We start from the raw sequence: 56,209 nt of genomic DNA on the forward strand, positions 1-56,209 counted from the left end.
GGTATGCGGGCCGCCGGTGGCCGGCGCGTCCATATCCGTGGGGATGAGCAGGTAGAGCACTGCGATGAGGTAGGCGAGGATCAGCGCCTTGAAGAAGATCCCCCAGCGCCGGGCGCGGCGCTGCTCATTGAGGCTGGCGAAGGCCAGGCGATTGAGGACGTCGCGCTCCCACTGGCCGCCCTGCCCGTTCCCATCGCCCTGCGGGTTCCCGTCGCTCATGCCGATTCATCCTCCCGTTGCCCGCCGCCGTGGAGCCAGCGCGCCAGTTCATCCATCGTCGAGACCAGGGCCTCGGGCCCAGTCTCCCGCAGCCTTTCCGGCCAGTGTACGCCCCAGGTCACACCCACCGCCGGCATGCCGGCGTTGCGGGCCATGAGGAGGTCGTACTCCGTATCTCCGACCATCACCGCCTCGTGGGGTTCGCAGCCGGTAAAGTCCAGCAGCTCTTCCAGCATCTGGGGATGCGGCTTGGAGCGGGTCTCCTCCGCCGTACGGGTGGCGTGGAAGCGACCGACGAGGCCGGATTCGGCCAGGGCCTGTTCCAGGCCGGCCTTGCCCTTGCCGGTGGCCACGGCCAGCAGATGGCCGGCGGCCTCCAGCCCCTCCAGCAGCTCCATCGCCCCGGGGAAGAGCGGCGTCGGCGTCGGGTCGGCCTCCAGGTAGTAGTAGCGATAGCGCTTCGCCATCTCGGCGTGGCGGTGATCCGGCAGGTCCGGAACCAGCCGGTGGAGTGCCTCGGCCAGACCCAGCCCGATGACGTCGCAGGCGCGCTCGCGATCCGGGACTTCCAGGCCGAGATCGCGGCAGGCCCCCTGCATGGCGGCAACGATGCGCGCCTCGGAGTCCATGAGGGTACCGTCCCAGTCGAAGATCATCAGCCGCCGCTCAGCCATGCTGGGCCTCCAGTCGGTCGATGAGCGCCTGCAGTCCCGGCTCCAGCGGCGCGCTCACCGAGAGTTCCGTCTCATCGGGCAGCGTGACGCCGAGGTGGTGGGCGTGGAGAAACAGTCGCCGCAGTCCCAGCTCGCGCATGCGTCGATTGAAGCCCTCGTCGCCGTAGCGCTCGTCCCCGGCCAGCGGATGGCCTGCATGGGCGGCGTGGACGCGAACCTGGTGGGTCCGGCCGGTATAGAGGATCACGTCCATCAGCGTCGCGTCGCCGAAGCGCGCCACCGGCGTGAAGCGCGTGCGCGCCTCGCGGCCGTCGGGACGGACCTCCACCACCCGCTCCCCGCCCCGGCGCACATCCCGGCGCAGCGGCGCCTCCACCAGGCCGCCGTCCCAGTCACCGCGTACCAGGGCGAAGTAGCGCTTGTCGAACTCGCCCCGGCTCAGCAGGTCGTTGAGGGCGCGCAGCCAGCTGCGCCGCTTGGCGATGAGCAGACAGCCGGAGGTCTCCCGGTCCAGGCGATGGACCAGCTCCAGGAAGGGCGCCTCCGGGCGTGCGGCGCGCAGCGCCTCGATAACGCCGTAGTCGACCCCGCTGCCGCCATGGACCGGCAACCCCGCCGGCTTGTTCAGCACCAGGTAGTTCTTCTCCTCCTGGAGGATGGCGTCGGTAAGCCGTTGCTGCACCCCCTCGGTAGGCGCCGGGGCGGCATTCTCCTCGCCCTGGCGGACCGGCGGGATCCGGACCACGTCGCCGTCACGCAGGCGGTAGCGCGGCTGGGTCCGCCCCTTGTTCACGCGCACCTCGCCCTTGCGCAGGATGCGGTAGAGCCGGGAACGCGGAACGCCCTTGAGGCGAGCGGCCAGGAAATTGTCGATGCGCTGCCCTGCCTCCTCGGCGGAGACGGTGACGTGGCGGGGACCGCCGGGGCTGGTTGATGTCTGGGACATGGAGCGGATCATACTAACCTTCCCGGGCGTATTCCATGCCGGGAACGCAGCAACCTGGGAGCAACGGCATCGGGCCGATTCCCGCCCAACTGCCCGAACATGCGGACTCTGCACGATTTCCGGCATTTGCTGCCCCCTGCCCGGGCTGATATATTACTGCTTTGCTACGGGAAATTTCTCCGGAGCAGAAACGCAGGAAAAATCGGGAACCAGAGCGGCCAGAGGGGCCGTCGCCTCTCGAGCGGTAACCGTCCGCGCGCACAGTGCACCGGACCCCGCCGAAGGCAGTTCCAGAGAAGGTTTCAAGGGGTTCATTCGCTCGACCCATCCCGAGCGATACCGGTTGCGCGCTCCCATGGCGACATGACGAGAGCCCGGCCGGGCTGGATGTGGCACCGAACAACAGACAACGAACACCACTGCTGAACGTCGTCGCCGGCCATATCGGGCCTGGCCGTGCGCTCCCGCCTCTTGCCGCGGTCGAGCGCCGAAAGAGAGCCAGATCTACATGAAACGCATGCTTTTCAACGCAACTCAGCCCGAAGAGTTGCGTGTTGCCCTCGTGGACGGCCAGCGCCTCTACGATCTCGACATCGAGGCCGCCGGCCGCGAGCAGAAGAAGGCCAACATCTACAAGGGCCGGATCACCCGCATCGAGCCCAGCCTGGAAGCCGCCTTCATCGACTACGGCGCGGAGCGCCACGGCTTCCTCCCCCTCAAGGAGATCGCCGCCGAGAACTTCGCCCCCGGGTCGGAGAAGGAAGGCGGTGGCCGCGTCAACATCAAGGAGGCGCTGCGCGAGGGGCAGCAGCTCATCGTCCAGGTGGACAAGGAGGAGCGCGGCACCAAGGGCGCGGCGCTGACCACCTTCATCAGCCTGGCCGGCCGCTACCTGGTCCTGATGCCCAACAACCCGCGGGCCGGCGGTGTTTCCCGCCGCATCGAGGGGGATGATCGGGCCCAGATCCGCCAGGCCATGAGCGAGCTCACCATTCCCGAGGACATGGGGCTCATCGTCCGCACCGCCGGCGTGGGCCGCTCCTCGGAAGAGCTCCAGTGGGACCTGGATTATCTCCTGAACCTCTGGCAGTCCATCAGCAGCGCGGCGGAGAAGGATGCGCCCTTCCTGATCTATCAGGAGAGCAACATCATCATCCGGGCCATCCGCGACTACATGCGCTCGGACATCCAGGAGATCCTCATCGACGAACCGGCGACCTATCGCCAGGCGCGCGAGTTCGTCGAGCAGGTGATGCCGCACAACATCAAGCGGATCAAGTACTACGACGACCCGGTTCCGCTCTTCACGCGCTACCAGATCGAGTCGCAGATCGAGTCCGCCTTCCAGCGGGAGGTCACCCTCCCCTCCGGCGGCGCCCTGGTCATCGACCACACCGAGGCGCTGACCTCCATCGACATCAACTCCGCCCGCGCCACCAAGGGCGGCGATATCGAGGAGACGGCCCGCTGCACCAACCTGGAGGCGGCCGAGGAGATCGCCCGGCAGCTGCGCCTGCGCGACCTCGGCGGCCTGCTGGTCATCGACTTCATCGACATGACCCCAGCGCGCCACCAGCGCGAGGTGGAGAACCGTCTGCGGGAGTGCCTCAAGGCGGATCGGGCGCGGGTGCAGATCGGCCGGATCTCCCGCTTCGGCCTGCTGGAGATGTCACGCCAGCGGCTGCGCCCCTCCCTGGGCGAGCACAGCCAGATCGTCTGCCCGCGCTGCCACGGCCAGGGCACCATCCGCGCCAGCGAGTCCCTGGCGCTCTCCATCCTCCGCGTCATCGAGGAGGAGGCCATGAAGGAGAAGACCGGGCGGATCATCGCCCAGGTCCCGGTGGACGTGGCCACCTTCCTCCTCAACGAGAAGCGCGACGGCATCCTGGCCATCGAGCAGCGTCAGGAACTGCGCGTGGTCTTGATCCCCAACCCGCACATGGAGACGCCGAATTTCGACGTCCAGCGGCTGCGGAGCGATGAGCTCCCCCAGGGAACCGACGACCGCCCCAGCTACCAGCTGGTCAGTGCCCCGGAGACCGACCTGGCGGACGCCCACGGCACCCCTGCCGCGGCATCCGAGGAGCCGGCGGTCCAGGTATCGGTCCCGCCGGCGCCCAATCGCCCGGAGGCCGAGGCCGCGCCTGCAGAGCCGGAGGCGGCCACCCCGGAGCCGGCCCAGCAGCCCGAGCCAGAGCCGGCCCAGCAGCCCGAGCCAGAGCCGGAGGCTAAGCCGGAACCGAGCCCGAAGGCCGAGGCTCCCGCCCCTGCCCCGGCCAAACGGACTGCCACCAGCGGCAACGGAAGCAGCGGCGTCATCCGCCGCCTCTTCCAGCGCCTGGCCGGTGGCCCCTCCACCGTCAGTGGTCCGAGCGGGAAGACCGGCAGCCAGCCCGGGGCGGAGACCCCGCGCAGCAAGAGTGCGGCGCCGGCCACGGAGACTTCCGGCAAGACCCGCAGCGACGATACCGATCCCAATTCCCAGCCGAGCCAGGCCATCAACGACCGCCGCCGGGGCGATCAGCGCCAGCGCAGCGGCCGCGGCCGGAGTGGTCAGAAGAGCGGCGGCGAGCAGCCCAAATCCGGGAGCCAGGCGAAGTCCGGCGGTCAGCAGAAATCCGGCGACAGTAACCGCAAGGGCGGCGACAAGGCCGAGGAAAAGGGTGCCCGGGCCGAGGGGAACGGTAGCAAGGGGAACAACAAGTCCCGCAATCGTTCCGAGAACAAGTCGGAGGGCAAGACCGAAAACAAGGGCGGCCAGAAGGGTGGCGGCAGCAAGGGCGGTAACGGGGCCAGCGAGGCAGCCCGGACCGAGGCCCCGGCCGAGACCGCCGAGGCCGAGAAGCCGGAGAGCCGCGAGAAGAGCAGTGGCTCCAGCCGTCGCCGCGGTGGCCGCCGCAAGCGCTCTTCCAGCACCGAGAACAGCGGCGGTGCCGAGCAGGCGGCTGCCGGGTCGACCTCCGAGGCCACCCAGGAGGCCGAGGCTCCCGAGGAAGGCAAGAGGCCGGCCGCCGAGCCGGACCAGAGCCCGAAGCAACAGCCGCAGGCCGCCAGCGAGCAGGAAACGAGCGCGGAGACTGCCGAGACCGGTACCGCGAACGCTGACGGCGAGAACCAGGAGGCAGCAGGGTCCGAGGGCGGCGATTCCGAGACCCGCTCCAGCAACCGTCGCCGTTCCTCCAGCCGGCGCGGTCGCCGTGGCGGACGCCGGCGTCGGGGTAGCCGCAGCAGCACCACCGCGAACGGCGAGGAGCAGGGCGACGGCACTGCCCAGCAGGCCACCGAGGAACAGGCCGCCGCCCCGGCCACCGAGGCCGACGCGGAGAGCGGCACCAGCCAGGAGTCCGTCTCCCCGGCGGAGTCCGAGGCGAGCACGGCCAGCGCCGAGGAGGCCGCGCCCTCCCCCGAGCCTGCCGAGCCGTCTTCCACGCCGGCCAGGACCGGTACGGAGGAGACCTCCAGTGGCGAGCCCGCGGCGAGTCCCGCAGCTGAAACCACCGCGGAGGCCGCCGCGCCCGTGACCGATGAGGCCCCCACGCCGTCGGTAAGTGAGGCCGCGCCCCGGGAAGAGGCCCCCGAGCCAACCGCCGAGGCGACCACCGCACCCGCCGAAGCAACCACGCCGGCTCCGGCCGAACCGCAGGAGCAAGGCCCCGCCCCGGTCGCGGAGGCGAGCGAGGAGCCCGCTCCCGCCAAGCCGGCGGAGCCCGAGCCGGTAGTGGCCGAACAACCGGCACCGGCGCCGGAACCCGAGCCGGAACCGGTCCAGGGCGAGACCGGGACGGCGGTGGAGAAGGAGTCCGAGGCGGAGCCCGCCCCGGACCCAATCCCGGAATCGACTCCGGAACCTTCACCCGAGCCAAAGGAGCAGGCGACGGAGGCCCCGGAGCCCACCCGGCCGACCGAGGAGAAGGTCGAGGCCGAGACGAGCCCGGCCGCGACCCACGACCCCGTGAAGCAGGAGGAGGCACCGGCGGAGGCGCACCCGGAGACCAGTGAGCCACCGACTACGGATGAGGTCCCGGACACGGCGGAAGGCAAGGATGCCGGAGCAGACGAGCGGGAAGGTAACACCGGTTCCGACCAGGAGGATGGTCCGGCGCGCTGATCGGGCATCCCGCGCCCGTGCCCTCCCCCGGAGGGCCCCGACCCCCGGATCGGCGCGAGCCGACCCGGGGGTTTCTACCTTGGGGCCCCCTTCAGGAGCCGGTCCTCGCCCCCAGCCGCTGGCGGATATCGTCCAGCAACCCTCGACTGGCCGCCTCGACCCGATCCAGCACCAGCTGGAAACCATCACTGCCGCCGTAGTAGGGATCCGGTACCTCCTCGCCCTCGTGGCCGGGGGCGAAATCGAGGAACATCCGCAGCTTGTCGCGATGGTGCGCCGGAGCGATACGCTCCAGATTGGCGTAGTTCTCGTGGTCCATGGCGAGGATGTAGTCGAACTCCTCGAAGTCCACCGGCTCGGCCTTGCGAGCCGTCTGCCCGATGAGGTCATAGCCGCGCTGGCGCGCCGCCTCGGTGGCCCGGCGATCCGGGGCACTACCCACGTGGTAGGCATGAGTCCCGGCGGAATCGATCCGGACCCGGTCCACCAGCTCCGGGGCCTCCGCCTCCAGCAGACCGGTAAAGACGCCCTGGGCCGTAGGCGAGCGGCAAATGTTGCCCAGGCAGCAAAATAAAACCCCTAATTCTTTCTCCATAATCAACCCCTTACGACTGAATGAGGGGCCGCAAAAACGGCCGAAGACTTCTGTTTTCAGCTTAACATAATCAAGCACTTGCGCGCGCGTTTTGCAGGTGGGTTGCGTCTTGGCCCGGACAGTCAGCGGCAGCCAAGGAGGATGCAAGTGAGGGGGTTCAGCGAGGTTACGAGGATAAACTTTGGAGGGCGATTCGGCAGAGTGCAGGTCCGGCGCAGATCATTGACGCCGGAGCTGCGAATCTCCTGGCTGGATCGGGCCTAATGAACGAACTCCGGAGGCCGTCCGCCCTTCTGGGCCAGGACCGAGTAGAGCATTACATCAGCTGCTCGCGAGATGATGCTTTCTTCGCTCCGGGCCTTCACCGGGTCTTCGCGATCATCCAGAACCACCATTACTCGGCTATCCTCCAGGGCATCCACGACATCCATGATCTTGCGCAATTCGCCTCCGACCGCACGCCCATCCGGGCGGATAGCATCGACGAACCGGTCACCGAACTTTAGAGCAAACGGCTGCATCTTCCCGGAAGAGCCTTCTACTTCCGGCCCGTGAATGATGGGTTCATTCGGTTTCCAGATACGGAGACCCGCCTCAACTTCGGCTACGAAGCGATTGACTCCATCATGGATCCCGTAGCGCTCTTCTTCCCACTCAGCCGCGATGGATGCGAACTTCATGAATGCACCAACGCCGTCCTCAAGGCGCCCTGGAGGAAACTCCCCCAAGATCAACCCCGAAGCCAGAAGCTCCAGCCCCTCGTTTGCAGCCGCCTTCTTTAGACGCTGCCAGCTCTTCCGATCCTCCAGGGTGAGGCCACTGTTGTACATATGGGCAAGGATATCGCCGTTGTCCGTAACCCGGAACGAACCATCCCCGCTGGGGATGATATAGAAGCCAATGCACTCCCCGTCCCGGAAGACCAGCGGCGTTTCCACGGCGTAGGCCTCTCCCTGAGCCTGCACCATCGGCTCAGGACGGCACTCGAAGCCCAGCGAAGAAAGGATGGTTTCGCAATTCATCAGAGAAGGTCCACTGGTCGATTCGTCATGGGATGCACGTACCTGAATTCCGAGTCTAGCTCAATGTTGCACAGGTCAAGGAAGGCTCGAAAGCAGTTCTCCGGTTCACCACAGGCCAGCGATTCCGGCTTGATGTTTAGCTCTGTGGTACTCGCGATGCTGTCGATGTTGTCGACTACATCATGATCATTGACGTGATAATGGGGGCCATAGATGGCTTTTCCGTGCTGGCGGCTTGCCTTTTCCTCATGAGGGACCACCTCGATCTGGAAGATCCGGTGAAGATGGCCCATCCACAGGAAAAGAGTATAGCTCTCCTTGCAGGCATCTATCAGCTGCGGGATACGGTACTGCAGCCTTACCTCCAACCCCTGCTAGGCTACATCCTCTCGGTCAAAGACCGGCTCTATCCAGATCTGTGTGGGTAGCGGTATCCATGGCGTCAGGCGGCCCGGGCCCCAGATGTTGGGGTATGGGGTGCCGCCGGTAGTTGACTGAGCTTTGCCCCGACCAGGTAGGCCATGGTGATGAGGTTCCGGGTGGTTCGGTAACCCCGTGCCCGGGCCTTCGCGGCCTGGATGTGGGCATTGAGCCCTTCCACCCGGCCGTTGGTCAGGCGGCTGTCGAAGGCGTTGAGGATGCCGTCCCAGTGGGCCCGCACGGTCAGCGCCAGGCGCTTGAAGGGGGCCAGCCGGCTGCGCCGGGCCCAGCGATACCAGGCGGTGAGCAGCGATTCGGCCTCCTTACGGCCCGACTGGCTGCGGTAGAAGTCCCGCAGCGCCTCCTTGAGGCGCCAGGCCCGGGCCGTCTCCAGCCGCCGCCGGGAGAGGTGGTGGAGCTGCGTGATTCGGCCGAGCTTCTGCTGGCGCGGGTCCTGCAGCCAGGCCCAGCGGGTGTGCTTGAGGGCCGGCTCGCGCTTGACCTCCTGTCGACGGACCTCGTCCACGGCGGTATTGGCCAACTGGACGACGTGGAAGGCATCGAAGGTGATAGCTGCCTGCGGCAAGTGGCGGCCGAGGCCGGCGATATAGGCCCGGCTCATGTCGGTACAGGCGGCGGTGACCTGCTCCGGCGCCCCGCCGTGGGCGCGCAGGTCGGCCACGAAGTGGCCGACCGTCTGCTGGTCCCGGCCCGGACAGGCGAAGAGCAATCGGCCGGTCTCGAGGTCATGGAACAACGTGATGTAGTGGTGGCCGCGCCGGGCGGCGGTCTCGTCGACGCCGATGGCGGTGACATCGGAATAGTCCTCGGCCGCCCGGGCGGTATCGACGTAGTGATGGAGGGTGCGCCAGACGGCGTCGTCGCCGAGGCCGACATGGCGGGCCACCGCCCGCACGGGCATCTGCTGGGCGAGGGCGACCACCATGGCCTCGAGCAATTGGCTGAAGCCGCTGCCGGGCCGAGCCCAGGGCACCGCCACCTGGCTGGTCCTGCCGCAGTGTTCACAGCGCACCCGGGGGACATCGGCATGGATGTAGGCCCGGTGCTCGAAGAAGTGCAGGTGCTGCCAGGTCCGCTGCCGGGTGTCATGGACCGGCTGGTCGGCGGCGCCGCAGCTCGGACAGGCAAAGCGGCTGCCGGGGGCAAAGCCGACCTGGAAGTCGATGCGGCCGACCTCGGCATCGAAGGTCAGGTCCCGGACCTGCCAGGGTGCGGTCAGGCCCAGGGCGGCGGTGAACAGGGCATGCTCGCCGGACATGGCGGACTCCTTCGGGGCAGCAACACGGCACCCCAACATAATGGGGGTCACCCCCGCGGCGCTACCCGGCCTCGGCATGCCCGTCACCCACACAGATCACGAAGGGGCCCAAAGACCGGCTGAAGGATACACTGGCGATACGCACTGTTACTCGGCTTGTCTCGCCACTCCATGGGGCCATAGAGACGCTTCGGGAGCCGAATGTACTCCCAGCACTGTTCGGTCGTGATGGTGTTCAAGCTTCCATCCTTTAGAGCTGGTCTATGGCCTGCCGCCACACGAACTCGGTCACCACCGGGATCTCGTACTCCATGGCCTTCTCTACCTTCCGGCCGAAGGTGCTGTAGGCCCAGTCGCGGCTGGCGATGTCCCCAACGACGACGAAGTCCACCTTCTTGCTGACGTTACCCGCCACTGCACCGCCCGCCTCCTTCGTCCGACGCTCGCAGTGGGACCGGGGGCCGCTGACGAACTGGCCCGTCAGGCACAGCCGGCTCCCGGAAACCGGGATCACCCCCTCCGTCACTTCCGGCTGCACCGGAAGCCCCCGGATGGCACCAGACTCTGCAGGGTTTCCTCCCACCAAGCGCTCCGCGACCCCCATGAGGTCCTGGCGCTCGAGCTCGCCGACGCAGCCAGCCCGCATGGCCTCCTCCACCCGATGACGGACTTCAGAAAGCGGCCAGTGGCTCCACTCCTCCGCACGGCGGGTCCAGAAGCGCAGCCGCTCCACCTCGTCATCCACCAGTGACTGGTCGGCCGTGATGCCTCGAAGTAGACCGATGAGTTCCGTGGTAATGGCATCCCGATTTTCGGACGCCCCTACCCGCCGCTCGCCTGCCTCCCGCATACGGGTGATGGCCTCGTCGATCTCCTGGAGTTCAGTCGAGGTGATCACCCCGTCGTGCAGGGCATCCTCCGTAACCTCCAGGAGCGCGGAGGCATCGGGATCGGACCGAAGGTAGGGGTTATCGCGGAGCCAGGTATCCAGCCAGAGAACCTCGTCATCCACTAGATAACCGTCCGCCTGGATGCCATCCAGGAATCCCATTAGCTCCCTCAGAGCCGCGTCGGTTCTGGATTCGGCGGGCATCATGACCTCCATGTCTTGCATAGACAGGCTGACTCTATCAGTCGAGCCTGATCACTTGAATCGTCCCCGGGAACGAGTTCGACGCGGCTTCATCCCTGCCGCCGGTGGGTTGGCCGCCGGCCAGGGACGCTCTATGCTCGGAATCAGTGAGACCCGGAGCCGGCATGTGCGGCAGGGGGCTGGTGCACAAGCGACCCATGAGTGAGTTCATGAGCGATGATAACGAGAAACAGGCCCGCGATCTCCTGGGCCGGACCGTCGACTACCGCGGCCGGACCTGCCGTGTGGTGGAGCTACTGGACGATCCCCCCGCCCTCATCCTTCAGGATGAGGGCAGCGGGACGGAGATGCAGGCCAACCAGCACGGTGAGGCCCATCGCCGGGTCCCGCGGAACTACACGGTGGCCCTCTATCACTACAATGCCGCGGGCGAGCGGGAGGTCCATCCGGATTTCCGCGCCCTCCAGGCCGCCGACTGACGGGTCGGCCCTACCCTCGACGCGCCAGGGCCGCCTCGGCCCGCGCCAGGTCGGCCTCGGTATCCACGCCGTGGCCCGGCGGCTCCAGGGCCTCGGCGACGTGGATCCGGTGGCCGTGATAGAGGACGCGCAGCTGCTCCAGCGCCTCGGCCTCCTCCAGCCGGCACTCCCCGTCCAGGGGATACTCCCGCAGAAAGCCGACACGGTAGGCATAGATCCCGACATGGCGGAGGAATTCACCGCGCTCCGGTAAGCGCCCGGCATCCTCGGCGAAGGCGTCGCGCTCCCAGGGGATGGGGGCCCGGCTGAAATAGAGCGCCCACCCCCGGGCATCGTGGACGACCTTGACCACGTGGGGGTCGTGGAGCTCTTCCGCCGAGCGGATCCGGGTGGCCAGGGTCGCCATCTCTCCCTCCGGGTGGGCGGCCAGGTCGGCGGCCACCTGGTGGATGATGGCCGGTGGCATCAGGGGCTCATCCCCCTGGAGATTCACTACCACGTCGTCGTCGTCCCAGTCGGCCTCGCGTGCCAGGATGACCAGGCGCTCCGTCCCCGAACGCAGGCGCGCCGGCGTCATCGCGGCGCGCCCGCCAAAGGCCTCCACCGTCCCCGCCACCCGTTCGTCATCGGTGGCCACGACGACCTCCGTCGCCCCGCTCTCGCTCGCCCGGTCCCAGACGTGCTGGACCAGGGGCCGACCGCCGAGATTGCGCAGCGGCTTGCCCGGCAGGCGGCTGGCATCATGGCGCGCCGGGATGACAACCCGGAATCTCATGCCGGATCCAGCTCGTCCGGGGTCAGCTTGCGGGCCTCGTCCTCCAGCATCACCGGGATCCCGTCCCGAACGGGAAAGGCGAGGCGCTCGGCCCGGCAGATGAGTTCGTCCCGCTCGCGGTCGTGGATCAACGGCCCCTTGCAGGTGGGACAGGCCAGGATATCCAGCAGGTGCTTATCCATGGTGTTTCGCCTCCAGGCGGTTGACGATGGCCTCGGCCAGGCCCGGCTCCGGTTCCGCGGTCACCGGCAGGAACCAGTGGCGCGGTTCCCCGGCGCGGGCGTGTTTCATGGCGTCCTTTTCGGTCATCAGCACGGGCTGGGAACCGGGGAAGTCGACGTCCCCCGGCTCGTAGTCGTGATGATCGGGGAAGGCGTGGGGTATCACGCGCAGTCCCTGCCTCCGCACGGTAACGAAGAAGCGCTCCGGATCCCCGATCCCGGCAACGGCGTGGACCTCGGGGCCCAGCTCCGCGGCCGGGCAGCTCTCGCCGGTGATCAGGTTCACCGGATCGCCGACCGCCAGGCGCATGCCCCGCTCGTCCTCGGAGAGAGGGGTCCCGTTGCAGACGCGGAAATCGACGGACCGACGCCGGCCCAGGGGTTCGCGCAGGGGACCGGCGGGCAGACAGCGGCCATTCCCGTAGCGGCGCCGTCCATCCAGGATCTCGATCTCGATATCCCGTTGAAGCCGGTAGTGTTGCAGGCCGTCGTCGGTGACCACGACATCCACCTCGGCATGGCGCACCAGTTCCCTGGCCGCCTCCAGCCGGTCCGGACCCACTGCCATGGGGCGCTGGGTCCGGCGTGCGATAAGCAGTGCCTCGTCCCCGACTACCACGGGGTCGGAATCGGGGCGGACCTGCTGCGGCCAGCTGGCCGCCTGCCCCCCGTAGCCGCGACTGACCACGCCGGGGGCGTAGCCGGCCTGGCGCAGGGCCTCCACCAGCCAGATGGTGAAGGGGGTCTTGCCGGTTCCCCCCACCGTGAGATTGCCCACCACGATAACCGGGACACCGGCGGCACCCGATGGCCGCAGCCGCGCCCGATAGGCCATCCGGCGCAGCATCGCCAGCCCGCACCAGAGCCATCCCAGCGGCGCCAGGGTCCGGCTGACGGCGTCGTCCCGCTCCCAGTAGGCCGGTCGAACCCTCACTACCACGCGTAGATCCTCTCCAGCAATCGATTCACGGCCGCATCCGCCTCCCGGCGGACGGCCCAGAAGTGGCGCCGGCAGGCGCTGCCCATCTCCCGCGCCGCCAGGGGGTCATCCAGCCAGCCCTGCCACGCCGCCAGCGCCGCCTCGTCACCGCTACCCACTACCGGGCAGGGGAGCGCCCCGGTGGCATCGGCGGGGAGCGAGACGGCCGAGGTCACCGGCCGATGCCCCGCCAGCGCCTGCCAGCGCGCCGCCGGGAGGTCCTCGAAGAGGTGGATCGACTCGGCCGAGACGGCCAGCGCCGGATTCCAGCGCGGGTCATCCACCACCATGAGGGTCCCTGCCGGCAGCGGCTTCCGATCCCAGTCGGCGAGCCGCGGCAGATGCGCGGGCACCTTCGCCCCGGGTGCCGGGCTGGCGAAGAGGACCCCCTGGGATGCCAGGGGGTGGGCACGCCAGGTCGCCTCCAGCCCTCGCCAGTCACTGACGCCGATGAACCAGGCCAGCCGGTCGCCACCCAGAAGGGCCGGCAGGACCGGCTCCACCTGGGCCTCGGCCAGCAGGGTCAGGGGATCGGCCGCGGGGGCGATATCCTCGGCCCGCCCCTGCCACGCATCGGCCGTGTCGCTATCCGCGGGCAGCGCCGCCTCTACCGAGGCACCCGCCGGCCCGGAGCGAACCGCCACCCGGTGGGATATCCCCTCCAGTGCCGGCGTCGGGGCCCTGCCCACCCCGATCACCCCGAGGGGCGCCAGCCGCTCGGCCACTCGGCCCTGGGCCCGTGGCACGGGGTCCGGGCCATAGCCCAGGGCCACCTTCTCCCGGGAGCAGCCCTCCAGCCGCTCCCGCAGAATGGCACGGTCCTCCTCCGGGTAGGTCAGCACCAGCCGCAGGTCCAGGCGGGACTGACGCAGGGCGCCCAGCAGGTCGGCGGCCAGGCGCAGATTATCCGCACCCTCTCCCGCCTGGATCCAGACCAGGGGGCTGCGCCCCTCCGGCGGGCGCAGCCGGCCCCGCCGTGCATGATAGCGCCGCCGGTTGTGCCGGAGGTCGGACCAGTCCGCGCGCCGGCGCTGCCAGAACCCGGCACTGCCCCGTCCGTCAGCCATCGAACTGCGCCTGGTGGAGATCCGCATAGGCGCCGCCGTGGGCCAGGAGTTCGGCGTGGGTCCCTGCCTCCACCAGCCGCCCCCGGTCCATGACCGCGATCCGGTCGGCCCGCTCGATGGTGGAGAGGCGATGGGCGATGACCACCGTGGTCCTATCCTCCATGAGCGCCTCCAGTGCCTTCCGGATGTGGCGCTCCGACTCGTTGTCCAGTGCCGAGGTAGCCTCGTCCAGGATGAGGATGGGCGCATCCTTGAGGATGGCGCGGGCGATGGCCACCCGCTGGCGCTGGCCGCCGGAGAGCAGCGCACCGTTCTCGCCGACCTCGGTATCCAGGCCGTCCGCGAGCTGGCCGGCGAAGTCGGTCACGTGGGCCAGCTCCGATGCCCGCTCCACGGCGGCCCGGTCCGCCCCCTCCCGGGCGTAGGCGATGTTCTCGGCCAGGGAGGCGTTGAAAAGCACTACATCCTGGCTGACCAGGGCGATCTGCTGGCGCAGGGATTTCAGTTCCAGTTCGGTCAGGTCGACGCCATCCAGACGCACTACGCCCTTCTGCGGGGAGTAGAAGCGCGGGATGAGGTTCACCAGAGTGGATTTACCGCCACCGGAACGGCCCACGATGGCCAGCGTCTCGCCCGAGGCGATTTGAAGGTCGATGCCGCGCAGAACCGGGGACTGGTCCTCGCCGTAGGCAAACCAGACCTGCTCGAAGTCGATGCGACCCTGGGCTCGCTCGATGCGGCGGGATCCGTCGTTGAGCTCCGGTGGGGTGTCCAGCAGGCCGAAGACGCTCTGGGAGGCGGCGATGCCCTGCTGCAGCACCGCATTGACCTTGGTCAGTCGCTTCACAGGCCCCAGCATCATGGCCATGGCCGCCATGAAGGACATGAAGGTCCCCACCGAGATCTCCTCGCGCATCCCCGGCAGGGTCGCGATGTAGACCACGGCGGCGATGGCGATGGCCACCAGGAACTGGATCACCGGTACGCTGATGGCGTTGGTGGCCTCCTTCTTGAGCTGCTGGCGGCGGTTGTTCTCGTTGACCTTGGCGAACTGGCGCGCCTCCTCCCCCTCACCGCCGAAGATCTTGATGACCCGCTGGCCACCCACCGCCTCGTCGGTGGCGCTGCTCACGTCCCCCATGGAGACCTGGATCCGGCGCGAAAGCTTGCGAAAGCGCTGACTGACGCTGCGCACGATGAGGGCGAAGAGCGGCCCCAGGACGAGGAAGACCAGAACGAGGCGCGGGCTGAGCCAGATCATCCAGCCCAGCAGCCCCAGCACCGTCAGCGAATCCTTGATGAGGACGGTAATGGCCTGACTGGCCGCCTTGGCCACCTGCTCCACGTCGTAGTTGAGCTTGGAGATGATCCCGCCGGTGGAGGAGGTATCGAAGAAGGGGATGGGAAGGCGGAGGAGGTGGCGGAACATCTCCCCCCGCAGGTCCCGGACGACGCTGCGCGCCACCCACTTGATGGCGTAGCTGGAGCCGAAATCGGCAAAGGCACGGATGATGGCTACGCCGATGATCAGCCAGGGCATCCAGGTCACCAGGGTCGGGTCCTCCTCCACGAAGGTCCCGTCCATGAGCGGCTTCATCAGGGCGGCGAAGCCGGTCTCCGTGGCCGCCATGATCACCATGGCCAGCACCCCGACCCCGAAGACCCGCCAGTAGGGCCAGGTATACCCCAGCAGCCGCTTGTACATCTCCAGCGGCCGATCTTCGGCCCGTCTCGTACTCACTCGTTCCCCTCCCCTGCCGGACGCCGTGTCGCCAGGGTGATGCGGCTGTAGCCGGCGTGGCGCGCAGCGTCCATGGCCCGCACCACCGCCTCGTGCGGCGTGGTGCGGTCGGCGCTGATGATGATCTGCGGCGACTCGCTATCCCCGGCCGCCTTCTCGATGGCGCGGCGGACCGTGGAACGCTGGTCATTGACCAGGGCATTGCGGTTGACGAAGTAGCGCCCCTGGGCGTCGATTCCCACCTCCACCACGGTGGACTGCGTCTCCAGCGCCTCACTGTCCGCCTCCGGGAGCTGCAGCGGGATCTGGGTATCCCGCTGGAAGCTGGTGGAGACCATGAAGAAGATCAACAGGAGGAAGACAATGTCGATGAGCGGCGTGAGATTGAGGTCGGGCTCCTCCCGTCGCCGCTGGGGCCGCAGGTTCACGCCGACGCCCCCTCCCCCGGCTCGCGCTCGCCGTGGATGACCTCCACCAGCTTCAGCGCCTCCTCCTCCATGCGCAGCACCAGCTCGTCCACGCGGCCGCGGAAGTAGCGGTAGAACATCAGGCTGGGAATGGCGATGGAGAGGCCGGTTGCCGTCGTGATGAGCGCCTCGGAGATCCCGCCGGCCAGCTCGGCCGGATCGCCCAGGCCGGCACTGGTGATGGTGGCGAAGACCTTGATCATCCCGATGACGGTGCCGAGGAGCCCCAGCAGCGGGGTAATGGAGGCGATGGTGCCCAGGGTATTGAGGAAGCGTTCCAGCTCCAGGACCACCTGGCGGCCCGCCTCCTCGATGCTCTCCTTCATCACCTCCCGCTCGTGGTGGAGGTTGACCAGGCCGGCGGCCAGGACCCGGCCCAGAGGCGACCCGGCACGCAGCTCGCTCAGGTGCTGGTTGTCGAGCTGCCCCTGGTTCTGCCAGTGCCAGACCCGCGCCACCAGCTGGGGCGGGACCACGCGCGAGGGCCGCAACGACCAGAAGCGCTCGGCGACGATGGCCACCGCCGCTACCGAACAGAGCAGCAGGGGCCACATGATCCAGCCACCGGAACGAATGAGTTCCAGCACCGCGCTACCTCCTTGCATCTGTAAACCCGCCACTCTACCAGAGCCACCCGCCCCCTGCAGCTGGCGTCCCGGCATGCCAGTGGCGCCGGTAAATCCGACGTTCGCGCTGCGGTCCCTCGAGGCCATCGCGACCGAGCCGGTAGGTCAGAGCGCCGTCGCGATCGGTCCGCGCCACGGGGATCCCGCGGGCCCGGTACCGCGCCATCACGCCGGCGTCCGGGTGGCCGTGGCGATTGTCGTACCCCACCGACAGCGCGGCCCGATCCGGCCGGGCGGCCTCCAGCAGCGCCGATGACGAGGAAGTGGTACTACCGTGATGGGGGACCAGCAGCCAGTCCACCGGGAACCAGTCCGCCCGCTCCAGGAGGTGCCGCTCGCCGGCCCGCCCCAGGTCGCCGGTGAAGAGCGCCGAGGTACCGCCCGCCTCCACCCGGAGGGCGCAGGAGGCCTCGTTACCCTCCCCGCGACCGGCCGCCAGCGCCAGCTCGACCCCGTCCCAGGACCAGCGGCCCTGCTCCGGACAGCGTTCGGCCTGGCTCAGATCCCCTGCCTCGCCGGCGACCACCCGGGCGACATCCACCGCCTCCCGCAGGCCCTCGGCGCCGCCGGCATGGTCCCGGTCACCGTGGCTCACCACCAGCAGATCCACCCGCTGGATGCCCCGGCTGGCCAGGTAGGGGGCGATGATCGCCCCGCCGGCTTCGAAGTCTCCGCCATAGTGCGGCCCGGTATCGTAGATCAGGGTGTGTTCCCGGGTCCGGACCACCGCGGCCAGCCCCTGCCCCACGTCCAGGATGGTGAGCCTGACCTCCCCGGCCTCGGGCCGGTGCGGCTGCCAGAAGAGGAGCGGCAGAAGGAGGACCAGGGCGGCCGGCCGCCCGGGCAGGCCGCGCGGTCCTGCCAGCCAGCCCAGACCCAGGGCGGCGGCAACCAGGGCCACGGCCGGCAGCGCCGCCCCGGTGAACTGCAGTGCCGGGATATCCGCCAGCGCCTCCAGCATCGGCCACGCCGTGGCGAGGAGGCCGTCCGCCAGCCCGAACAGGAAGGCGGACGCCGAGGGCCAGGAAACCAGCAGCACCATCCCGGCCAGTACCAGCGGGACCACGGCCAGCCCCACCAGCGGCACCATGACCAGATTGGCCACTGGGGCAGCCAGGGAGGCCTCGCCGAACAATCCCACCAGCAGCGGCACCAGGCCCAGGGAGACCACGAACTGGATCCGCAGGGCGTCCCGTACCGGCCCACCCCGCCGCAGCCGGCCATCCAGGGCGTAGAGGATCACCGCGACGGCGGCGAAGGAGAGCCAGAAACCCGGCGCCAGTACCGCCCGCGGATCCAGCAGGAGCACCAGCCAGGCCGCCGCTGCCAGGCCGTGGGCCGGGCGAGCGGGGCGATACCACCAGAGCAGTACCCCGGCGATAAGGAGCATCACCAGTGCCCGCTGCGTCGGGATGGCGAACCCCGCCAGGGCTGCATAGGCCGTTGCGGCGACACCGCCTGCGAGTACCGCCGCGCGCGGAGCGGAGAGGGCCGCTACCGCACCCGGCAGTCGGGGCCAGACCCGGCGGGTCGCACCCCAGGCGAGCCCGGCCACCAGCCCCACGTGAAGACCGGAGATGGCGACCAGGTGATTGGTCCCCGTGGCCAGCAGGGTCGACCACTCGGCATCCGTTATGCCGCGGCGGTCACCCAGGGCCAGGGCGCGGACGAGGCCGGGGTGCGCGGTGGTCGGCGGCAGGCTCGCCGTGAGCCGGGAGCCGAGATCGGCCCGAATCCGATCCACCGGGGCCGCTCCGGCCTCGTACCGGGCAACCGGCGCCGAGCGGACCCAGCCGGTCGCGGTGATGCCCTCGCGGTAGAGCCAGGCGGCGTAGTCGAAACCGCCGGGATTGGCGAAACGACGCGGCCGCTCGAGGCGGGCCGTGAGACCCAGCCGCTGGCCCGGGTGGAGGGCCGGCGGATCCCCGTACCAGTTGAGCCGGACGTGGCCGGCCACCGCCACGGGTCGGCCGCCCCGGGTGGCCCGCTCCACCCGGAGGCGAAAGCGGGTCCGGCGGCCGTCGCGCTCCGCCAGCCCGTCCACCTGCCCCACCAGGCGCACATCCGCGCCGGAGAGCGACGCGGGCATTGGCGGGGGCGTGGCTCCCTCCCAGAGGGACCAGCCGAAACCCGCCAGGGCCGCCAGCAGCGGCAGTCCGATGGCGCGCGGCAGCACCGGCACGAGCAGTCCGGGGAGGAGCCACCCGCTCCACCACGAGGGTAGCGCCGGGAGGAGGTGGACGGCCCCCACCCCGGCAATGAAGGCCAGCGTCCCTGCGATCATGGCCCTGCCCTGATATCATCCGTGACCGTTGAACGAGCCTACCACCGGCGGTCTCCGGATGCCCAAACACTTTCTCCGACGCCTGCTCCCCTCGCACGACCACGTCCGCGACCACCGGCACCTGCGCTGGCTGGGGGAGTGGCTGCACGACCCCAACCTGTTCCACCTCAATCGCCGTTCCGCCGCCGGGGGCGTGGCCACGGGGGTCTTCGTCGCCTTCATCCCGACCGTCGGACAGATGGCCATCGCCGCCCTCATCGCCATCTTCCTGCGGGTCAATCTGCCCCTGGCGGTGCTCTTCGTCTGGGTCTCCAACCCCATCACCATCCCGCCCATGGTCTATGCCGCCCTGCAGACCGGCAGCGCGGTACTGGGCCGCCCCATGCTCTCCGCCCCTTTCGAGCCCACCCTGGAATGGGTCCTCGCGGAGCTGGGCCATATCTGGGAGCCGCTGCTGGTGGGAGGGGCGGTCCTGGGGCTGGCGGCGGCCGCCGCCAGCTATCTCGTCATTCGGGGATTGTGGCGGCTCGCCGTGCTGCAGCACCTCCACCGGCGCCGGCAGCAGCGGCGCCAGCGCGAGGCCGGGGAACGACGCTAGCGGGGGCTAGGCGGCGTCGGAGAGGACGCCGTCCACCAGCTGCAGGGTCCGCCCCATGTGGGCCGCCATCTCCGGGTCATGGGTGACGACCACGAAGGCGGTCCCCAGCTCGCGATTGAGCTCCTCCATGAGCTCATGGATACGGGCGGCGGTCCGTCGATCGAGATTGCCGGTAGGCTCGTCCGCCAGTACGCAGCGTGGGTCGGTGACCAGGGCCCGGGCGATGGCCGCCCGCTGGCGCTCGCCGCCGGAGAGCTCCGCCGGCCGGTGCTCCAGCCGCTCCCCCAGGCCGGTCCGCTGCAGCATGGCCGTCGCGGCCTCGCGCGCCCGCCTGGGAGGCTCCCCCCGGATGAGCAGCGGCATGGCCACGTTCTCCAGGGCGGAGAACTCCGGCAGCAGGTGGTGGAACTGGTAGACGAAGCCCAGGACCCGGTTGCGCAGGCGGCCCCGCCCCGCCTCGTCCAGGGCGGAGAGGCGCTCGCCGGCCACCTCCACCTCGCCCGCCGTGGGCCGATCCAGGCCGCCCAGGAGATGGAGCAGGGTACTCTTGCCGGAGCCGGAGGAGCCGATGATGGCGACCCGCTCCCCCGGGGCAATGGCGAGGTCGACGCCGTCGAGGATGGTCAGCGGAGTGCGCGCCTCGGTGTAGCTGTGACACAGGCCGCGGGCGCGCAACACGGGCTCGGGACGGTTCTCACTCATAGCGCAGGGCCTCCGCCGGTCGCGTCCGCGCCGCCTGCCAGGCGGGGTAGAGGGTCGCCAGGGCACTCAGACCGAAGGAGACCCCGGCAATGGTCCCCACCTCGGACCAGCGCAGTTCGGAAGGCAGCTCGCTGATGTAGTAGACGCTGGCCGGCAGGAACTCCATGCCGAAGAACTCCTCCAGGCTCGGGACGATGACGTCGATGTTGGTCGCCACCGCGATCCCGGCCCCGGTCCCCAGCAGCGTCCCCACGGCGCCGATGACCGTCCCCTGGATGACGAAGATGGCCATGACGGTCCGCGGCGAGGCACCGAGAGTGCGCAGGATGGCGATATCCCCCTGCTTGTCGGTGACCATCATCACCAGGGTGGAGACGATGTTGAAGGCGGCGACCGCCACGATGAGCGAGAGGATGATGAACATCGCCGCCTTCTCGATCTTCAGTGCCCGGAAGAAGTTGGCATGGCGCCGCGTCCAGTCGGTGACCCAGTAGCCCGGCCCCAGCTCGGCCTCCAGCTCCGCCGCCCGCTCCGGGGCGTTGAAGAGTTCGTCCATGGTCATGCGCACCCCGGTCACCCGGTTACCCATGCGGTAGAGGGTCCGGGCATCCTCCAGGTGGATGTAGGCCAGGGCCGAGTCGTACTCGTGCATCCCCACCTCGAACACCCCGACCACACTGAACCGCTTGAGCCGGGGGACAAAGCCGGTGGGTCCCATGTTTGCACGGGGGGTGACCAGGACCACCGGATCCCCCACGGTGACCCCGAGCTGGCGGGCCATGCCCTCCCCCAGGACGATGCCGTACTCGCCGGCGGCCAGGTCCTCCAGTCGGCCGGACTGCATGCTCGCCCCCACCATGGAGATGGAGGCCTCCGCCTCCGGCAGGATGCCGTTGACCATACCGCCCTGGACGTAGCTGCGATGGGTGAACATCGCCTCGCCGCGCACGTAGGGGGCCGCGCCGTTCACCCCCGGCATGGCCTTGCCGCGCTCGGCCACCGCCCGCCAGTCGGCGAGACCGTCCCGACCACCCTGGACCTCCATGTGGGCGGTCATGCCGAGGATCCGCTCGCGAACCTCGTTCTGGAAGCCGTTCATCACCGAAAGCACCACGATGAGCGCCATGACGCCCAGGACGATCCCGGCCATGGAGGTCAGCGAGATGAAGGAGATGAAGCCGTTACGGCGCTTGGCGCGGGTGTAGCGCAGGCCGACGAAGAGCGGCAGGGGGCGGAACATGGTCAGGCGGCCTCCCCGGCCGTGCCGGCGTGCACCGGTACCGGCGTATCCAGGGTGATCCCCTCCAGGGTGATGGAGGCGCGCAGTGCCAGGGCCTCCACACCGCCGGCGACGGCGCGGCGCAGCGCCTCGCCGTAGGCGGGGTCGATATCGTCCGCCGGCCGCATGGACTCGGCATCCTCGCGCTGGATGCAGTAGAGGATCACGCCCCGGGCGCCATCGGCCACCGCGCGTGCCAGTTCGTCCAGGTGGCGGCTGCCCCGCTTGCTCACCGCATCCGGGAAGCTGGCGACGCCGGCCTCCGCGAGGGTGACGTTCTTCACCTCCACGAAGCAGGGGCGCTCGCCCCCCTCCAGGGCGAAATCGATGCGGCTCTCGCCCAGGGGGACCTCCGGGCGGATCACCGGGTAGCCGGCCAGCTCGGGTACCCGGCCGGTCTCGATGGCCTCGCGGACCAGGGCGTTGCTGCGGCTGGTGTTCACACCGATACGCGCGCCCTCCGGGGTCTCCGTGATCTCCCAGGTATGGCGGTAGCGGCGCCGGGGGTTGCCCGCATCGCGGAACCAGATCCGGCTGCCGGGCTCGGAACAGCCGCGCATGGAGCCGGTATTGGGGGTGTGGATGGTGAATTCCTCGCCATCGGGGCGGCGGACATCCGCCAGGAAGCGCTTGTAGCGCTGGAGCAGGATGCCTTCCTCCAGGGGGGTCTCGAACTCCACACCTTCTCCCGGTGCCATCAGAAAGGGGCGCACAGGCTACTGCACGCGCCGCTGGACTTCCAGCACGCCCCGGAGCTGTCCCAGGCGATTGAGAACCCGGCTGAGCTGGTCGGTATCGTGGACTGCCAGCCCCAGCTCCATCCGCGCGGTGCCGTCCTTCGCATCGCTGCGGGTCTGGACCGAGTCGACGTTGACCCGCTCATCGGCGAGCACAGTGGAGACGTCCCGCAGCAGTGCCGGCCGGTCGTAGGCGCGCAGGACCAGGGCCACGGGGTAACCCGCCGCCGCCCGTTCTCCCGCCCAGGCCACGTCCATGAGCCGATGGCGCTTGTCCTCGTCGAGGTTGAGGATGGAGGGACAGTCGCTGCGGTGGATGGTCACACCGCGCCCCTGGGTCACGTAACCGACGATATCGTCCCCGGGGGCGGGATTGCAGCAGCCGGCCATGCGCGTGACCAGGTTCCCCACCCCCTCGACCTCGATATCGTTGGCGCTGCCGGCCTGCCGCGGCGGCGTCCGGTGGCGGGGGCGAACGGGTTCGGTGGGCTCGGCCGGCGTCATGGGGTAGAGCTGGTGGACCGCCCGGGCCACCTGGAGGCTGGTGAGGTCTCCCCGCCCCACCGCGGCCAGCAGTTCCTCCACAGAGGCCTGCGCCAGCTCCCCGGCGAGAGTTTCCAGCCGCAGGTCGGGCACGCCCAGCCGGCGCAGCTCACGGTCCACCACGTTGCGACCATCGGCGACGTGGCGCTCCCGGTCCTGGTGCTTGAACCAGTGGCGGATGTGGGAGCGCGCCCGCGAGGTATGGACATAGCCGAGCTGCGGATTGAGCCAGTCCCGGCTCGGCGTGCCGCCCCGGGCGGTGAGGATGCTCACCTGTTCGCCGCTGACCAGGGGATAGTTCAGCGGCACCATGCGGCCGTTGACCCGTGCCCCGCGACAACGGTGCCCCACCTCGCTGTGGATGTGGTAGGCGAAGTCCACCGGCGTCGCCCCCTGCGGGAGGTCGATGATCTCCCCGGCCGGCGTCAGGACGTAGATCCGCTCCTGGAAGGCCTCGGACTTGAAGCGGTCGACGAAGTCGGAGGCGGAGGCCTCCTCGTCCTTCCACTCCAGGAGCTGGCGCAGCCAGGCGATCTTCTGCTCAAAGGCGAGTTCCCGCTGCCCGCCGCCCTCCTTGTAGCGCCAGTGGGCGGCGATGCCCAGCTCCGCCTGGCGATGCATGTCGCGGGTGCGGATCTGCACCTCCAGGGTACGTCCACTGGGCCCGACCACGGCGGTGTGGATGGACTGGTAGTTGTTCTCCTTGGGGGTCGCGATGTAGTCGTCGAACTCCCGCGGGATATGGCGCCACAGGGTGTGGACCACGCCCAGCGCGTGATAGCAGTCGGCGACGCTGTCCACCAGGATGCGCACCGCGCGCAGGTCGTAGAGCTGGTCGATGCCCACGCCCTTGCGCTGGAGCTTCCGCCAGATGCTGTAGATGTGCTTGGGCCGGCCGACCACCTCCCCGGCAATCCCGGCCTCGCCCAGCGCCCGCTCCAGGTCGCCCACGGCGGTCCGGATGAAGGCCTCGCGCTCCACCCGTCGCTCGTCCAGGGCCGCGGCGATCTCGTGGTACGCCTCCGGGTCCAGGTAGCGGAAGGCGCGGTCCTCCAGCTCCCACTTGATCTGCCAGATCCCCAGCCGATTGGCCAGCGGGGCGAAGACCTCCAGCGTCTCCCGGGCGATGCGGCGCTGCTTGTCGGCCGAGAGGTGCTCCAGGGTCCGGATGTTGTGCAGCCGGTCAGCGAGCTTGATGAGAACGACGCGGACATCCTCGGCCATGGCCAGCAGGAGTTTGCGCAGGCTCTCCGCCTGGGCGGCCTCGCGCTCGCTGATCCCGCCGGGCAGCGTCTCGATAAGGCGCATCTTGGTGACGCCATCCACCAGCCGTGCCACCCCCTCGCCGAACTCGGCCTCGAGGTCGGCGCGCTGGACGCCGCTGTCCTCCAGGACATCGTGGAGCAGTGCGGCCATCAGGGTCTCGGTATCCATCTGCAGCTCGGCGAGGATCCGCGCCACGGCGACCACGTGGTGGATGTACGGCTCCCCGGAGGCCCGCCACTGGCCGGCATGGGCCTCCTGAGCCCGGGCCAGGGCGGCGGCGAGACGCTCGCGATCCCCCGCACTGCGTCCCGCCGCCAGCTCGTCCAGCCAGGCGGGCTCGTCGGCGGTGGTGTCAGCGGGGCGCCGGGTTACCGTGGATACCATGGAGGTTCGCATCTCCGATTTTCTGACTCATGACCAGTGGACTCCGGCGTCCGGCGCCGGTTCCCCTACCTGTTAAGTCTAGTTAACCATACTCTCATCACCTAACCACGTGCCGCGCTTTCTTTTCGCAAAAAGGCCCACCGGCGCGCGGTTGTGCTACATCGAGGGATCTTTATAGTGGAATGCCCCTTCACCGCCGGAGGAATGCATGCCATCCCGGATGCTCCCCGAATGGACCGAGCAGGACGCCATTCTGCTCGCCTGGCCCCACGAGGCCAGCGCCTGGGCGCCCTGGATGGGCGCCATCGAGGCCACCTACCGCAACCTCGCCGCCGCCATCGCCCGTTTTCAACCGCTCGTGGTCCTCTGCCGAGATGGCGACCACGCCGCGGCGACCCGGGCACAGCTCACGCTGGCCGGCATCTCGCCGACCCGGTACCGGATCGCGGAACAGCCCTTCGACGATACCTGGGTTCGCGACTACGGCCCCCTGGCACGCGCCAGCGACGGCCAGGTGGAGCTTCTGGACTTCCGCTTCAACGGCTGGGGCGGTCGCCATACGGCGGAACGGGACGATGGGGTGAATGCCGGCCTGGCCGCCGCTGGCTGGTTCGCCACCCCCCTGCTGGAAGAGTCCCGCATCCTCGAGGGGGGTGCGGTGGAGACCGACGGCACCGGCACCCTCCTGCTCACCCGGCGTAGCCAGTTCTCCCCCGGCCGCAACGACGACCCCGACGAGGCCTCCGCCGAGGCCTGGCTCACCGAGAAACTGGGGGTCGACCGCGTGCTATGGCTGGAACACGGCGGCCTCAAGGGGGATGACACCGACGGCCACGTGGACACCCTCGTTCGCTTCGCCGACACCACCACGCTGATCCACCAGCACTGCGACGACCCCGACGACCCCCACTACGATCCCCTTTCGGCCCTGGCCGCGGAGCTGACCGAGCTGCGCACCGCCGACGACCAGCCCTACGCGCTCCACCCGCTCCCCTGGCCCCGACCGCAGTACGACGAACAGGGCGAGCGGCTGCCGGCAACCTACGCCAACTTCCTGCTGGTCAATGGCGGCGTCATCGCGCCGACCTACAACGACGCGGCGGATACCGAGGCGCTGGCCGTCCTCCAGCGCTGCTTCCCGGATCGCGAGGTGGTCGGCGTGGATGCGCGGACCCTGCTCCTCCAGGCGGGATCCGTCCACTGCGCCACCATGCAGCTCCCCCGGGGCGCGCTGACCCCCGAGCCCGGCGAGGACTGAAAAAACCCCGCTTGGAGCCGCGAGGACGGCGCGCTACCATCCGGTCATGGCAAACCATCAATGGCAGCTCGGACTGGTCCAGGGGACCGGCCACGACGACCCCGAGGCGGCCCTGGCCGCCATGGAGTCCGGGATCCGGGAGGCCGCCGGTCAGGGGGCCGACCTGGTCCTCCTCCCGGAGCTCCACAACGGCCCCTACTTCTGCCAGACCGAGGACCCGACGGTCTTCGACCGGGCCGAACCGGTGCCCGGCCCCACCACGCAGCGGCTGGGCAGGGTGGCGGCGGAGACGGGGACGGTCATCGTCGGCTCGGTCTTCGAGCACCGCGCCCCGGGGCTGGCCCACAACACCGCCGTGGTCCTGGACCGGGACGGCAGCCTCGCCGGCACCTACCGCAAGATGCACATCCCGGACGATCCCGGCTACTACGAGAAGTTCTACTTCACCCCCGGGGATACCGGTTTCCGGCCGGTGGAGACCTCCCTGGGGCGGCTCGGCGTCCTGGTCTGCTGGGACCAGTGGTTCCCCGAGGCGGCCCGGCTCATGGCCATGGCCGGGGCGGAGATCCTCCTCTACCCCACCGCCATCGGCAGCGACCCACGGGACGATGCCGCCGAACAGGCCCGCCAGATCGAGGCCTGGCAGACCGTTCAGCGCGGCCACGCCGTGGCCAACGGCCTGCCGCTGGCCGCCTGCAACCGGGTGGGCCACGAACCGGACCCCGCCGGCGGCCCCGGCATCGACTTCTGGGGCCGCAGCTTCGTCTGCGGCCCCCAGGGCGAATGGCTGGAGCAGCCGGGCGGGAGCTCCACCGGCGTCCGGGTCGTCCCGGTGAGCCGTCGCCGCAGCGAGGAGGTCCGCCGGATGTGGCCCTTCTTTCGTGACCGGAGAGTGGACGCCTACGCGGATCTGGTGAAACGCTGGCGGGACGATACGGTCTGAGGAGCCACGGGGAGAGAGCCGCCCCGTGCAGAGTCATCCAGGAAGATGAGAGGAGAATAACCATGAGAATCGGCAAACGAACCACGCACGCCCTGGCCCTGCTCGCGGGCCTCATCCTGGCCGGTGGCAGCCAGGCCCAGGACGGCCCCGCCCAAGCCATCGAGGCCGGGGGGGACGAGAATAGCGACCTCAAGGTCGGTATCACCCGGTACATCGGCGAGGTGGAGGTCACCCACGACGGCGAGAAGGTAACCATCCGCCGGAATCAGGATACCGAGAACACGGTGGACGAACGCTACGCCCTGACCTCCCGGGAGTGCCCGCCCTTCTGCATCCAGCCCGCCAGCCTCCACCCGGACGTGGAGACCATCGGCGAGCTGGAGGTCCTGAACTACCTCCAGCGCCGTTCCGAGGGGGACGATTCGGTCCTCGTCATCGACTCCCGCACCCCGGACTGGGTGGAACAGGGCACCATCCCCGGCTCGGTGAACATCCCCTGGACCGACCTCTCCCAGAGCCAGGGCGCCGATCCCTTCACCATCCACGACATCATGACCGGCCAGTTCAACGCCCAGGAGCAGGAGGGGCTCTGGGACTTCAGCAACGCCCGGACCCTGGTGCTCTTCTGTAACGGCCCCTGGTGCGGCCAGTCCCCGGCCAACATCCGGACCCTGCTGCGCTACGGCTACCCCGCCAACCGCATCAAGTGGTACCGGGGCGGCATGCAGAACTGGGAGAACCTGGGCCTGACCACGGTCCCGGGCAAGTAGAGCCGCAACCAGCGCCCCTCTCCCGCCGCCAGCCGGCGGCGGGTCTCACCCCCTCAGCCGGCGGCCGTGCCCGAGCGGGCACCATTCTCGCCGCGTAGCTGGCGCAGGTAACGATAGAGCGTGCGCTCGCTGATCCCCAGCTGCTCGGCCGCCTGGCCCCGGTGGCCATCGCACGCCCGCAGGGCCGCGCGCACGGCCTCCGCATCCACTCGGCCCCGGCGGCGCTCCAGCAACCGGTCCGTTTCAGCGGTCGCGGCAGCGGCCCGCGGGATATCGCTCCGCGTCCCTTCACCGGCAAAGAGGTGCTCCGGCCGCATGGGCCCGTCCCCGGCCAGAATGACCGCGCGCTCCAGGATATTCCGAAGCTCGCGGACGTTGCCGGGGTAGTCGTGGATGAGCAGCGTCTCCAGCAGCTCCGGCCCCAGGGGCAGAAAGCGATCCCCCCCCTCGATCCGGGAGAGAAAATGATCGGCCAGGGCCGGGATATCGTCCTTGCGCTCGGCGAGGTCCGGGACCTCCACCGGGAAGGCCGAGAGCCGGTAATAGAGGTCGGCGCGGAACTCTCCCGCCTCCACCATGGCGCCCAGGTCCCGGTTGGTGGCGGCGACCACCCGGACATCCACCCGCTGGTAGTCGTTGCCGCCGAGCCGCCGGATGGTCCCGGTCTCCAGGGCGCGCAGGAGCTTGGTCTGGAGCGCCAGGGGGAGTTCGCCGATCTCGTCGATGAACAGGGTGCCGCCGTGGGCGGTCTCGAAGAGCCCCTTCTTGCGCCCGGCGGCGCCGGTAAAGGCCCCCTTCTCGTGACCGAAGAGTTCGCTCTCGATGAGCGACTCCCCCAGCGTCCCGCAGTCCACCACGACGAAGGGGGCCTGGACCCGCTCGGAGTGCTGGTGGAGATAGTGGGCGACGCACTCCTTGCCCACCCCGCTGCCCCCCAGCAGGAGGACCGTGGTCCGTGTGGGCGCCACCCGCTGGAGCAGCCCCACCAGCCGCATGAGCGGACGGGACCGCCCGATGAGCGGCGTGGTCCGCTCCTCGGCCTCCGGCAGGGGCTGCACCACCTCGCCCATGTAGCGGATGTTGCCCGCCTCGTCATGAATGGGGCTAGCCTGGAGCCGGACGCGCTCCTCGTGGCCCTCGGCATCGTAGTGGACGTGGATCACCTGGACCGCCTGCCCCTCGCCGAAGACCGCTTCCAGGGGGCAGTGCTCGCCGTGGCGGCTGCAGGGCTGGTCGGACTGGTGGGAAACCTCGTGACAGCGCCGGCCGACTACCGCCTCCGGCGACCAGCCGAAGGCCTCGCTGTAGCGGCGATTGGCCGAGACGATCCGGTAATCGGAATCGATGATGACCAGGGGATCCGGCAGGATCTCGATGACCTGGTCGCAGCGGGGCTTGTCCCGTTCCTGTTCCATGGCTTCTCCTCCATTCTCCATCTCCGCGGCTCGGGCCGGATCCATCGTCCGACCCTTGTGATGAGGCCCTCGCAGGGCGCCCGCCAGGGGGGCCGGGCTTTTTATTACAGGCCGCACCACCTACTATGGCAGAAACCGTCAGATCGAGGGAGGGGCGGCGTGGGCGTCGTGCTCCACCGCAGTGTCAACGCGGATCGCACCCTGGAAGTCGTGGCCGAGCGGGGCGCCCGGACCCTGCGCTTCGCCGGGGAGGCCGCCATCCAGAGCCGCATGGACCCGCAGGAGCCGGAGCGCCTCTCCCTGGCCTACACCCGCGCCCTGCTGCTGCCGCTGGCCTGGAACCCGGCACCGGCCCGGGTTCTGATCATCGGCCTGGGGGGCGGCAGCCTGGCCCGCTTCCTCCTCGCCCGCCTGCCACGGACGGTGATCACGGCCGTGGACAGCGACCCGGAGATGCCGGTCATCGCCCGTCGCTGGTTCGGCCTGCCGGAGGATCCGCGCCTGGCGGTCCACGTGGGCGATGGCAGCGACTGGCTCACCCCCGGTGCGGACTGGGACCTGGTCCTGGTGGACGCCTTCGACGCCGGCGGCCCGGCCCCCCTGCTCACCGACCCCCGGTTCCCCGCGCATGTCGCCGCCGCCCTGGCCCGGGGCGGCACGGCCGCGGTCAACCTCTGGGCCGGCGGCGCCGACCCGATCATCAACGGCATGGCCGCCAGCTGGCCCGGGCGCATCGGCCTCGTCGCCCCGCCCGAGGACCGGGATAACCGCATCGCCCTCGCCCCGCTGCCGCGCCGCCTGCGCGATCCCCGCGGGGAGCTGGCGCGAGAGCTGCGACTGGGCAACCTCCTGCGCCGGATGGAACGACCTGCCCCCGCCGTGGCGCCCGGGTCGGGGGAATCGCTACAATAGCGGACCCGGCTGTCCCGGCAATGGATGACCCCCTGATGAGCAACTCTCTCCTCCCGCCGCTGGAGATCCCCACCGCCGGCGATGCCCGCCGTATCGGCGCCGTACGCGGCAGCGCCGAGGGCCTGGCGATCCACCAGGCGGCCGCCGAGCACGGCGGCCCGGTCCTCGCCGTGGTCGCCGACGTCCACCGCGCCCGGGAGCTGGAAGCGGAGCTGCGCTTCTTCGGCAGCACCGCCCACACCTTCCCGGACCGGGAGACGCTGCCCTACGACCTCTTCTCGCCCCATCAGGAGATCGTCTCCGACCGCCTGGCGGCGCTGCATCGACTCCCGGCCATGGAGTCCGGGGTCCTGGTGGTACCGGCGCGCACCCTCCTCCACCGCCTGCCGCCACGGGACTGGGTGGCGGGCCAGGCCTTTGTCATGGACGTGGGGGATCGGCTCGACCCCGATGCCTTCCGCCGCCGCCTGGAGGCCGCCGGCTACCGCCTGGTCTCCCAGGTCATGGAGCACGGCGAGTACGCCGTGCGCGGCAACCTGGTGGACCTCTTCCCCATGGGCAGCGCCGAGCCCTACCGCATCGATCTCTTCGACGAGGAGATCGAGACCATCCGCACCTTCGACCCGGAAACCCAGCGCAGCGACGCGAAGGTCGAGGGGCTGCGGCTGCTCCCGGCGCGGGAGTTCCCCCTGGACGAGGCCTCCATCCGCCGCTTCCGGGAGAACTGGCGGCTCCACTTCGAGGGCGACCCCACCCGCAGCCCGGTCTACCGTGATGTCAGCGAGGGGCTGGCCCCGGCGGGGCTGGAGTACTACCTGCCGCTCTTCTTCGAGACCACGGAGACGCTGTTCGACTACCTCCCCGAGGGCGCGCTGGTGGTGACCGATGCCGACGTCGAGGCCTCGGCCGACCGCTTCGGCGAGGAGGTGGCCAGCCGCTACGAGAGTCGCCGCCACGACGCCGAGCGGCCGTTGCTGGCCCCCGAAAACCTCTTCCTGCGAACCGATGAACTCTTCGGCCGCATCAAGGGCCATCCGCACCTGCGCACCAGCGCCTTCGAGGAGACCGAGCGCGCCGGCCGCCTGAATCTCCCGGCAGGGGCGCCGCCGGAGCTGCCCTTCAACGGTCGCGGCAGTGACCAGGCGCTGGAGGGCTTCCTGGCCGGCTTCCCCGGCCGCGTCCTGTTCGCCGCCGAGAGTTCCGGCCGCCGGGAGGCGCTGGGGGAACTCCTGCGCGGTCGCGGCATCCATCCGCGCCAGGTGGCCGACTGGGGCGCGTTCCTGGCCGACGATGCGCCGGTGGCCATCACCGTCGCCCCCCTGGAGCGCGGGCTGGTTCTGGAGGCCGCCGGCATCGCCGTGGTCACCGAGAGCCAGCTCTTCGGCAGCCATACCATCCAGGAGCGCGGCCGCCCGGGTCGCCAGCGCGATGCCGACGCCATCATCCGCGATCTCGCCGAGCTCCAGGAGGGGGCGCCGGTGGTCCACGAGGAGCACGGCGTGGGGCGCTATACCGGCCTGACCCGGCTGGACACCGGCGGCGTGGAGGCGGAGTTCCTAACCCTGGAGTACAGCGGCGGCGACAAGCTCTACGTACCGGTCTCCGCCCTGGACCGCCTGAGCCGATATACCGGGGCCGATGCCGAGTCCGCCCCCGTGCACAAGCTGGGCAGCGGCCAGTGGGAGAAGGCCAAGCGCAAGGCCGCCGAGCGGGTGCGCGACGTCGCCGCCGAGCTGCTGGACATCTACGCCCGGCGCGAGGCGCGCAGCGGCCACGCCTATCCCGTCGAGGATGAATACGCTGCCTTCGCCGCCAGCTTCCCCTTCGAGGAGACCGAGGACCAGAGCGAGGCCATCCACGCCGTGGTCGCCGACATGGAGTCGGACAAGCCCATGGACCGCCTGGTCTGCGGCGATGTCGGCTTCGGCAAGACCGAGGTGGCCCTGCGGGCCGCCTTCATCGCCGTCCAGGGTGGGCGCCAGGTGGCCATGCTGGTTCCCACCACCCTGCTGGCCGATCAGCACTACGAGACCTTCCGCGACCGCTTCGCCGACTGGCCGGTGCGCATCGAGGTGATCTCCCGCTTCCAGAGCCAGAAGGAGCAGAAGCGCATCGCCGACGAGCTCGCCGAGGGCAAGGTGGACATCGTCATCGGCACCCACAAGCTCATCCAGGGCAGCATCCGCTACCACGACCTGGGGCTGGTGATCATCGACGAGGAGCACCGCTTCGGCGTGCGCCAGAAGGAGAAGTTCAAGGCGCTGCGCTCCGAGGTGGACATGCTCACCCTCACCGCCACCCCCATCCCGCGCACCCTGAACCTCGCCTTCTCCGGCATGCGCGACCTCTCGGTCATCGCCACGCCGCCGGCGCGGCGACTGCCGGTGAAGACCTTCGTCTCCGAGTGGGAGGATGCCCTCATCCAGGAGGCGGTCCTGCGCGAGATCCGTCGCGGTGGCCAGGTCTACTTCGTCCACAACCAGGTGGAGACCATCGACCGCGCCGCCCGCCAGGTGGCGGAACTGGTGCCCGAGGCCTCGGTCCGGGTGGCCCACGGCCAGATGCGGGAGTTGGAGCTGGAGCGGGTGATGTCCGACTTCTATCACCAGCGCTTCAACGTCCTGGTCTGCTCCACCATCATCGAGACCGGCATCGACGTCCCCTCGGCCAACACCATCCTGATCCACCGCGCCGACCACTTCGGCCTGGCCCAGCTCTACCAGCTGCGCGGTCGCGTGGGCCGCAGCCACCATCGCGCCTACGCCTATCTGCTCATCCCGCCCCGGGGGAGCATGACCGCCGACGCCATCAAGCGACTGGAGGCACTGGAGTCCATCGAGGACCTGGGGACCGGCTTCACCCTGGCCAGCCACGACCTGGAGATCCGCGGCGCCGGGGAGATCCTGGGTGACGAGCAGAGCGGCCAGATGCAGGAGGTGGGCTTCACCCTCTACGCGGAGATGCTCGAGCGCGCCGTGAACGCCCTGAAAACGGGCAAGGAGCCGGATCTCGAGGCGCCCCTGGACCACGGCCCGGAGGTGGACCTGCGGGTCCCCGCCCTCATCCCCGAGGAGTACATCCCCGACGTCCACACCCGGCTGACCCTCTACAAGCGCATCGCCAGCGCGGCCGACGAGGACGGGCTGCGCGAGCTCCAGGTGGAGATGATCGACCGCTTCGGCCTGCTGCCCGAGCCGGTGAGCAACCTCTTCCGGGTAACGGGCCTGAAACTCCGCGCCGCCGCCCTGGGGATCCGCAAGATCGAGCTGGGTGAAAAGGGCGGGCGACTCATCTTTGATGCCGAACCGGCCGTGGATGCCGGGCGGATCATCGAACTCATCCAGAAGCAACCGCAGACCTATCAGCTGGACGGCCAGGACAAGCTCAAGCTGATCGCCGACCTCCCCGATCTGGACGCCCGGCTCGCCTTCGTGGACGATGTCCTGGCTCGACTAACCGGCCGGGAGGCCGCCTGATGCCCCGACTCCACAAGATCCTCGCCCCGCTGGCCCTGCTGGCCGCTTCCCTCGACCCGGCCGTGGCCGCGGACGAGGAGGGCTGGATCGGGCCGGACGAGGCGCTGACCTGGTACGACGTGGAGATCCTCGTCTTCGCCCACACCGGCGAGCCGGGCGCCGAGGCCTGGCCGCTGGAGCCCGGGCTGCCGGCGCTGGCCGAGGCCCTCACCCTGCGCCCCGCCCCCGAATCCGGGGGCGAAGAACCGCCGGCGATCGGTCGGGCCCCCTTCCAGCGGCTCCCGCCGTCCACCTACCAGCTCAAGCGCTCCTGGCAACGGCTGGCCCGCTCCGAGGCCTATCGCCCGCTGCTGCACGCCGCCTGGCGCCAGCCGGAACTCCCGCGCCACGCGGCCGTTCCGGTCCACCTCCACGGCGGACTCTTCTGGTACGACGACGAGGCGGAGGGCGGCGTCGCCATCGAGCCGGCGGTACCCGCCGCCCCGCCCTGGCGGTCGGAAGAGGAAGAGGAAGAGGAGGACGACGAAGGGGAAACGGGGAACGGGGGCGACGAGGACGCCGCCGGTACCGGGGTCGTGGGCCCTCCGGCGCCCGTCGTGGATGGAACCCTGCGGCTGGTGGTCTCGCGCTACCTCCACGCCGAGGTGGACCTGCTCTACCGCGATCCCTCGCCGGACGCCGAGACCCGGACCTACCGCCGTCCCGGCCTCCTGACCCCCGAGGGGGCGGAGCGCCAGCTACCGGCCGGCTTCCGGCTGCAGACCAGCCGCCGCATGCGCAGCGGCGAGATCCACTACATCGACCATCCGCGCTTCGGCGTGCTGGTCTTCGTGAACCCCTGGGAGCCGGAAGAAGAGGAAGGGGAGGCAGCCGGTGAGGAAGCCGGCCCGAAGGCCGAGGAGGGCTCCGGGGCCGGGGATGGCGAAGGGACCATCCGCCGCTGAGCCCGACCCCGGGAGCCTAGAGGAAACCGACCACCTGGCCGAGGAGCCGGCGAACATCCTCCATGCCGGCGTGCAGGTAGTGCCGGATCTCCTCCATGGTGATCACCGACTCGCCCTTGCCCGCCGCGCGGTTGGCCACCACGCAGCAGGAGGCGTAGCAGAGCTCCAGCTCCCGAGCCAGGGCCGCCTCCGGCATCCCGGTCATCCCCACCAGGTGGCAACCGTCCCGCTCCAGGGCGCTGACCTCCGCCCGGCTCTCCAGTCGCGGACCCTGGGTGGCGGCATAGGTCCCCTCGCCGGCCATGTCGAGCCTGGCGGCCTCGCCGGCACGGATCATCACCTCCCGCAGTTCGGCGCAGTAGGGATCGGTGAAGTCGATGTGGACCACCTCGCCGTTACCCTGGTCGAAGAAGGTGTTCACCCGGCCGCGAGTGTAGTCGATGATCTGGTCGGGGATGGCCAGCCGTCCGGGCCACATGGGCTCGGAGATCCCGCCCACGGCGTTGACGGCGATGACCTTCTCGGCACCCACCGCGTTCAGGGCCCAGAGGTTGGCGCGGTAGTTGATGCGGTGGGGCGGGATGGTGTGGCCCGGGCCGTGGCGTGGCAGGAAGAGGACCTCCCGCCCGTCCAGCTCGCCGTGGATGACCGGCCCGGAGGCCTCGCCATAGGGGGTATTCACCACCTCGCGGCCGGTTATGGCCAGCCCTTCCAGGGTGGTAAGCCCGGTCCCGCCGATGATCGCCAGATCCGCCAAGGGAGCCTCCTCAGAGGGCGTAGATGCCGCGAAGATTGCGGTGGTATTCCTCGTAGTCCATCCCGAAGCCGAAGACGTAGCGATCCTCGACCTCGAGACCGACGTATTCGGCCTCGATGTCCACCTGTCGCGCGATCCGCTTGGAGACGAGTACCGCGCAGGCCACCGAGGCGGCCCCCTGGGCCAGCAGATGGTCTTTGATGGTGGCCAGGGTCCAGCCGCCGTCCAGGATATCGTCCACCAGGATCACATCCCGCCCTTCCAGGGAGAGATTGGGGCCGGCCATCCATTCGAGATCGCCGCCCTCGGTACTGCCCTGGTACCGGGTCGCATGGACGTAGTCGAGCTGCAGGGGGAATTCAAGACGGGTCAGGAGATGGCCGGCGGGGATGAGCCCGCCGGTCATGACGCACACCAGCACGGGATCGCGATCCCGGTAGTGGCGCGTGAGGTCGTCGGCCATGCGATCCAGCGCCTCGTCCACCGCCGTGGCGGAGTGGATCCGCTCGGCGTCGGCGAGGGCCGCCTTGGCATCCTCGGAGGTTGCCGCCATGGCCGGGTGACCTCGGCCCCTTAGTAGGTGAAGGTGACGGTGTCGTCGTCCATCGCCTCGCTGATGACGTAGGCGCCACCCACGGTCTCCTCGACCTCGTCGATGAGGTCGTCGCCCCAGAGATCCAGGGTCGGGGTGCAGACCTTCAGACCCACGCCGGCCTCGACGGCATCCTTGATGAAGTCGTAGACGGACTTGGGGCTGCCCTCCTGGACGAAGAGCTTCTCGGCGACGCCCTTCTTGGCGAGCTCACCGGCACGGCCGGTCATGACGATCTCGACGTCGTACTCCATGGCCGCCGCGACGGTGGCCTGGAAGAAGGGGGCGCCCAGCTCCGAGGGGTTGCTGGGATCGGTGTTCACCATGACGATCATGAGCTTGTCGGCCATTGCTAGTCTCCTCCAGTCCAGCCGGTTGATGAAAATCGAAGCGGCATTATAGGGGTCCGTTCCGCCGCTGTCAGCTTTATCGTGACCGGGGATCCGGGAAAGGCCCCGGGCGGTGGGTGCCGGTCCCTGTTGCCAGGTCGACGGCAGCAGGGATGCTGCCGTCGAGCCGACAGGGATGTCTTCACGGCGTACCTGGCGGCAGGGACCGGTACCCACCGCCCGGTATCCACAACCCCCTACCGCAGACCGGCATCCTCCAGCGCGGGGTCGGCGCGGCGCACCGCCGCCCGCCCCTCCTCGATGGCCTCCGCGGCGCGATGGAAGTCCATGAGCGCGACGTGCTCCATGCGCGGCTTCACCAGGGCATCCGGTGGATCGCCGGCCATCCGGCTGCGCGCAATGCGCGCCTGCATGATGTTGATGCTGTGGGAGAGGACCTCGAAGAGGGAGGGGACCTCTTCCTCCTGCCCGTCACTCCCCCAGCCGACCCCCTCCAGGAGCCGGTCGGTCCAGGCGCGCGCGTTATCGAGCCAGCCGTCGGCCTCGGCGCGCCGGGGGCCCTTGCCCGCCGCCACCTTCCGCCGCGCCGGCGGCCCCGTGAGGCGGAAGGAGGAGATATCCACGGCGATGACCGTCTCCGCCCCCAGCGCCCGGCACAGGGAGATGGGCACCGGATTCACCAGCCCCCCGTCCACCAGCCAGCGGTCGCCGTGCTTCACCGGCGTGAAGAGCCCCGGGAGGGAGACCGAGGCACGGACGGCGTCCAGGGTGGAGCGCTCCCCCTCGCGCAGCCACACCTCCATGCCGGTATGGAGATCGGTGGCCACTGCGCCCCACGGGACGGCGAGCTGGTCCACCGGCTGGTCCTCGAACCGCTCCCGGAAGAACTCGAAGAGCCGCCGCCCCTGGATGAGGCCATTGCCCAGGGTGAAATCCATGTAACCGAGGACATCCCGCCAGGAGAGGCCGCGCAGCCACTCCTCCAGGCGGTCCATGTCGTCGGCGGCCCAGGAGGCCCCGACCAGGGCGCCGATGGAGGTGCCGCAGACGATGTCGGGCCGGATGCCGCGCTCTTCCAGGGCGCGCAGGACGCCGATATGCGCCCACCCCCGGGCCGCGCCGGTGCCCAGTGCCAGCCCGATGCGCGGGGTCGCGGTCACGCCGGCCCTCCCCCCTCCAGCGCGAGGTCGCCGGTGGGATCCTCGGCCAGGGCGGCCAGGCGGTGGACGGCCGAACGCCAGTCCGGGTCCCGGGCCAGCTCGCCCCGGGCCACGGCATGGCGGCCGTGCATGCGCGCCAGGCGGACGTGGGCCAGGGGGTCGTCGGTATGCTCCAGGCCGTCGAGGATGGTATCGGCCCCGGCGATATCGTTGCAGTGGAGGATGACGTCACAGCCCGCCGCCCGCGCGGCGCGGGCCCGCTCCAGCGGGGTCCCGGCCACCGCCGCTCCGGCCATGGCCAGGTCGTCGCTGAAGATGAGCCCCTGGAAGCCGAGCCACTCCCGCAGCAGCGTCTGCAACCAGAAGTGCGAGAAGCCGGCGGGCAATCGGTCCACCTCGGGGTAGATGACGTGCGCCGGCATCACCGCCGGCAGGCCATTCCCGGCCAGGTGGGCAAAGGGGCGCAGGTCGCGGCCCCGCAGCGCCTCCAGAGTCCGCGGATCCTCCGGCACCTCGTGGTGGGAATCGGCGGCGATGCCCCCGTGACCGGGATAGTGCTTGCCGACAGCGGCCATGCCGGCAGCGCGCATGCCGTGGACGAAGGCCTGTCCCAGATCCTCCACCACGGCCGGATCGGCGTGCAGGGCGCGATCGCCGATGACACTGCTGACGCCGTGGTCCAGGTCCAGCACCGGCGCGAAGCTGAAATCGACTCCCACGCTGCGCAGCTCGCGGGCCATGACCCAGGCGCCGTCGTAGGCGAGCTGGCGGGCGCGCTCGGGGTCGGTGTCGTGGACCTCCCCGTAACGACGCGGCGGCGGCAGCAGGGTGAAGCCGTCCCGGAAGCGCTGGACCCGACCGCCCTCCTGGTCCACGGCCACCAGCAGATGGGGGTCGCGCACGGCGTGGATCTCGGCGACCAGCGCGGCGAGCTGGTCCGGGTCGACGAAGTTGCGGGCGAAGAGGATCACCCCGCCCACCAGGGGATGCGCCAGGCGCTCGCGCTCGGTGGCGTCGAGCGCCGTCCCCGCGATGTCGAGCATGACCGGCCCCAGGGACATGGCTAAACCTCCGCCCCGAGCTCCGGCGCGGGCTCGCCGGGGCCGGTGATGTGGATGCGGGTGCCGGCCGCCACCCGTTCGAAGAGTTCGATGACGTCGGCGTTGCGCATGCGGATGCAGCCGTGGGAGCGCGGCTCGCCCATGGGCTGGTCCTCCGGGGTGCCGTGGATATAGATGTAACGGCGGAAGGTATCCACCTTGCCGCCGCGATTGCGGCCCGGCTCCAGGCCGCAGAGCCAGAGGATCCGGGTCAGCACCCAGTCCCGGCCCGGCTGGGCGGCCTCGAGTTCCGGGCTCCAGACCTCGCCGGTGGGCCGTCGTCCGCGAAAGGCGGTCCCGGCAGGCATGCCGGCCCCGATCCGGGCGCGGATATAGTGCCAGCCCCGCGGAGTCCCGCCGCTACCGTCCCGCTCCCCCGGCCCGGCGGCGCCGGTGGAGACGGGCCAGCTTGCCAGCGCCCTGGCGCCGTCGCGCAGGGTCAGGGTCTGGGTCGGCAGATCCACATGGAGCCAGGCGGTCATCCCTTCCGATCCGGCCAGTCGCGATAGGGGTAGGTCACCAGGGAGACATTGTAGTAGCGCGGGTCGTCGGAGACCTCCTCGCCCAGCCAGTCGGGCCGCTCGTAGGCCTCGTCCTCGGCGGAGAGCTCCAGCTCCGCCACCACCAGCCCGGCGTTGTCGCCGGCAAACTCGTCCACCTCCCAGGTATGGCCGCCATTCTCGATGTAGTGGCGGGTCTTCTCGATGATGGGCCGCTGGCAGAGCTGGTCCAGCATCTCGTGGGCGTCGGCCTCCGGGATGTCGTACTCGTACTCCAGGCGCGAGATATTCAGGGTCATGCTCTTGATGTTGAGGTTCGCCCCGGTCTCGTCCACCCGGACCCGGACCGAGGCGTTGCCCTCGGCCAGGTAGCCCTGGCGCATGGGAACCGAGCGGCTTACCGCCGCCCGCCACCCCTCGTGGCGAACCAGGAATTTGCGCTCAATCTCCGCTGCCATCGGTCCCGGGCCTCCCTCTCAAGCTTGTCTGTCAGTTCCAGCCACAGGGCATCGCTGTCGCCCTCCTCCCTACGGACCACCTCCTGGACACCGGGGAGCGCATGGCTGAGCTCTACCGCCGCCTCGCCGCGCCCCTCGGGGTAGCGGACCCGGGCACGCTAGCGCCCGACCGAGGTGTTCACCCCGGGGCATCCGGAAGCGATGACTGGCTCAGCGCTCGAACAGCGCCATGGCCTCGGCGTGGGCCGTGTGGGGGAACATGTCCACCACCCCGGCCCGCACCAGGCGGAAGCCGTATTCGGCGAGGTCGCCCGCATCCCGGGCCAGGGTGGCCGGGTTGCAGGAGACGTAGGCGATACGCGAGGCGCCGGTGGCGGCGGCATGGTGCACCGCCGGCCGGGCCCCCGCGCGGGCCGGGTCCAGGACCACGGCATCGTAGGCCCCGCCCCACTCGGGCTCGGCGGCCGGATGGTCCAGGTCGTCCACCAGGAAGCGGCACCGCTCGCCCAGGCCGTTGGCCTCGGCGTTCTCGCGGGCCCGGGCCACCAGGGATTCCGCCCCCTCCACCCCGGTGACCTCGGCGCCGCGACTGGCCAGGGGCAGGCTGAAATTGCCCAGGCCGCAGAACAGATCCAGCACCCGCTCCCCCGGCTGCGGGTCCAGGAGCTCCACCACGCGCGCCACCAGCTCGCGGTTGATGGCGGCGTTGATCTGGATGAAGTCGGTGGGGGCGAAGGCCAGCTCCACCCCGAAGGCCGGGTGGGCATAGCGCAGATCCACGCCCCCCTCCGGCCAGAGCGGATGGGCCGTGGATTCGTCCCCCGGCTGGAGATGGATCCCCAGGCCGGTGCGCTGGCCGAATTCGACGAGCCGCTCGGCATCCCCCGGGCCCAGCGGGTCCAGGTGGCGGATGACCAGGGTGCCGGCGTCGTCCCCCAGGGCGATCTCCACCTGCGGCACCCGCTCGGCGATGGTCAGGCCGTCGATGGCCCGCGCCAGTTCCGGGATGTGCTCACCGATGCGCGGATCGAGGATGTCGCAGCGCTGGGTATCCACCACGTAGCCGGTGCCGCGCTCGCGGAAGCCTACCAGCACCCCGCCCTTCTGCGGCACCCGCTTGGCGCCCAGCCGGGCGCGGCGGCGATAGCCCCAGAGCGGTCCGGTGAGCGGTGGCTCCTGGACCTCGGGGACGACCCCGCCCAGCCGTTCCAGCTGGTCCATGAGCCCCTCGGCCTTGAAGCGGACCTGCACCGCCGGTTCCAGGTGCTGGAGGCTGCAGCCACCGCAGACGCCGAAGTGGGGACAGGGCGCCTCCACCCGGTCGGCCGCCCCCTCCAGCACGGCCTCGACTCGGCCGGCGTCGTGGTTGCGCCGGCGGTCGGTATAGCGGAAGCGGACCCGCTCGCCGGGAAGGGCGCCGTCGATGAAGGTGACCTTGCCCTCGATCCGGGCGATACCGCGCCCCTCGTGGGAGAGGGATTCAATGGTGGTCTCCACCGGCTCGGCCGGCAGACGCTTGCGACGCGCCATGTCAGCCCTCTCCCCGCCAGGCGTCGAGGAATTCCCGCAGATGGGGACGGCCGTCCTCGGCCAGCAGGGTCGCCAGCCGCTCCTGCTCCTGCGCGAGCATGGCGTCATCCAGCTGGCCGGTGAAGTGCTGGAAGCCGAGATAGACCAGCCAGGTATTGAGGACGTCGGTCTCGCAATAGGCGCGGATCCCGTCGATATCGCCCCCCTGGAAGGCCGGCCAGACCTTGCTGCCGTCCATGCCCATCTTGCCGGGAAAGCCCATGAGGGTGGCGATCTCGTCCAGCGGCGCCCCGGCCCGCGGCTGGTAGCCGGCCAGGGCATCCATGAGGTCGGTATGGCGCCAGTGGAAGCGGCCCAGGTAGTTATTGAAGCGGTGCTCGCTGTACTGGTCGCCGGTATCCCAGTAGCTCGGCGCCTGGATGCCGTGGAGCAGGCCGCGATAATGGAGCACCGGCAGGTCGAAGCCGCCGCCGTTCCAGGAGACCAGGGTCGGGTGGTAGTGGTCGATGCCGCGGAAGAACTGATCGATGAGGGTCGCCTCGTCGTCCCCCGGCTCGCCCAGGGAGCGTACCTTGAGGGTATCGGCGCCGTCGCGCAGGACCACACTGATGGCCACCACCCGGTGGAGGTGGTGGCGCAGGAAGTCCGAGCCGCCGGTGGCCTGGCGCCGGCGCTGGAACATCAGCTCGGCGACCTCGCCGTCGGTGAGCTCGTTGCCCAGGTCCAGCAGTCGCCGGGCGCCGTCCGTATCCGGGACGGTCTCGATATCGAAGACCAGCGTATTCATGTCAGCCCGGATAGACGCCGGTGGAGAGGTAGCGATCCCCGCGATCGCAGATGATGGCGACCACCGTGGCGCCGTCCACCGCCCTTGCCTGGCGCAGGGCCGCGGCCACCGCCCCGCCGGAGGAGACGCCGGCGAAGATCCCCTCGCGGGCCGCCAGGGCCCGCATGGTCTCCTCGGCCTCCTGCTGGCCCACCTCCAGGGTCTGGTCCACCCGGGCGGCCTCGAAGATCCCGGGCAGGTACTCCGGCGGCCAGCGCCGGATCCCGGGGATCGAGGCCCCTTCCGCCGGCTGCACGCCGACGATGGAGACGGCCGGCTTCATCTCCTTGAGGTAGCGCGAGGTCCCCATGATGGTGCCGGTGGTCCCCATGGCGCTGACGAAGTGGGTCACCTCGCCGCCGGTGTCCCGCCAGATCTCCGGGCCGGTGCCCTCGTAGTGGGCGCGGGGGTTGTCCGGGTTGGCGAACTGGTCCAGGACGAAACCCTCGCCGGCGGTCCGCATGGCAGCGGCCCGGTCGCGGGCGCCCTCCATGCCCTCCTCCCGGCTCACCGAGACGATCTCGGCGCCGTAGGCGCGCATGGCGGCCCGGCGCTCCTCGGACATGTTCTCCGGCATGATGAGGACCATGCGGTAGCCCTTGATGGCGGCCGCCATGGCCAGGGCGATGCCGGTGTTGCCGGAGGTCGCCTCCACCAGGGTGTCGCCGGGCCGGATCTCGCCGCACGCCTCGGCCCCCTGGATCATGGCCAGGGCCGGCCGGTCCTTGACGGAGCCGGCCGGGTTGTTGCCCTCCAGCTTCACCAGTACCTTGCTATTGGTGTCATTGAGCCGCTGGAGGCGGACCAGGGGCGTATTGCCGACGCAGGCTTCGATGGTTGGTAGTTCCATGGGCGCATTCTAGCGCCCCGCCCCGGTGCGGCAAAGGCTCGACCCGAATCCGAAGGGAGGGAGAACGGTCATGGATGAAGCGGGAGTTCCGGACGAGGCCCTGGACTGGACACTGGCCGTGGAACGGGCCGGCGGCAACGCGGATCTGGCCGCGGACCTGCTGGAGATGCTCCGGCAGGAACTCCCGCAGCGCATGGAGGCCGTACGGACGGCTGCCGCACGGGGGGATGAATCCGTCCTGCAGGAGGAGATCCACCGCGTGGTGGGCTCCTGTCGCTATTGCGGGGTCCCGGCACTGGAACGGACTGCCGGCCATCTCGACCAGCGCCTGATCCGGGGAGAGCCCTGGGGGCAGGAAGAGATCGATGCGGTCGTACGGGCCGCCGAGGCGTTGAAGACCGTCCGTCCCCCGGATTAGGGGCCTCCCCGCCCGGTACCCGGCCGGGGATGGGGGTCGCGGCTGCTGCGCCCGCTGGCGTAGGATCAATGCTCGGCCCCCACCCGCGAATGCCATGATCGAGATCCGCCACCTGCGCACCCTGGCCGCCCTGCGCGAGACCGGCAGCCTGGCCGGTGCCGCCGAACGCCTGCACGTCACCCAGTCGGCCCTCTCCCACCAGATCAAGGCGGTAGAGGCCCACTACGGCTGCCGGCTCTTCCAGCGCAAGACCCGGCCGGTGGCCTTCACCGCCGCCGGTCGCCGCCTGCTGAACCTCGCCGACGAACTCCTGCCCACCGTGCGCGCCGCCGAGTGGGACCTGGCCGCCCTGGGCGGGGCCGGCACCGGGCGGCTGCACATCGCGGTGGAATGCCACGCCTGCTTCGAATGGCTCATGCCCACCATGGATCGGTATCGCGAACAGTGGCCCACGGTGGAGATGGATCTTTCCACCAGCTTCAGCTTCGGCCCCCTCCCCGCCCTCCAGCGCGGCGACATCGACCTCATCGTCACCTCGGACCCGGAAGAGGCCGCCGGCATCGAGTACACGCCGCTGTTCGAGTACCAGTCCCTGCTCGCGGTCGCCGACGATCACCCCCTGGCGGGCCACCCCTGGGTGGCACCGGCGGATCTGGCCGACGAGACCCTGATCACCTACCCGGTGGAGCGTCACCGCCTGGACGTCTTCCGCCGCTTCCTGGATCCGGCGGGAATTCAGCCGGTCGCCACCCGGTCCGCCGAACTGCCGGTCATGATCATGCAGCTGGTGGCCAGCCACCGCGGCGTAACGGCGCTACCGGAATGGGTCCTGGCGGAATATCGAGGCCGCCGCCCCCTGGCCACGCGGCGCCTGGGCCGGGAGGGCCTCTGGAGTACGCTCTATACAGCGGTTCGCACCGCCGATGGCCATCAGCCCTACATGAATGCCTTCGTCGACCTGGCGCGCGAGACCTGTGCGACTTCCCTGGCCGGAATTCGTCCGACCATGGGTGAAACGGCGCCATACCGGGCGATGGCCGGCGGAGAAGGGGGCATGTAACCCCCCTGTCTTTTGCATACCCCCACTCGCTACGTTATGATTCATGAAACTCATTCATGATGACTGAAACAGCATTCATTCATCGTCATTCTCCCCGCGCCCGTGGCGCGTCGCACATCTTCCACAATGCGGCCATCCGTTGCCGCCGCCCTCAGAACCGGCGGCACCGTCGCGGAGAAGCACGTAGTCTCACGGGGCATGCCCGCCCCGCCAGCGATTTTCAGGGCCCGCGCCGACAGCGCGGGAACAGGTGTGCATCGGACCCCCGGTGCGGCCTCCCCCGGAAGCCGGCCCGCGCCCGCTTCCCCGATTTGTTAAAGCGAAAGGAGCACAGCATGGAACAGAAGTTCGGAGACAATCCTGTCGAGGTTCGGGATACCGAGCACTATAAAGACGAGTACAACGAGGGCTTCGTCGACAAGTGGGACGAACTCATCAACTGGGACTCGCGCGCCGAGAGCGAAGGCAACTTCTTCATCGATGCCCTGCGCCAGCGCGGCGCCAAGAAGATCCTCGACGTCTCCACCGGCACCGGCTTCAACGCCGTGCGGCTGGTCGAGGCCGGCTTCCAGGTCACCTGCGTCGACGGCAGTGCCGAGATGCTGGCCAAGGCCTTCGACAATGGCTGGGACCGCGGCCACATCCTGCGCGTGGTCCAGGCTGACTGGCGCTGGCTCAACCGCGACATCCACGGCAAGTACGACGCCGTGATCTGCCTGGGCAACTCCCTCACCCACCTGTTCAAGGAGCGGGACCGGCGCAAGGCCCTGGCCGAGTTCTATGCCGCCCTGCGCCACGACGGCGTCCTCATCCTGGACCAGCGTAACTACGACGCGATCCTCGACGAGGGCTTCTCCAGCAAGCACAAGCACTACTACTGCGGCGACACCGTCTCGGCGGAGCCGGAGTACGTGGACGACGGCCTGGCGCGCTTCCGCTACGAGTTCAGTGACAACTCCGTCTACCACCTCAACATGTTCCCGCTGCGCAAGGACTACACGCGCAACCTCATGCACGAGGTCGGCTTCCAGAAGATCACCACCTACGGCGACTTCGATCCGAACTACGACCCGTCCAACGTGGACTTCTACCTCCACATCGCCGAGAAGTACTACGACGAGAACGAAGAGCCGGAGGACTGAGAGCCATGAGTGATCAGTATTCCGAGGTTACCCAGGTCGCTCGGGACTACTACAACTCCGAGGACGCGGATAACTTCTACTACCTCGTCTGGGGTGGTGAGGACCTCCACATCGGGATCTACAACACCCCCGACGAGTCCATCGCCGACGCCAGCCAGCGGACCATGGACCACATGGTCCGCCACGTCTCCCCGGCCAGCGAGCACCGGATTCTGGATCTCGGTGGCGGCTACGGCGGCTCTGCCCGCTATCTGGCCCGCCACTTCCAGAGCCCGGTGGTCGTGCTCAACCTCTCCGAGAAGGAGAACGAGCGCGGTCGGGAGGCCAACAAGGCCCAGGGGCTGGATCACCTGGTGGAGATCGTCGACGGCGACTTCCAGAACGTTCCCTACGAGGACGAGTCCTTCGACGTGGTCTGGTCCCAGGACGCCATCCTCCACTCGGACGACCGCGATCGCGTCATCGCCGAGGCGGCGCGAGTCCTGAAGCCGGGCGGCGACCTCATCTTCACCGACCCGATGATGAAGGACGACTGCCCCACGGACGTGATCCAGCCCATTCTGGACCGGATCCACCTGTCCACCCTGGGCTCCCCGAAGTTCTACCGCGAGGCGGCCGCGCGCCACGGCCTCACGGAGATGGGCTTCGAGGACCTCACCAACCATCTGCCCACCCACTACGGGCGGGTGCGTGAGGAGACCCAGAAGGCCGACCAGTCGGGCATCCTCGAGGGCAAGGTCAGCCGCGAGTACATCGACCACATGATCCAGGGCCTCGGCCACTGGGTGGACGGCGGCAACAACGGCTACCTCACCTGGGGGATCTTCCACTTCCGCAAGAAGTAGAAGACGGCCGCAAGGAGGGGCGGGGTCTCGACCCCGCCGCGCAACGGGCCCCGGCGGGCGACTGCCGGGGCCCGTCTGCGTTCGGGCCCCCGGAAGGTCCGGCCCCTACCCCGCCGGGATGGCCAGCCGGTGCAGCCGGCAGGGCAGGTCGCCATTGGCCAGCGGCGTCACCGACCGCGCCTCCAGCCCCCCGGGGGCCGTCTCGGCCTCCGGCAGCAGCACCGCCGCCTCCCAGCCGGGGAGCGTCTCCCGCCAGTGGTCCGCCACGCCCCCCAGCAGCCCGGCCAGGCCGCCCTTCACCGGCAGCCTTTCGCCGTAGGGCGGGTTGGTCACGATCCGCCCCGGCCCGACCGGCCCCTTCAGCTGCCTTGCATCCGACTGGCGCCACTCGATGGCATCGGCGACCCCGGCCGCCTCGGCATTGGCCCGGGCCGCCGCCAGCGCCTTCGAATCGCGATCCCCGCCCAGGAGCGGCCCCTCGGCCACGGTCCCCGGAGCCGACTCCGATGAGACCCGCGCCCAGATCGCCAGGTCGTGGTCGGCCAGATTCTGGAAGGCGAAGGCCCGCTCCAGCCCTGGCGGAAGCCCGCGGGCGCGGCGTGCGGCCTCGATGAGGATCGTCCCGCCGCCACAGAAGGGGTCCATGAGCGGCATCCCGGGCTCCCAGCCGGCCAGGGTCAGCATGCCCGCCGCCAGATTCTCGCGCAGGGGGGCGGTAACGTTGGCCACCCGCCAGCCGCGCTGGAAGAGCGGAGCACCCGTGGTATCCAGGTAGGCCGTGCCCTTGCGCCCCTCCAGGAAGAGATGGACGGAGACCTCCGCCCCGCCGGGGTCGATATCCGGGCGCCGCCCGAAGGCCTCGCGGAAGCGGTCGCAGACGGCATCCTTGGCCTTCAGCGTGGCGAAGTTGAGGCTGCGCAGGGGGCTCTTGCGGGCGGTAAGGCGGATCCGGAAGGTCCGGTCGACGTCGAACCAGGCCGGCCAGTCCACCGCCATGACCGAGCGGTAGAGGCTGTCGCCGTCCCGCGCCTTCACGGCCGCCACGCGGCGCAGGATCCGGCCGGCCAGGCGACTATGGAGATTGGCGCGATAGAGCCCGGCCTGATCGGTGACGAAGGCGACCCCGCCGGCCGCAGGCCGGGTCTCGGGCGCTCCGAGTTGTTCCAGCTCGGCGGCCAGCGCCGCCTCCAGGCCCCGGGGACAGGTAGCAAAGGCATCGATATCCATTGGCCCATTGTACCGCCTCACCAACGGCCCTGCCCCCGCCCGCGACCCCGGCGGAGTATGCTACGGTTTCGCCACTGTTCGCACGGGGAGAACCATGGAGCTCATCGTCTTCCGCCACGGCATCGCCCTGGAGCGGGATGCCGCCGAGGAGCAGGGGCTGAGCGACGAACATCGCCCCCTGACCGAGAAGGGCGAACAACGCACCCGCGCCGCCGCCCGGGGCCTGGTCGCCTGGGCCGGCTCACCGGAACTCGTCGCCGCCAGCCCCCTGGTCCGCGCCGGGCAGACCGCCGCCCTGCTGGCCGCGGAGGCCGGCGACCCGCCCGTGGTGGTCACCGAGGCCCTGACGCCCGGGCGCCCGCACGGCGATCTGGATGCCTGGCTTCAGGGGCAGTCGGCCGGACGGATCGCCGTGGTGGGACATGAGCCCGACCTCAGCCACTGGCTGCTCTCCGCCGTCTGCGCCCGGCCCACCGGCGCCCTGACGCTCAAGAAGGCGGGCGCCGCCCTGCTGGAGGGGCGCCCCGGGAGCAGCTGGACCCTGACAGCCCTGCTACCGCCGAAGCTCCTCCGGACCTACGGGGAGGTGGCATGACCGCCATGGAACAGGCGCGCGCCCTGCTGGCCGCCGCCGACGAGGCCCTTCCCCGCGTTCGCAAGGGAGAGCCGGATGCCCTGCCCGCCCTGCGCACCGCCGTGATCCATCTCCAGGCCCTGGGAGAGGCCTGCCCCCGGGCGCTGGGGCTGCACCGCCGCCATCGCAAACGGCTGGCCAGCGTGGTGCGCTACCTGGAGGGGGGGCAGACGGCCGAGGGCCGCCGCCGCTGGCTGGAAGGCCTCTCGGAGGCCGGGGGCAATCCCGTGGCCGATCACCTCCATACCGAACTGGAGGCGCGCGCCACGGGGGCGGAGGTCGCCATCGCCGCCGGCCTTCCCCGCCGCTGGGGCAAGCTCTCCGGACGCCTCCAGCGACTGCTCAAGTCTCGTGGCGGCGAGGATACGGCGCTGAACGGCTGCCTGGTGCCATCCCTCCAGGCCGACCTCCGGGACCTCACCGCCGGCCTGACCAACCAGCCGGGACCCGATGATGCCGGCCAGCTCCACCGCCTGACCCTGGTCGCCCGGCGCCTGCAACACCGACTGGGCCTGCTGCCGGGGACCGAGGCCGCCACGGCGACCCTGGACCGGCTGGCCACGGACCTGGCCGGCGCCGTGGATCTCCACGGCCTCACCGGGGAACTCACCACCCTGGGGGCCGACCTGGGGGCGAACTGGGGTCGCCAGCGGCTGGAGGCGGCCCTGGCCGAGGTCGAGGCGGCGGCCCGCCCCGAGGACCCCCTGCCGGAGGCCGAGGCGCTGGCCCGGCTGCTGGCGCAGCAGCGCCGGAGTCACTATGCCGGGGCCGTCGCCCCGTGGCTCGGGGCCGGCGCGGCGCCGGCCCTGACTCCGGTGGCCGGGGCCATTCAGGACGTGGAGGCCGGGTCATGACCGCCGTGGCAGAGGGGACCACCCTGGCGGCGGTGGACCTGGGCTCCAACTCCTTCCACATGATCGTGGGCCGGGTCACCGAGGGGGAGCTGGTCATCGTCGATCGTATCAAGGAGATGGTCCGCCTGGCCGGCGGCCTGGACCCGGAGACCCGGGATCTGGATGCCGAGACCCAGGAGCGCGCCCTGGCCTGCCTGGAGCGCTTCGGTCAGCGGCTCAACCACTTGCCGGCGGTGAACGTCCGCGCCGTGGGCACCAATACCCTGCGCAGCGCCCGCAATGCCGGGGCCTTCCGCGAGCGTGCCGAGGCCGCTCTGGGCCACCGCATCGAGATCGTCGCCGGCATGGAGGAGGCGCGCCTCATCTACCTGGGGGTCACCCGCAGCCTCGCCGGCGAGGGGCGGCAGCTGGTCATGGACATCGGGGGCGGCAGTACCGAGTTCATCATCGGCACCGGCCCCGAACCGGAGACCCTGGAGAGTCTCCACATGGGCTGCGTGAGCACCAGCCGCGCCCACTTCCCCGAAGGCCGGATCACCGAGAAGGCCGCCGACCGCGCCCGTCGCGCCGTAGCCAGTGAACTGGAGCCCATCCGGGGTCGCTTCCGCCGCCAGGGCTGGGAGCGGGCCATCGGCGCCTCCGGCACCATCCGCTCGGTGGCCCGGGTCCTGGCCGCCCAGGAGTGGGCGCCGCCGGAGACCATTACCGCCGACGGCCTGAAAAAGCTCTGGAAGCGGCTGCTCAAGGCCGGCAGCGCCGAGGAGGCCAAGCTCAAGGGGCTCAAGGAAGAACGACTCCCGGTCTTCGCCGGCGGTGCGGCGGTGCTCACCACCGCCATGGAGGTCCTCGGCATCGAGGAGATGGAGGTCTCCGACGGCGCCATGCGCGAGGGCCTCCTCCAGGATCTCCTGGGTCGTCTACACCACACCGATGTCCGCGGCCGGACCGTGGAATCCCTCTGCCAGCGCTACCACGTGGATACCGAGCATGCCGCGCGGGTCGCGGCCACGGCCGGGGGGCTCCTAGACCAGCTGGAGCCCGAGGCCGACGACGACCGCCCCTGGTACCTGGAGTGGGCGGCCCGGCTGCACGAGATCGGCCTGGATATCGCCCACAGCTCCTACCACAAGCACGGCGCCTACATCCTGGCCAATGCCGACATGGCCGGCTTCTCCCGGGCCGAGCAGGCGATCCTCGCCGCCCTGGTCCGCGCCCACCGGCGCAAGTTCCGTCGGGATACCTTCGACACGGTGGACCCCGCTCGGCGGCAGGACGTGGCCCGCCTGGCCATCCTCCTGCGCCTGGCCGCGGCCCTGCATCGCAGCCGCGACGACACGGCGCTGCCGCAACCGGAGGTGAAGGAGGACGGTACCACCTGGACCCTCACCTTCCCCGCCGGCTGGCTGGAGGAACACCCCCTGACGGTGACCGACCTGGAGACCGAGGCCGACTTCCTGGCCGATGCCGGCTATACCCTGCGCTTCGGGGACACCGGCACCGGCTGAGGCCTCGTTACGCCTGGCGGCCCCTTGCACGCCGGCATGCCGTGACGCAAGCTGCCCTGCATCGCAGAACCGGCTCCAGGGAGGCCCCATGCCCCACAACGATCGCAGCCGCGCCACCACCGAGGGCGTCCGCCGCACCCCCAACCGCGCCATGCTCCGCGCCGTCGGCTTCGACGACGAGGACTTCGACAAGCCGGTGGTCGGCGTCGCCAGCGGCTTCAGCACCATCACCCCCTGCAACATCAAGCTGGGCGACCTGGCCCGCCGCGCCGAGGAGGCGATCTACGGCAACGACGCCATGCCGCAGTACTTCGGCACCATCACCATCTCCGACGGGATCTCCATGGGCACCGAGGGGATGAAGTACTCCCTGGTCTCCCGGGAGGTCATCGCCGACTCCATCGAGACCGTCTGCCAGGGCCAGTCCATGGATGGGGTCATCGCCCTGGGCGGCTGCGACAAGAACATGCCGGGTGCGATGATCGCCATCGCCCGCATGAACATCCCGGCCATCTTCGTCTACGGCGGCACCACCAAGCCGGGTTGGTACAAGGGCGAGGACCTGACCATCGTCTCCGCCTTCGAGGCCGTGGGCCAGTACCAGGCCCACAAGCTCGCCGAGGAGGACCTGGTGGGGGTGGAGAAGAGCGCCTGCCCCGGCGCCGGCTCCTGCGGCGGCATGTTCACCGCCAACACCATGTCCTCGGCCTTCGAGGCCATGGGCCTGAGCCTCCCCGGCTCCTCCACCATGGCCGCCGAGGATGCCGAGAAGGCCAAGTCCGCGGAGGAGTCCGGCGAGGTGCTGGTCCGCGCCATCGAGCAGGGGATCCGGCCGCGCGACCTGCTCACCCGGGAGGCCTTCGAGAACGCCATCGCCGTGGTCATGGCCATCGGCGGCTCCACCAACGCCGTCCTCCACCTGCTGGCCATCGCCGACGCCGCCGAGGTAGATCTCGCCATCGACGACTTCGAGCGCATCCGCCACCAGGTCCCGGTGCTCTGCGACCTCAAGCCCTCGGGCCGGTACGTGACCACCGATTTCCACCACGTCGGCGGCATCCCCCAGGTGATGAAGATGCTGCTGGTGCGCGGCCTCCTCCACGGCCATTGCCGCACCATCCGCGGCACCACCCTGGCGGAGGAACTGGCCGAGGTCCCGGCGGATCCGGAACCCGATCAGGACATCATCCGGCCCTTCTCCGACCCGGTCTACCCGCGCGGCCACCTGGCCATCCTCAAGGGCAATCTCGCCCCCGAGGGGGCCGTGGCCAAGGTCTCGGGCCTCAAGACCCACACCATCACCGGGCCGGCCCGGGTCTTCGACTCCGAGGATGCTGCCATGGAGGCCATCGAGGCGCAGCAGATCCGGGCCGGCGACGTGGTGGTCATCCGCTACGAGGGCCCCAGGGGCGGACCCGGCATGCGCGAGATGCTCGGGCCGACCTCCGCGCTGGTGGGCCAGGGCCTGGGCGACTCCGTGGGACTCATCACCGATGGCCGCTTCTCCGGCGGTACCTACGGCATGGTGGTGGGCCACGTGGCGCCGGAGGCCGCCGTCGGCGGCCCCATCGGCCTGCTGCAGGAGGGCGATCGAATCACCATCGATGCCGATCAGCAGCGGCTGGCCGTGGACCTGGACGATGCCGAGCTGGAGCGGCGGCGCCAGGAGTGGCAGCCGCGCGCGCCCCGCTACACCCGCGGGATCCTGGCCAAGTACGCCCACCTGGCCGGCTCCGCCAGCGCGGGGGCCACCACCGGATGAGGCTACGGCCCCTCCTGCTCGCAGCCCTGCTGGTCGCGCTCGTCGGCCTGCCCGCCATCGCGGCCGGCGTGCCGGGAGGACCTTCCGGTGAGAGCGAAGAGGGGAACACCGAGGCCGGGCTGCTGGACCGCGGGCCCTCACCGCTGGCACCGGCGACCCTGGCCGAGGCCACGGAGGAGCTCGCCGACCACGCGACCACGGTGGGCGCCTCCCTGGGGCGCCTGGCGACCCGGGAGGCGCCCGGGGAGCGGACCGGGATAGCGGCCTACTGGTTCCTCGGTGGCGGGCTCGCGCTGGGACTGCTCGCCGGCGTCGCAGTGCGCCGTTCGACGCGCGGGGCCACCGGCCGGATAGCGGCCAGCCGGCTCCGGGAGCGCTGGAAGGCACCGGCGGTGGGCACCCTCACCGCCCTGCACAACCGCGCCTGGTCACTCACGATCCCCGCCGCCCTGCTCGTCACCCTGGAGGCGCTGCACGCACGGACCTCCCTGGCCGGCGCGCTGGCCGTGGCCGCCCTCCTCCTGTTCGCCCTCTACCGCCTGGCGGTGGGCCTCTTCCCCATCCTCGGGCGCCCTCTGGACCCGGCCGGGCTGGAGCGGCGGCTGCAGTGCCCGCCCGTGCGCCACCTCTGGCGGGCCGGCCGTGGCCTCCTGGCCCTGACCCTGCTGGGCGGTTTCCTCTTCCGCCTGGACCATCAGATCCCCCTGGAGGCGCCGCTGCGCGCGGGCGGGCAGTTCCTCTTCAGCCTGGCCGTGCTCGCCCTCCTCTGGCGGCTGCGCGACCGGCAGGCGTGGTGGCACATCGTCGGTGGCGAGACGGCCTCCCCGGGCCGCCGGCTGCTCCTGGCCACCGGGCGGGGGGTGCTGGCGGTAGCCGCCCTCGTCCCCGCCGTGGCCGCCGGCCTCGGCTACCACGACCTGAGCATCTTCATCCTCCTGAACCTGCTGCTGACGGTCATCCTGGCCCTGGCGGTGGGTACCGTGGCCGCCGGCCTGGCTCGCGGCCTGCGCCGGCTGGAGACCGCTGCCCCACCGGAGACACTGGCCGGGGTCGTGAGTGCCCGGCACATCAGCCGGACCTCCCATGTACTGGCCCTGCTGGTCCAGGGCGCGATACTGCTGACCGGCTTCGTGTTCGTACTGGGCCTCTGGGGGGCGCCGCTGGGGGCCATCTGGTCGGGGGTCGCCCCGCTGCTGTTCGGCTTCGAGGTGGGTGGCCACCGGATCTCCCTGGTGGCCCTCATCGCCGCGGTGGTGGTCCTGGTAGTCGCCTTCCAGGCCGGCCGCTGGTCACGCCGACGGCTGCGCGACGGCCTGCTGCCAAGATTCACCGAGGATGCCGGCCTGCGCAACAGCATCGCCTCCCTGGGCTACTACGTCGTCCTGGTCCTGGGGGTGCTGCTGGCCATAGCGGTCGCCGGCTTCGACCTCACCAATCTCGCCATCATCGCCGGCGCCCTCTCCGTGGGCATCGGCTTCGGCCTGCAGAACGTGGTGAACAACTTCGTCTCCGGCCTCATCCTGCTCTTCGAACGGCCAATCAAGGTCGGGGATGTCATCGACTACCAGGGGACCTGGGCCACCGTGGAGGAGATCAAGGTCCGCTCCACCCATGTACGGACCTTCGACCACGCCGACCTCATCGTCCCCAACTCCGAACTGGTCTCGAGCACCGTGACCAACTGGAGCCACAGCAGCGACGTGGCCCGGGTGATCCTCAATGTCCACGTGGCCTACGGCAGCGACACGACCCGGGTCCACGACCTCCTGATGCAGGCGGCCACCGAGCACGCCGCCATCGCCGCCGAGCCGGAGCCGACGGTGCTCTTCCGCGACTTCGGGGAGAGCGCCCTGGAATTCCAGCTGCGCTGCTTCACCCACCTGGACCACTACCTGAGCGCGCCCTCGGAGTTGCGCTTCCGCATCGACGCCCTGTTCCGGGAGGAGGGGATCACCATCCCCTTCCCCCAGCGCGACGTCCATCTCCACGAGACCTCCCCGGACGCCAACCCCGCCTAGACCGCGGTACGTGCCGGCGCTCCGGCTTCAGCTCTTCTCCGCCAGAGACTCCAGCAGGTGGCGCTGGGCGGAGAAGGGCTCCTCGCCCGGGGCGGGCTCGGCGCGCCGATAGATCCCGTCGGACTGGAGGATCCAGGCCTGGGTATTGTCGGCCAGGTAGGTCTCCAGCTCGGCGATGACCCGCCGGCGCAGGGCCGGGTCCTGGAAGGGGAAGCAGGTCTCCACCCGACGGAAGAAGTTGCGCTCCATCCAGTCGGCCGATGAGCCAAAGACCTCGGGATCCCCGCCGTTCTCGAAGTAGAAGACCCGGGTGTGCTCCAGAAAGCGGCCGATGATGGAGCGGACCTCGATGTTCTCGGAGATCCCCGCCAGACCGGGGCGCAGGCTGCACATCCCGCGTACCACGAGCCGGATCTCCACCCCCGCGCGCGAGGCGGCATAGAGGGCCTGGATGATTCGCGGCTCCACCAGCGAGTTGACCTTGGCGAGGATCCGCGCCGGCCGCCCGGCCCGGGCATTCCCGGCCTCGCGCTCCACCCGTTCGATGAGCGCCTCGTGCAGGGTGAAGGGCGACTGCAGCAGTTCCTTGAGCTGCGGCGCCCGACCCAGGCTGGTGAGCTGTAGGAAGAGGTGGTGGACGTCGTCGCCGATGGCGCGATCGCAGGTCAGCAGGCCGTAATCGGTATACAGCCGCGCGGTCCGGACGTGGTAGTTGCCGGTGCCCAGGTGGACGTAGTGGCGCAGCCGGTTGTTCTCGCGGCGGACCACCAGGACCATCTTGGCGTGGGTCTTGTAGCCCACCACGCCGTAGACCACGTGGGCGCCGGCCTCCTGCAGGCGATTGGCCAGGGCGATGTTCTCCGCCTCGTCGAAGCGGGCGCGGAGCTCCACCACCACGGTGACCTCCTTGCCCGAACGGGCGGCATCCACCAGCGCATCCACCACCGCGGACTCGGGACCGGTGCGGTAGAGGGTCTGCTTGATGGCCAGGACCTGCGGATCGGCGGCTGCCTGGCGCAGGAAGTCCACCACCGGCGCGAAGGACTCGAAGGGGTGGTGGAGGAGGATATCCGCCTGGCGCAGGGTGGCGAAGATATCCTCCTGCTGCACCAGGTGCCGGGGCTGCGACGGCGTGAAGGGGGCAAACTTCAGCTCCGGCCGATCCACCAGCTCGTGCATGGCCATGAGGCGGTTGAGGTTCACCGGGCCGTTGACCTGGTAGACGGCCGTCTCCGGCAGCTCGAACTTCTCCCGCAGGTAGTCCGCCATCTCCGGGGGCGCATTGTCCGCCATCTCCAGCCGGACGGCGTCGCCGTAGCGCCGCGAGGCCAGCTCCCCCTCCACGGCGAGCAGGAGGTCGTCCACCTCCTCGGTATCCACGAAGAGATCGGAATTGCGGGTGACGCGGAACTGGTAGCAGCCGCTCACCTGCATGCCGGGGAAGAGGTCGGCCACGTAGGCGTGGATCACCGAGGAGAGGAAGACGAAATCGTGGGGCCCGCTGCCCGTGGCCTCCGGCGGCAGCCGGATGAGCCGGGGCAGCGCCCGGGGCGCCTGGACCACCGCCACACCGGAGCTGCGACCGAAGGCGTCCTTGCCCTCCAGCGAGACCAGGAAGTTCAGGCTCTTGTTGAGGATTCGCGGGAAGGGGTGGGCCGGGTCCAGCCCCAGCGGGCTGATGACCGGCGCTAGCTCCGATTCAAAGTATTCCCGCAGCCACCGCTCCTGCTCCCGCGTCCAGTCGCCGCGCCGGATGAAGCGGATGGACTCCGCCTCCAGCGCCGGCAGCAGCTCCTCGTTGAGGGTCCGGTACTGCTGGTCCACCAGGTCGTGAGCAGTCTCGCTGATGGCGCGCAATGCCTCGGCGGGGGCGAGATTGTCCGGCCCGGTGGCCATGGAGCCCAGCTCCGCCTTCTGCACCAGCCCCGCGGCCCGGACCTCGAAGAACTCGTCCAGGTTGGTGGAGGAGATGCAGAGGAACTTGAGCCGCTCCAGGAGGGGGTTCTCCGGGTCGCGCGCCTGCTCCAGGACACGCCGGTTGAACTCCAGGAGGCTGAGTTCACGGTTGATGTAGAGGTCGGGGTGTCGGAGGTCGGCGTCGTCAGCCATTGGGTGATTCCGTCTAGTGGTGAATTCGAGCGCGACAGGCGTCCACTCTACCGCCAGCCACACCGGTTTCAAGCGACTCTGCCGCCCGGCCCTCGAGGAGACCGCAACCCGGGCCGCCGGTTCCCGCTTCGGCCGGGCGGCTCCTGCATTGGCGGCCGCCGTGGTCCGTCGCCCTCAATCGGCGGCAAGCCGCCGGCGGACCCAGCGCAGGACGGTGCCGAGGAGCGGCAATCGCTCATAGATACCCGCCGCCGGATCCCAGTAGTCGATGTGTTCGACGATCCGGCCAT

52 protein-coding genes (2 of these 52 cut by a window edge) are annotated in these 56,209 nt (G+C 70.0%); 19 read left to right on the plus strand and 33 right to left on the minus strand.

Annotation, left to right across the window (positions count from 1 at the left end; all coding sequences use genetic code 11):
- The 3 genes in view from BM272_RS02625 to BM272_RS02635 are tightly spaced (each overlapping or abutting the next) and all read right to left on the minus strand, a layout consistent with a single transcriptional unit that may run on beyond the window.
- On the minus strand, positions 1-219 hold the 5' portion of the coding sequence (locus BM272_RS02625; RefSeq protein ID WP_093427179.1) for a S49 family peptidase. 774 nt of this gene lie to the left of the window's left edge; the window shows 219 of its 993 coding nt (coding positions 1-219); the start codon lies at positions 217-219; its stop codon lies off the left edge, out of view.
- On the minus strand, positions 216-893 hold the full coding sequence (locus tag BM272_RS02630; RefSeq protein ID WP_093427180.1) for an HAD-IA family hydrolase: 678 nt from the start codon (positions 891-893) through the stop codon (positions 216-218). The genes BM272_RS02625 and BM272_RS02630 overlap by 4 nt, the downstream gene beginning before the upstream one ends.
- Entirely contained in the window at positions 886-1,839 is a 954-nt protein-coding gene (locus BM272_RS02635) for an RluA family pseudouridine synthase (protein ID WP_093427447.1), read from the minus strand. Before BM272_RS02635 ends, BM272_RS02630 begins: the two co-directional genes overlap by 8 nt.
- Positions 1,840-2,347: 508 nt before the next feature.
- On the opposite strand from BM272_RS02635, the gene BM272_RS02640 reads away from it, so the two are divergent.
- Positions 2,348-5,947 (plus strand): Rne/Rng family ribonuclease, encoded by a 3,600-nt coding sequence (locus BM272_RS02640; RefSeq protein ID WP_093427181.1) that lies wholly within the window; start codon positions 2,348-2,350, stop codon positions 5,945-5,947.
- 91 nt (positions 5,948-6,038) lie between these two features.
- On the opposite strand, the gene BM272_RS02645 is transcribed toward BM272_RS02640, so the two are convergent.
- Positions 6,039-6,542, minus strand: a complete 504-nt coding sequence (locus BM272_RS02645) for a low molecular weight protein-tyrosine-phosphatase (protein WP_093427182.1) — start codon at positions 6,540-6,542, stop codon at positions 6,039-6,041.
- A 260-nt stretch (positions 6,543-6,802) separates the two neighbouring features.
- On the minus strand, positions 6,803-7,564 hold the full coding sequence (locus BM272_RS02650) for a DUF1828 domain-containing protein (protein ID WP_093427183.1): 762 nt from the start codon (positions 7,562-7,564) through the stop codon (positions 6,803-6,805).
- 182 nt (positions 7,565-7,746) lie between these two features.
- On the opposite strand from BM272_RS02650, the gene BM272_RS13505 reads away from it, so the two are divergent.
- Complete coding sequence (locus BM272_RS13505; protein ID WP_143613128.1) at positions 7,747-7,992, plus strand: hypothetical protein; 246 nt, start codon at positions 7,747-7,749, stop codon at positions 7,990-7,992.
- A gap of 14 nt (positions 7,993-8,006) precedes the next feature.
- On the opposite strand, the gene BM272_RS02660 is transcribed toward BM272_RS13505, so the two are convergent.
- The gene (locus BM272_RS02660) at positions 8,007-9,263 is read right to left on the minus strand and encodes an ISL3 family transposase (protein ID WP_093427185.1); all 1,257 of its coding nucleotides are present in this window, start codon (positions 9,261-9,263) and stop codon (positions 8,007-8,009) included.
- A 250-nt stretch (positions 9,264-9,513) separates the two neighbouring features.
- Positions 9,514-10,314, minus strand: a complete 801-nt coding sequence (locus BM272_RS02665) for a BRCT domain-containing protein (RefSeq protein ID WP_159433002.1) — start codon at positions 10,312-10,314, stop codon at positions 9,514-9,516.
- A 239-nt stretch (positions 10,315-10,553) separates the two neighbouring features.
- On the opposite strand from BM272_RS02665, the gene BM272_RS02670 reads away from it, so the two are divergent.
- A complete protein-coding gene (locus BM272_RS02670) occupies positions 10,554-10,835 on the plus strand; it encodes a hypothetical protein (protein WP_159433003.1) in 282 nt (93 codons plus the stop codon).
- A gap of 10 nt (positions 10,836-10,845) precedes the next feature.
- On the opposite strand, the gene kdsB is transcribed toward BM272_RS02670, so the two are convergent.
- Genes kdsB through BM272_RS02710 form a run of 8 tightly spaced genes read right to left on the minus strand, consistent with a single transcriptional unit; the run spans position 10,846 to position 18,995 of the window.
- Entirely contained in the window at positions 10,846-11,610 is a 765-nt protein-coding gene (gene kdsB, locus BM272_RS02675; protein ID WP_093427188.1) for a 3-deoxy-manno-octulosonate cytidylyltransferase, read from the minus strand.
- Complete coding sequence (locus tag BM272_RS02680) at positions 11,607-11,792, minus strand: Trm112 family protein (protein ID WP_093427189.1); 186 nt, start codon at positions 11,790-11,792, stop codon at positions 11,607-11,609. Before BM272_RS02680 ends, kdsB begins: the two co-directional genes overlap by 4 nt.
- A complete protein-coding gene (gene lpxK / locus BM272_RS02685; RefSeq protein ID WP_240307984.1) occupies positions 11,785-12,765 on the minus strand; it encodes a tetraacyldisaccharide 4'-kinase in 981 nt (326 codons plus the stop codon). Before lpxK ends, BM272_RS02680 begins: the two co-directional genes overlap by 8 nt.
- Complete coding sequence (locus BM272_RS02690; RefSeq protein WP_093427191.1) at positions 12,765-13,877, minus strand: hypothetical protein; 1,113 nt, start codon at positions 13,875-13,877, stop codon at positions 12,765-12,767. The genes lpxK and BM272_RS02690 overlap by 1 nt, the downstream gene beginning before the upstream one ends.
- Entirely contained in the window at positions 13,870-15,582 is a 1,713-nt protein-coding gene (gene msbA / locus BM272_RS02695; RefSeq protein WP_093427192.1) for a lipid A export permease/ATP-binding protein MsbA, read from the minus strand. Before msbA ends, BM272_RS02690 begins: the two co-directional genes overlap by 8 nt.
- A gap of 32 nt (positions 15,583-15,614) precedes the next feature.
- On the minus strand, positions 15,615-16,046 hold the full coding sequence (locus BM272_RS02700; RefSeq protein ID WP_205407728.1) for an ExbD/TolR family protein: 432 nt from the start codon (positions 16,044-16,046) through the stop codon (positions 15,615-15,617).
- A complete protein-coding gene (locus BM272_RS02705) occupies positions 16,043-16,672 on the minus strand; it encodes a MotA/TolQ/ExbB proton channel family protein (RefSeq protein WP_205407729.1) in 630 nt (209 codons plus the stop codon). Before BM272_RS02705 ends, BM272_RS02700 begins: the two co-directional genes overlap by 4 nt.
- Before the next feature lie 34 nt (positions 16,673-16,706).
- Entirely contained in the window at positions 16,707-18,995 is a 2,289-nt protein-coding gene (locus BM272_RS02710; RefSeq protein ID WP_093427194.1) for a DNA internalization-related competence protein ComEC/Rec2, read from the minus strand.
- Between the two features lie 58 nt (positions 18,996-19,053).
- Between BM272_RS02710 and BM272_RS02715 the strand changes: the two genes are divergently transcribed.
- Positions 19,054-19,593 (plus strand): DUF2062 domain-containing protein, encoded by a 540-nt coding sequence (locus tag BM272_RS02715; RefSeq protein ID WP_093427195.1) that lies wholly within the window; start codon positions 19,054-19,056, stop codon positions 19,591-19,593.
- Positions 19,594-19,599: 6 nt separating this feature from the next.
- Here BM272_RS02715 and lolD read toward each other — a convergent pair whose 3' ends face one another.
- The 4 genes from lolD to relA are packed head-to-tail and all read right to left on the minus strand — an operon-like array spanning position 19,600 to position 24,504.
- Positions 19,600-20,295 (minus strand): lipoprotein-releasing ABC transporter ATP-binding protein LolD, encoded by a 696-nt coding sequence (gene lolD, locus BM272_RS02720; RefSeq protein ID WP_093427196.1) that lies wholly within the window; start codon positions 20,293-20,295, stop codon positions 19,600-19,602.
- A complete protein-coding gene (locus BM272_RS02725) occupies positions 20,288-21,535 on the minus strand; it encodes a lipoprotein-releasing ABC transporter permease subunit (protein ID WP_093427197.1) in 1,248 nt (415 codons plus the stop codon). The genes lolD and BM272_RS02725 overlap by 8 nt, the downstream gene beginning before the upstream one ends.
- Positions 21,536-21,537: 2 nt before the next feature.
- A complete protein-coding gene (gene sfsA / locus BM272_RS02730; protein ID WP_205407730.1) occupies positions 21,538-22,254 on the minus strand; it encodes a DNA/RNA nuclease SfsA in 717 nt (238 codons plus the stop codon).
- A 36-nt stretch (positions 22,255-22,290) separates the two neighbouring features.
- Entirely contained in the window at positions 22,291-24,504 is a 2,214-nt protein-coding gene (gene relA / locus BM272_RS02735; protein WP_093427198.1) for a GTP diphosphokinase, read from the minus strand.
- 208 nt (positions 24,505-24,712) lie between these two features.
- Between relA and BM272_RS02740 the strand changes: the two genes are divergently transcribed.
- From BM272_RS02740 to BM272_RS02750, 3 genes are all read left to right on the plus strand, one after another.
- Positions 24,713-25,762, plus strand: a complete 1,050-nt coding sequence (locus BM272_RS02740; protein ID WP_093427199.1) for an agmatine deiminase family protein — start codon at positions 24,713-24,715, stop codon at positions 25,760-25,762.
- 46 nt (positions 25,763-25,808) lie between these two features.
- Complete coding sequence (locus BM272_RS02745; protein WP_093427200.1) at positions 25,809-26,705, plus strand: carbon-nitrogen hydrolase; 897 nt, start codon at positions 25,809-25,811, stop codon at positions 26,703-26,705.
- A 62-nt stretch (positions 26,706-26,767) separates the two neighbouring features.
- Entirely contained in the window at positions 26,768-27,475 is a 708-nt protein-coding gene (locus tag BM272_RS02750) for a rhodanese-like domain-containing protein (protein WP_093427201.1), read from the plus strand.
- Positions 27,476-27,528: 53 nt separating this feature from the next.
- Here BM272_RS02750 and BM272_RS02755 read toward each other — a convergent pair whose 3' ends face one another.
- Positions 27,529-28,890, minus strand: coding sequence for a sigma-54 interaction domain-containing protein (locus BM272_RS02755; RefSeq protein ID WP_159433004.1), 1,362 nt, complete (start codon positions 28,888-28,890; stop codon positions 27,529-27,531).
- A 159-nt stretch (positions 28,891-29,049) separates the two neighbouring features.
- Between BM272_RS02755 and BM272_RS13750 the strand changes: the two genes are divergently transcribed.
- The 3 genes from BM272_RS13750 to BM272_RS02770 are packed head-to-tail and all read left to right on the plus strand — an operon-like array spanning position 29,050 to position 34,222.
- Entirely contained in the window at positions 29,050-29,802 is a 753-nt protein-coding gene (locus tag BM272_RS13750) for a spermidine synthase (protein WP_093427203.1), read from the plus strand.
- Positions 29,803-29,837: 35 nt separating this feature from the next.
- Positions 29,838-33,278 (plus strand): transcription-repair coupling factor, encoded by a 3,441-nt coding sequence (mfd, locus tag BM272_RS02765; RefSeq protein WP_093427450.1) that lies wholly within the window; start codon positions 29,838-29,840, stop codon positions 33,276-33,278.
- Complete coding sequence (locus BM272_RS02770; protein WP_093427204.1) at positions 33,278-34,222, plus strand: CsiV family protein; 945 nt, start codon at positions 33,278-33,280, stop codon at positions 34,220-34,222. Before mfd ends, BM272_RS02770 begins: the two co-directional genes overlap by 1 nt.
- A gap of 16 nt (positions 34,223-34,238) precedes the next feature.
- On the opposite strand, the gene BM272_RS02775 is transcribed toward BM272_RS02770, so the two are convergent.
- The 10 genes from BM272_RS02775 to cysM form a co-directional block, all read right to left on the minus strand.
- Positions 34,239-34,979 (minus strand): S-methyl-5'-thioinosine phosphorylase, encoded by a 741-nt coding sequence (locus BM272_RS02775; RefSeq protein ID WP_093427205.1) that lies wholly within the window; start codon positions 34,977-34,979, stop codon positions 34,239-34,241.
- Between the two features lie 10 nt (positions 34,980-34,989).
- A complete protein-coding gene (locus tag BM272_RS02780) occupies positions 34,990-35,532 on the minus strand; it encodes a hypoxanthine-guanine phosphoribosyltransferase (protein ID WP_093427206.1) in 543 nt (180 codons plus the stop codon).
- Between the two features lie 20 nt (positions 35,533-35,552).
- Positions 35,553-35,921 (minus strand): DsrE family protein, encoded by a 369-nt coding sequence (locus BM272_RS02785; RefSeq protein WP_093427207.1) that lies wholly within the window; start codon positions 35,919-35,921, stop codon positions 35,553-35,555.
- Positions 35,922-36,157: 236 nt separating this feature from the next.
- Positions 36,158-37,081: a patatin-like phospholipase RssA gene (gene rssA, locus BM272_RS02790; protein WP_093427208.1), complete on the minus strand. Its 924-nt coding sequence runs from the start codon at positions 37,079-37,081 to the stop codon at positions 36,158-36,160.
- Positions 37,078-38,142, minus strand: a complete 1,065-nt coding sequence (gene nagZ, locus BM272_RS02795; RefSeq protein ID WP_093427209.1) for a beta-N-acetylhexosaminidase — start codon at positions 38,140-38,142, stop codon at positions 37,078-37,080. The genes rssA and nagZ overlap by 4 nt, the downstream gene beginning before the upstream one ends.
- Positions 38,143-38,144: 2 nt before the next feature.
- On the minus strand, positions 38,145-38,663 hold the full coding sequence (locus BM272_RS02800; protein ID WP_093427210.1) for a L,D-transpeptidase: 519 nt from the start codon (positions 38,661-38,663) through the stop codon (positions 38,145-38,147).
- Positions 38,660-39,139 carry a CYTH domain-containing protein gene (locus BM272_RS02805; protein WP_093427211.1) on the minus strand — a complete coding sequence of 160 codons (480 nt, stop codon included), beginning with the start codon at positions 39,137-39,139 and terminating at the stop codon, positions 38,660-38,662. Before BM272_RS02805 ends, BM272_RS02800 begins: the two co-directional genes overlap by 4 nt.
- Positions 39,140-39,349: 210 nt before the next feature.
- Positions 39,350-40,669 (minus strand): 23S rRNA (uracil(1939)-C(5))-methyltransferase RlmD, encoded by a 1,320-nt coding sequence (gene rlmD, locus BM272_RS02810; RefSeq protein WP_093427212.1) that lies wholly within the window; start codon positions 40,667-40,669, stop codon positions 39,350-39,352.
- A gap of 1 nt (position 40,670) precedes the next feature.
- On the minus strand, positions 40,671-41,456 hold the full coding sequence (locus tag BM272_RS02815) for a 3'-5' exonuclease (RefSeq protein WP_093427213.1): 786 nt from the start codon (positions 41,454-41,456) through the stop codon (positions 40,671-40,673).
- Position 41,457: 1 nt separating this feature from the next.
- Positions 41,458-42,345: a cysteine synthase CysM gene (cysM, locus tag BM272_RS02820; RefSeq protein WP_093427214.1), complete on the minus strand. Its 888-nt coding sequence runs from the start codon at positions 42,343-42,345 to the stop codon at positions 41,458-41,460.
- Positions 42,346-42,415: 70 nt separating this feature from the next.
- On the opposite strand from cysM, the gene BM272_RS02825 reads away from it, so the two are divergent.
- The 4 genes from BM272_RS02825 to BM272_RS02840 all read left to right on the plus strand — a co-directional run bounded on the left by BM272_RS02825 (position 42,416) and on the right by BM272_RS02840 (position 45,810).
- On the plus strand, positions 42,416-42,763 hold the full coding sequence (locus BM272_RS02825) for an Hpt domain-containing protein (RefSeq protein ID WP_093427215.1): 348 nt from the start codon (positions 42,416-42,418) through the stop codon (positions 42,761-42,763).
- Between the two features lie 94 nt (positions 42,764-42,857).
- Positions 42,858-43,823, plus strand: coding sequence for a LysR family transcriptional regulator (locus BM272_RS02830; protein ID WP_093427216.1), 966 nt, complete (start codon positions 42,858-42,860; stop codon positions 43,821-43,823).
- Between the two features lie 335 nt (positions 43,824-44,158).
- Entirely contained in the window at positions 44,159-44,965 is an 807-nt protein-coding gene (locus BM272_RS02835; RefSeq protein WP_093427217.1) for a glycine/sarcosine N-methyltransferase, read from the plus strand.
- Positions 44,966-44,970: 5 nt separating this feature from the next.
- Positions 44,971-45,810, plus strand: a complete 840-nt coding sequence (locus tag BM272_RS02840; RefSeq protein ID WP_093427218.1) for a methyltransferase domain-containing protein — start codon at positions 44,971-44,973, stop codon at positions 45,808-45,810.
- Between the two features lie 105 nt (positions 45,811-45,915).
- Here BM272_RS02840 and BM272_RS02845 read toward each other — a convergent pair whose 3' ends face one another.
- Positions 45,916-47,037, minus strand: coding sequence for a THUMP domain-containing class I SAM-dependent RNA methyltransferase (locus BM272_RS02845; RefSeq protein WP_093427219.1), 1,122 nt, complete (start codon positions 47,035-47,037; stop codon positions 45,916-45,918).
- Positions 47,038-47,131: 94 nt separating this feature from the next.
- Here BM272_RS02845 and BM272_RS02850 point away from each other — a divergent pair, with 94 nt between their 5' ends.
- The 5 genes from BM272_RS02850 to BM272_RS14155 all read left to right on the plus strand — a co-directional run bounded on the left by BM272_RS02850 (position 47,132) and on the right by BM272_RS14155 (position 53,810).
- Positions 47,132-47,632 (plus strand): SixA phosphatase family protein, encoded by a 501-nt coding sequence (locus BM272_RS02850; RefSeq protein WP_093427220.1) that lies wholly within the window; start codon positions 47,132-47,134, stop codon positions 47,630-47,632.
- Positions 47,629-48,525 (plus strand): hypothetical protein, encoded by an 897-nt coding sequence (locus BM272_RS02855; protein WP_093427221.1) that lies wholly within the window; start codon positions 47,629-47,631, stop codon positions 48,523-48,525. The genes BM272_RS02850 and BM272_RS02855 overlap by 4 nt, the downstream gene beginning before the upstream one ends.
- Positions 48,522-50,030, plus strand: coding sequence for an exopolyphosphatase (ppx, locus tag BM272_RS02860; protein WP_093427222.1), 1,509 nt, complete (start codon positions 48,522-48,524; stop codon positions 50,028-50,030). Before BM272_RS02855 ends, ppx begins: the two co-directional genes overlap by 4 nt.
- 88 nt (positions 50,031-50,118) lie before the next feature.
- Entirely contained in the window at positions 50,119-51,792 is a 1,674-nt protein-coding gene (ilvD, locus tag BM272_RS02865; RefSeq protein ID WP_093427223.1) for a dihydroxy-acid dehydratase, read from the plus strand.
- Positions 51,789-53,810 (plus strand): mechanosensitive ion channel family protein, encoded by a 2,022-nt coding sequence (locus tag BM272_RS14155; RefSeq protein WP_093427224.1) that lies wholly within the window; start codon positions 51,789-51,791, stop codon positions 53,808-53,810. Before ilvD ends, BM272_RS14155 begins: the two co-directional genes overlap by 4 nt.
- A gap of 27 nt (positions 53,811-53,837) precedes the next feature.
- Here the strand turns inward: BM272_RS14155 and ppk1 are convergent, their stop codons facing one another.
- Together ppk1 and BM272_RS02880 are read right to left on the minus strand one after the other, a co-directional pair.
- On the minus strand, positions 53,838-55,919 hold the full coding sequence (ppk1, locus tag BM272_RS02875) for a polyphosphate kinase 1 (protein WP_093427225.1): 2,082 nt from the start codon (positions 55,917-55,919) through the stop codon (positions 53,838-53,840).
- Positions 55,920-56,093: 174 nt separating this feature from the next.
- Positions 56,094-56,209: the 3' end of a nuclear transport factor 2 family protein gene (locus tag BM272_RS02880; protein WP_093427226.1), read on the minus strand. Its footprint extends 331 nt past the window's final position; only the last 116 of its 447 coding nucleotides appear in the window; the start codon falls outside the window, past its right edge; it ends in the stop codon at positions 56,094-56,096.

Origin of the sequence: Thiohalospira halophila DSM 15071 (assembly GCF_900112605.1) — a bacterium.
In the GTDB taxonomy this organism is placed as follows: Bacteria; Pseudomonadota; Gammaproteobacteria; order Thiohalospirales; family Thiohalospiraceae; genus Thiohalospira; species Thiohalospira halophila.

Coding starts and splice junctions, on each gene's coding strand:
- BM272_RS02630 (WP_093427180.1), bottom strand. CDS start 893: ATGGCTGAGCGGCGGCTGATGATCTTCGACTGGGACGGTACCCTCATG.
- BM272_RS02635 (WP_093427447.1), bottom strand. CDS start 1,839: ATGTCCCAGACATCAACCAGCCCCGGCGGTCCCCGCCACGTCACCGTC.
- BM272_RS02640 (WP_093427181.1), top strand. CDS start 2,348: ATGAAACGCATGCTTTTCAACGCAACTCAGCCCGAAGAGTTGCGTGTT.
- BM272_RS02645 (WP_093427182.1), bottom strand. CDS start 6,542: ATGGAGAAAGAATTAGGGGTTTTATTTTGCTGCCTGGGCAACATTTGC.
- BM272_RS02650 (WP_093427183.1), bottom strand. CDS start 7,564: ATGAATTGCGAAACCATCCTTTCTTCGCTGGGCTTCGAGTGCCGTCCT.
- BM272_RS13505 (WP_143613128.1), top strand. CDS start 7,747: ATGATCATTGACGTGATAATGGGGGCCATAGATGGCTTTTCCGTGCTG.
- BM272_RS02660 (WP_093427185.1), bottom strand. CDS start 9,263: ATGTCCGGCGAGCATGCCCTGTTCACCGCCGCCCTGGGCCTGACCGCA.
- BM272_RS02665 (WP_159433002.1), bottom strand. CDS start 10,314: ATGGGATTCCTGGATGGCATCCAGGCGGACGGTTATCTAGTGGATGAC.
- BM272_RS02670 (WP_159433003.1), top strand. CDS start 10,554: ATGAGTGAGTTCATGAGCGATGATAACGAGAAACAGGCCCGCGATCTC.
- kdsB (WP_093427188.1), bottom strand. CDS start 11,610: ATGAGATTCCGGGTTGTCATCCCGGCGCGCCATGATGCCAGCCGCCTG.
- BM272_RS02680 (WP_093427189.1), bottom strand. CDS start 11,792: ATGGATAAGCACCTGCTGGATATCCTGGCCTGTCCCACCTGCAAGGGG.
- BM272_RS02690 (WP_093427191.1), bottom strand. CDS start 13,877: ATGGCTGACGGACGGGGCAGTGCCGGGTTCTGGCAGCGCCGGCGCGCG.
- msbA (WP_093427192.1), bottom strand. CDS start 15,582: ATGTACAAGCGGCTGCTGGGGTATACCTGGCCCTACTGGCGGGTCTTC.
- BM272_RS02710 (WP_093427194.1), bottom strand. CDS start 18,995: ATGATCGCAGGGACGCTGGCCTTCATTGCCGGGGTGGGGGCCGTCCAC.
- BM272_RS02715 (WP_093427195.1), top strand. CDS start 19,054: ATGCCCAAACACTTTCTCCGACGCCTGCTCCCCTCGCACGACCACGTC.
- lolD (WP_093427196.1), bottom strand. CDS start 20,295: ATGAGTGAGAACCGTCCCGAGCCCGTGTTGCGCGCCCGCGGCCTGTGT.
- BM272_RS02725 (WP_093427197.1), bottom strand. CDS start 21,535: ATGTTCCGCCCCCTGCCGCTCTTCGTCGGCCTGCGCTACACCCGCGCC.
- relA (WP_093427198.1), bottom strand. CDS start 24,504: ATGGTATCCACGGTAACCCGGCGCCCCGCTGACACCACCGCCGACGAG.
- BM272_RS02740 (WP_093427199.1), top strand. CDS start 24,713: ATGCCATCCCGGATGCTCCCCGAATGGACCGAGCAGGACGCCATTCTG.
- BM272_RS02745 (WP_093427200.1), top strand. CDS start 25,809: ATGGCAAACCATCAATGGCAGCTCGGACTGGTCCAGGGGACCGGCCAC.
- BM272_RS02750 (WP_093427201.1), top strand. CDS start 26,768: ATGAGAATCGGCAAACGAACCACGCACGCCCTGGCCCTGCTCGCGGGC.
- BM272_RS02755 (WP_159433004.1), bottom strand. CDS start 28,890: ATGGAACAGGAACGGGACAAGCCCCGCTGCGACCAGGTCATCGAGATC.
- mfd (WP_093427450.1), top strand. CDS start 29,838: ATGAGCAACTCTCTCCTCCCGCCGCTGGAGATCCCCACCGCCGGCGAT.
- BM272_RS02770 (WP_093427204.1), top strand. CDS start 33,278: ATGCCCCGACTCCACAAGATCCTCGCCCCGCTGGCCCTGCTGGCCGCT.
- BM272_RS02780 (WP_093427206.1), bottom strand. CDS start 35,532: ATGGCGGCAACCTCCGAGGATGCCAAGGCGGCCCTCGCCGACGCCGAG.
- BM272_RS02785 (WP_093427207.1), bottom strand. CDS start 35,921: ATGGCCGACAAGCTCATGATCGTCATGGTGAACACCGATCCCAGCAAC.
- nagZ (WP_093427209.1), bottom strand. CDS start 38,142: ATGTCCCTGGGGCCGGTCATGCTCGACATCGCGGGGACGGCGCTCGAC.
- BM272_RS02800 (WP_093427210.1), bottom strand. CDS start 38,663: ATGACCGCCTGGCTCCATGTGGATCTGCCGACCCAGACCCTGACCCTG.
- BM272_RS02805 (WP_093427211.1), bottom strand. CDS start 39,139: ATGGCAGCGGAGATTGAGCGCAAATTCCTGGTTCGCCACGAGGGGTGG.
- rlmD (WP_093427212.1), bottom strand. CDS start 40,669: ATGGCGCGTCGCAAGCGTCTGCCGGCCGAGCCGGTGGAGACCACCATT.
- BM272_RS02815 (WP_093427213.1), bottom strand. CDS start 41,456: ATGAATACGCTGGTCTTCGATATCGAGACCGTCCCGGATACGGACGGC.
- cysM (WP_093427214.1), bottom strand. CDS start 42,345: ATGGAACTACCAACCATCGAAGCCTGCGTCGGCAATACGCCCCTGGTC.
- BM272_RS02825 (WP_093427215.1), top strand. CDS start 42,416: ATGGATGAAGCGGGAGTTCCGGACGAGGCCCTGGACTGGACACTGGCC.
- BM272_RS02830 (WP_093427216.1), top strand. CDS start 42,858: ATGATCGAGATCCGCCACCTGCGCACCCTGGCCGCCCTGCGCGAGACC.
- BM272_RS02835 (WP_093427217.1), top strand. CDS start 44,159: ATGGAACAGAAGTTCGGAGACAATCCTGTCGAGGTTCGGGATACCGAG.
- BM272_RS02840 (WP_093427218.1), top strand. CDS start 44,971: ATGAGTGATCAGTATTCCGAGGTTACCCAGGTCGCTCGGGACTACTAC.
- BM272_RS02845 (WP_093427219.1), bottom strand. CDS start 47,037: ATGGATATCGATGCCTTTGCTACCTGTCCCCGGGGCCTGGAGGCGGCG.
- BM272_RS02850 (WP_093427220.1), top strand. CDS start 47,132: ATGGAGCTCATCGTCTTCCGCCACGGCATCGCCCTGGAGCGGGATGCC.
- BM272_RS02855 (WP_093427221.1), top strand. CDS start 47,629: ATGACCGCCATGGAACAGGCGCGCGCCCTGCTGGCCGCCGCCGACGAG.
- ppx (WP_093427222.1), top strand. CDS start 48,522: ATGACCGCCGTGGCAGAGGGGACCACCCTGGCGGCGGTGGACCTGGGC.
- ilvD (WP_093427223.1), top strand. CDS start 50,119: ATGCCCCACAACGATCGCAGCCGCGCCACCACCGAGGGCGTCCGCCGC.
- BM272_RS14155 (WP_093427224.1), top strand. CDS start 51,789: ATGAGGCTACGGCCCCTCCTGCTCGCAGCCCTGCTGGTCGCGCTCGTC.
- ppk1 (WP_093427225.1), bottom strand. CDS start 55,919: ATGGCTGACGACGCCGACCTCCGACACCCCGACCTCTACATCAACCGT.